Origin of the sequence: Promicromonospora panici, from assembly GCF_900608595.1 — a bacterium.
Lineage (GTDB): Bacteria > Actinomycetota > Actinomycetes > Actinomycetales > Cellulomonadaceae > Promicromonospora > Promicromonospora panici.
In genome coordinates, this window is record NZ_UWYY01000028.1 from 1 (window position 1) to 57,671 (window position 57,671).

Consider the following 57,671-nt stretch of genomic DNA (forward strand, 5'->3'; position numbering starts at 1 on the left):
GATACTGACGGCGACGGCGCTCTTGCGCGGGCGGCGCGCCTGACAGGGCTGGACGCCGTCGTCGACTCGCTGCCCGAGGGCTGGGACACGCGCGTGGGACTCGGCGGTGTGGGGCTGTCCGTGGGGCAGCGCCAGCGCGTCGCGCTCACGTCCGCCCTGCTCGACGACGCCGCGGCCAAGCCCCTGGTGATCCTCGACGAACCGACCGCGCACCTCGACGCGCGAGGCGAGCAGGCGGTGCTCGACACCGTCCGGGCCTGGCGCGACGCCGGCCGGACCGTGCTGGTCGTCGCGCACCGGGCGTCCCTGCTCGGGCTCGCGGACCAGGTGATCGACGTCCGTGCCGCGGCGGACGACGGATCGATCCCCGTGGAACCTGCGGCTGCCCGGGAGGCGCGATGACCAGCGCGACGCAGCAGCTCGCCCGGGAGGCACGCCGCGATCCGCTGCGGCGCGTCCTGCCCCTGCTGGAGGTGCGCCCGGCCAAGGTGGCCGCCGCGATCGGGCTCGGCGTCCTGGCGCTGGCCTGCGCGATCGGCCTCGCCGCCGTCGCCGCCTGGCTCGTCGCGCGGGCGTCGCAGATGCCGCCGGTGCTCACCCTCTCCGTGGCCGTCGTGTCGGTGCGGGCCTTCGGGATCGGGCGCGGCGTGCTGCGCTACTGCGAGCGCCTGGCCTCGCACGACGTCGCCCTGCGGGGCATGGCGGCCCTGCGCGCCAACCTGTACGAGCGGCTCGCGGCCGACGACCGCCCGGTCACGGTGCGGCGGGGCGAGCTCCTGGCGCGGATCAGCCAGGACGTGGACGACGTCGGCGATGTGGTGGTCCGCGCGATCGTGCCCGCGGGTGTCGCCGTGGTGACATCGCTCGGCTCGGTGATCCTGCTGGGCGTGCTGCTGCCGGCCGCCGGGACAGCGCTGGCGTTCTGCCTGGTGCTGGCGGCGATCGTGACGCCGTGGCTCGCGGCGCGCGCGGCGGCCCGGACCGAGGCGCGGGGTGCCGCCGCCCGGGGCGAGGTGACCGCGCTTTCCCTGGAGATCCTGGAGGAGGCTGCGCCGCTGCGGGTCTCGGGCCGGTTCGGCGCGCGGCTGGCCGATCTCGACGCGGCGGACGCGCGCCTGTCCGCCGTCGCCGACGACGGCGCCCGCACCTCCGGGCTCGCCGCCGCGCTGGGGGCGCTGGCGCAGGGCCTCGCCGTGCTCGCGTCGCTCGCGCTCGGGATCCCGGCGGCGCTGTCGGGCTCGCTGTCCGTGGAGGCGCTGTCGGTGGTGGTGCTGACACCGCTGGCCGTGTTCGAGGCGACCGCCGGGCTGCCCGCGGCGGCGATCCAGCTGCACCGGTCGCGCGAGGCGGCGCGCCGGCTGCTGGACCTGCTGCCGCCGGAGGTGCCTGGCACTCCGCCACCCGCGTCCGGCGAGCTGTCAGACGCACAGGTCACCCGGGTGACCTCAGCGTCTGACACGTCCGGGGAGGCCGGCGCGCTGCTCGTGCTCGACGATGTCGCGGCCGGCTGGCCCGGCGCCGGCGGCGTGCCGCGCACCGCCGTCGAAGGGGTGTCGCTCGCGCTGCGGCCGGGGTCGGTCGTGGCGCTGGCCGGGCCGTCCGGCGTCGGGAAGACGACGCTGCTGATGACGGCGGGGCTGATCCCGCCGGTCGCGGGGACGGTGTCCGCCCGGTCGGCAGAGGGGCGGTCGGCGGAAGCGCGGTCGGCAGAAGGTCAGGGGGTCGGCATTCCGAGCTACCGATCTCCTGACGAACTGCCGACCGGCCGAACGGACGCGCTGTTCCTGGCCGAGGACGGGCACCTCTTCGACACCACCGTGCTGGAGAACCTGCGGGTCGCGCGCGGCGACGTCACGGCCGACGAGGCCCGGACCGCCCTCGGGGCCGTCGGGCTGGCGGCCTGGCTCGACGCGCTTCCCGAACGGCTGGACACCGTGGTCGGCACGGATGCGGCGGCGGTCTCGGGTGGCGAGCGGCGTCGGCTGCTGGTTGCCCGTGCGCTCCTGGCCCCGGCGCGGGTGCTGCTCGTGGACGAGCCGGCGGAGCACCTGGACGGCGAGACCGCCGACGCGCTGGTGCGCACCCTCGCGGCGCACGCCCGCGAGACGGGCCGGGCGGTGCTGCTGGCGACGCACCGCCTCACTCCGCTGGCGGCCGCGGACGAGGTGCTGCTCCTGGGGAACGGCACGCCCGCCACGATCGCGGCCGCGACGACGGGCGCCGTCCCTGCGACGGTCGTGGCCCGCGGCAGCCACGAGCACCTCCTCGCGACCGACCGTGCCTACGCCTGGTCAACTGCCCAGGAGGAGCGGTCGCCGGAAGATCCCCCCACAGACCCCAGCTGATCTGCCGACCGCAGACTTGGTCGCCGCCAATATCGGCAAGTGCAGATCTGGTTGCGGTTACTGGCCCTGTATCCGCTTCCAAGCCTGCAGTCAGCGAAGAGGGGCGCAGCCAAGTCTGCAGTCGGTGGCGCCGCGGGCCTGAGCCGGCAAGGGCCGACCGCCCGGGGCTCAGCCGGCCAGCACCGCCATCGCGGCCGCCCGCCCCGGGATCCCGCTCACTCCCCCGCCGCGCCGCGCCCCGGCACCCGCCAGCAGCACCCGCGGGTGGCTGGTCTCGACGCCCCAGCGCCCGGCGTCGTCGTCGGACTCGGCGAAGGGCCAGCTCAGGTCGCGGTGGAAGATATGGCCGCCCGGAAGCCCGACGTCGCCCTCCAGGTCGACGGGGGTGCGCGCCTCGAGGCAGGGCGCGCCGTCGGCGTCCAGTGCGAGGAAGTCCTCGATGGGCTCCGCCAGCACGGTGTTCAGCGATGCGAGCGTGGCCCGCAGCGCCTGCTCGCGGGCGCCGTCGGGGTCCGCGCGGAAGAGCCGGGCCGGCATGTGGAGCCCGAACAGGGTGATCGTCTGGGCCTCCGTCGGCGCGAGCGACGGGCCGAGGATCGTCCGGTCGGTCAGCGTGTGGCAGTAGATCTCGCTCGGCGGCAGATCGGGGATGCGCCCGGCGGCCGCCTGGGCGTGCGCGGCCTGGAGCTGGGTCAGGGACTCGTTGACGTGCAGAGTCCCGCTGAACGCGGCGACCGGGTCGACGCCGTCGCGCAGCCGGGGCAGGCGGGTCAGCAGCATGTTGACCTTGAGCTGGGCGCCTTCAGGGCCGGACGCCGGGGCGTCGACACCGAGCAGCCGCTCCAGCTCGGCCGGGGCGCATCCCGCGAGCACGTGCCCGGCCGTCACGCCCCGGGTGCGCCCGGCGGCGTCGGACCAGGTGACCTCCACACCCGAGGGTCCCGGGTCCACGGCGGTGACGATCGCGGAGGTGACGATCCTCGCGCCGGCGGCCACGGCGGCGTCGTGCAGGGCACCGGAGACCGCGCCCATGCCGCCCACCGGCACGTCCCAGTCACCGGTTCCATTGCCGATGACGTGGTAGAGGAAGCAGCGGTTCTGCCGCAGGGCCGGCTCGTCGACGTCGGCGAACGTGCCGATCAGGCCGTCGGTGGCGGCGACCCCGCGTACGACGTCGTCGGCGAAGGTGGCGCGTAGCACCTCGCCCAGGGGCTCCTCGAAGAGCGTGCGCCAGGCCGCCTCGCCCGCGCCGCCGACAACGAGGTCGCGGACCGTCGCGCGCGGGAGCAGGGGCTCGGTGAGCGTCGGCGCGAGCAGCCGGGCGACCTCGGCGGTCGTCGCGTAGAAGCGGCCCCAGGCCTCGAAGTCTGCGTCCGAGCCGGTGAGGCGCCGGAACGAGGCGCGCGTCGCGGCGTCGTCCTGCGTGTCGACGAGGAGGCCACCGTCACCCACCGGCGTGTACGAAGCCCAGCGCCGCCGCTTCAGTGTGATCGGCAGCCCGAGCTCCTCGACGATCCGGCGGGGCAGGAGCGAGACCAGGTACGAGTAGCGAGACAGGCGCGCGTCCACGCCCGCGAACGGCCGGGCCGAGACGGCGGCGCCGCCCACGTGGTCCGCACGTTCCAGGAGGAGGACGGACCGTCCCGCGCGGGCCGCGTAGGCCGCCGCCGTGAGGCCGTTGTGACCGCCGCCCACGACGACGACGTCGTACCGGGAACGCGTGGAATCGTCCATGCAGGTCATGGTGGCACGGGGAACTCATTGCCAGGAACGTTCCATCACAGGACGCTATGTGACCTAATCGTGACATTCGAGGGAAAGGCGGGTACGTTCATCTCACCTCGCCAGCAACGGTGAGGTCCAGGTCCGGACGCCGAGCCCTGTCACCGGACCTGAGCAGCTAGAACGTGACAGGGGCGGGGGAACCAGGTAAGCCGGGCACGCGAGTGTCCTTGGGGTGAAGCCTCTGACGAGGCCGGGTGAACTGAACTCCCCATCCGAACCCGACAGCTCACCTCGTAGGCGTCCGAGGAGATCACTGGTGACCGTACTCACCGACCGCACCCATGAGTGGGCGGACGACCAGGCAAACCGTCCCACCTATCGGGGCAGGCACCGCGCCGACGGCCCCGCACTCACCCCCTTCACCGCACTGAGCCAGACCGCAGCAGAGAATGCCGCCCGTACCGGCGCCATCGCGGTCGTCACGTCCGGCATGCTGGCGTCGGTCTTCGCCCAGACCGCCCACACCGCGCCCGCCGAGACGCACACGCAGGCCACACTGGCGAACGCCACGCCGGTCAGCAACACCGTCAGCAACACGGTTGACTCCAAGACCCGGGCCGGGTTCGCCGAGAACCTGGTGACCAAGGTCAAGGTCACGCAGAACGCCGAGTTCTGGGCCGAGCGCGGACGAGTGGCCGTGACGCCGTACGCCGAGACCGAAGAGGGCATCGCCGAGGCCAAGGCGAAGGCGGAGGCCGAGGCACGTGCCAAGGCGGAGGCCGAGGCGAAGGCCCGCGCCGAGGCAGAGGCAGCAGCTGCCGCGGAGGCCGCCGCCCAGGCGGCCGCCGAGGCCGAGGCGGCCGCGGAGGTCGAGGCGACCGCCGCCGTGGAGGAGGTCTCCGCGGAGGCCTCCGACCTCGGTCAGCAGGCCGTCAACCTCGCCCTCGAGTACGTCGGCGTGCCCTACGTGTGGGGCGGGGCCTCCCCCAGTGGCTTCGACTGCTCCGGGCTCATCCAGTACGTCTACGGCCAGCTCGGGCTCGACCTTCCGCACAGCTCCAGTGCGCTGTCGACCTCCGGGTACCAGGTCTCCGCCGCGGACGCCCAGCCGGGCGACATCGTCTGGACGCCGGGCCACGTCTCGCTCTACGCGGGCAACGGCATGGTCGTCGAGGCCTCGCAGGAGGGCGTCCCCGTGCGGTACACGGAGATGTGGCAGAGCAACCCGGTGTACGTCCGGGTGACGGGCTGACCCTCCCCGGTCGGTACCGCGAAGTAGAGCGCCTGTCCGGGTCTCCCTGGTGACTGTCAAGGGAGACCCGGACAGGCGCTCTACTTCGCGGTCTGCTTTCTTGTGGTCCGTGCCGGGTCCGGTAACGTCCCCGCCGTGAAGATCCTCGCACCGGACGTGCCCTTCGACCTCGACTTCCCGTCCCTGCTGCCCGACGGCGGGGCCTCCTTCGCGCCCGGCGGCACCGACACCGTCGTCGCCTACGCGATGAACGAGCCGGTCCCGGAGGAGCACACCGACGCCGAGATGCTGATCACCTGGTCCAACCCGCCCAGGCTCCTGGCCGACGCCGCCCAGCGGCTGACCCGGCTGCGCTGGGTGCAGACGCTGTCCGCCGGCCCGGACGTCGCGCTGCGCTCCGGGTTCGGGCCCGACGTCGTGATCTCCTCCGGCCAGTCCCTGCACGACGACACCGTCACCGAGCACGCCCTGGCCCTGATCCTCGCCTCCGTGCGCCGCATCGACGTCTCCCTGGCCGCGCAGCGCGAGCACCACTGGGCCAAGGAGATCGCGTTCGCCCAGGCGGACCCGGTCACCGGCCGCGAGTACACGCTCGACGGCGCGCGCGTGACCATCTGGGGCTTCGGCTCGATCGCCCTGCGGCTGGCTCCGCTGCTGACCGCGCTCGGCGCGCAGGTCACCGGCGTCGCCTCGCGTGCGGGCGAGCGTTCCGGCTATCCGGTGGTCGACGCCGACGGCCTGGACGCGCTGCTGGCCGAGACCGACCTGCTCATCTCGTTGCTGCCGGCCGTCCCGGCGACCCAGCACATCCTCGACGCCCGGCTGTTGAGCCTGCTGCCGCCGTCGGCGCGGTTCGTCAACGTCGGCCGGGGGGCGACCGTCGACGAGGCGGCTCTCGTGGACGCGCTGCGCTCCGGGCGGCTCGCCGGCGCGGCTCTGGACGTCATGGAGACCGAGCCGCTGCCTGAGAACTCGCCGCTCTGGGACGTCCCGAACCTGATCCTCACGCCGCACGTGGCGGGCGGGCGGCCGCGCGGCGCTGCGCGGTTCCTGGCGGAGCAGCTCACGGCCTGGCGCAAGGGCGCCGACCTCCGCAATGTAGCCGCAAGGTAGAACGGACTCGCCGAGGTTGAACCAGGGCGAGGTAGGACCCTGGCGAGGTAGAACTGCAGCGAAGTAGAACTCCGGCTGAGCTCGGGTCCTACCTCGCCACGGTTCTACCTCGGCGGGTTGGGGGTGCGGGGCGGGCGTTGGCAGACCGGGCAGGTGAACGAGGAGCGGTTCATGAACGCGTCGCGGCGTACCAATGCGCCGCAGCGGCGGCATTCCTCGTTCTCGCGGCCGTACACGGCGAGCGACCGGTCGAAGTACCCCGACTGCCCGTTCACGTTGACGTACAGCTCGTCGAAGCTCGTGCCGCCCTGGGCCAGCGCCTCTCGCATGACCTCCGCCGCCGAGTCCAGCACCCGCCGCACGTCCGCGACCTTGAGCTTGTCGGTCGCTCGCGCCCAGTGCGTCTTCGCGCGCCACAGCGCCTCGTCGGCGTAGATGTTGCCCACGCCCGACACGACCGTCTGGTCGAGGAGCGCCCGCTTGATCTGCGTCCGACGTCGGCGTACCCGCCGCACCAGATCGTCCAGGCCGAGGTTCGGGTCGAGCAGGTCGCGGGCGATGTGCGCCACCGGCTCCGGCAAGAGGGGCAGGTCCGAGCCGTGCCCGGCCGGGATGCCCGACGGCGGAGCGCTCGACGGCCCGGAGTTTGACCGCGCGAAGTTCGACGCCGGGGCGCGGTCGGGCACCAGGTCTTGGACGCTCAGGTGCCCGAACGTGCGCTGGTCCACGAAATCGAGGTACCGCGCCCCGGACGGCGCATCGTCCAGGTGCAGACGAACGCGAAGGTGCGGGTGCTGCCAGTCGTCCTCGCCGGACGCACCGCTCGTCGCCGTCACACCGAAGACCGCATCGTCCGAGGCCGCGCTCGGCGCCGTGACGTCCGGAGTCACGCCGCGCACGAGCAGCTGGCCCGACATGCCCAGGTGCGCCAGCAGCGCCGCCGCCGGCTCAACTGCTGTGGGTGCGGACCGGGCGGGGACGAGCGGCAGCCAGAGGAACTTGCCGCGGCGAGCTGCGGCGGTCAGCCGCCGTCCGGTGAGCTGGTCGCGGAACGAGCCCGGGCCGCCGTCGTGCCGCCGGACGCTGTAGTCGCGGAACACCTCGACATCGCGCACCACCGCGCCGACGACGAAGCGGTCGAGACCGTCCCGGACGGTCTCGACCTCGGGAAGCTCAGGCACCGGAGGCCGGCGCCTTGTCCGCCGTGTCGCCTTCGCCGGACTTGGGCAGCGGGAACTTCTTCAGGAGGGCCCGGTAGGTCTCCTCGGCCGCGCCCTGCTCGGCGTGCTTCTTCGCGCTGCCGGAGCCGGAGCCGTAGGTGACGCCGTCGATCACTACCGACGAGTGGAACACCCGCGCGTGCTCAGGGCCCTCGAACGTGGCGATGTACTCGGGCGAGCCGAGGCCACGCTCGGCCGAGGCCTCCTGCAGGGAGGTCTTCCAGTCGAGACCTGCGCCCAGGCCAGCGGCGACGTCGAGCGTCGAGTCCACGAGGCGGTGCACCAGCGCACGCGAGACCTCGAGGCCGTGCGACAGGTACGTGGCGCCGATCAGAGCCTCGACCGTGTCGGAGAGGATCGAGTCCTTCTCGAAGCCGCGCGTGCGGATCTCACCCTTGCCGAGCAGGACGTACTTACCCAGCCCGAGAGTGCGTGCGATCGCGGCGAGCGCACGCTGCGACACCGTCGCCGCACGCATGCGCGCCAGGTCGCCCTCCGAAAGGTCGGGATGCCGCCGGTACAGCGCCTCGGTGACCACCAGCCCCAGCACGGTGTCGCCCAGGAACTCCAGGCGCTCGTTCGTGGGGATCCCCCCGGCCTCGTGCGCGAACGACCGGTGAGTCAGTGCCAGCACAAGAAGCTCGGGGTCCAGATGGACCCCGAGCTTCTCGAGCAGCGCGGTAGGTTCCGGCCTCGCCGGCGACGTCCCGCCCTTGGCCACGTCAGCCCGCGTGAACGGTCTTCAGGGCGTCGCGGTAGGTGCGGCCCTTGTAGGTGCCGCACGTCGGGCACGCCGTGTGCGGCAGCTTGTTGCCCTGGCACTGCGGGCAGGTGGTGAGGGTCGCTGCGGTGGTCTTCCACTGCGAGCGACGCGCACGGGTGTTGCTGCGCGACATCTTGCGCTTCGGAACAGCCACGGCTAGCTCTCTTTCGTCTCGTCCGACACGCTCGTAGATTCGAGCATGCTCTGAAGCGCCGACCAACGAGGGTCGACTACGTCATGGTGATGACCGGGGTCGTCAGCCAGGCGCGCTCCGCACTCGGAGCACAGGCCCGGGCAGTCCTCCCGGCACAGCGGTTGAAATGGTAGTGCAGTCACGACCGAATCCCGAAGCGCAGGCTCCAGGTCGGCCATGTCATCGTCGTCCAGGACGGATTCTTCGTCCTCCACGTCGTCGTCCCCCGCCGCGGCCGAGGCCGCGGCCTTCTCGGGGTAGGCGAACAGCTCCGTGACGTCGACCGTGATCTCACGGGTGATGTCGTCGAGGCAGCGGCTGCACTCGCCCTTGGCCGTGCCGCGGACGGTGCCGGAGACCAGCACGCCCTCCATCACGGACTCGAGTCGAAGGTCCAGCTCCAGGTCAGAGCCTTCCGGGATACCGATCACGGCGGTGCCGAGGTCCGACGGCGCCTGCACGGTTGCCCGGTGCGTACGCGACGATCCGGCACGCCGAGACAGCTCGTGCGTGTCGAGCACGAGCGGCGAGTTCGGTTCGCGGGAAATAACAGACTCCGATGAGGGCAGTGTCCGGCAAGGACGAGGAAGGGGGTGGACCGGCGCAAAGACCTCACGCCACGGGCCAAAAAGCAATCCTACGACATCGAGCGGGCGTTACGCGCGCCCGTGCGGGGTGACAGGCCTCACGAGTCGGCGGCCGGCTGGCCCAGTGCGGCCCGCAGTGCCGCCGTGACCCCTGCCGGGACCAGGTCGTCGACCGGCCCCCCGTGCCGCACGATGTCCTTCACCAGCGACGACGCCACGTGGGCGTACTTTTGGTCGCCCGGCACGAAGATGGTCTCGACGCCCGACAGATGCCGGTTCATGAGCGCCATCGGCTGCTCGGCATCGAAGTCCCCGCCGCCGCGCAGACCCTTCACGACGGCGACCGCCCCGGCCTCCCGGCAAAAGTCCACCAGCAGCCCCGGCACTACCGCGACCCGCACGCGCGACAGCGCGGGATCGGCCTGCGCGCCGGAGTGCACAGCGGCCCGGACGAGCTCGGCACGCGTCTCCAGGTCGAGCAGGCCGGACTTGCCGGGGTTCTTCGCGATGCCGACCACTACGTCGTCGAACATGGTGGCGGCGCGCCGCACGATGTCGAGGTGGCCAAGAGTGATGGGGTCGAACGACCCGGGGCAGACGACGGTGGTCACGCGCCCACGCTATCCGACGCCTCGGGGCCCGCCGGCTCGGCGTAGTAGACCGCCGTCTCCCCGTAGTCCTTGCGGGCGAACGGGACCAGGCCCGCCGGCCAGGCCGGCTCGGGCGTGCGGGTCGAGCGCTCGACGACCACCACCGCGCCGTCGGCCAGGACGCCCGGCGCGGCCAGGTGCGTCAGGACGGCGGCGAGCGCGGCGCCGTCGAGGTCGTAGGGCGGGTCGAGGAAGACCAGGTCCAGCGCCGCCGTCGTCGTGCCGGGGACGGCAGGGCGCGCCCCCGCGCCCGCCAGGGACGCCGCGTACCGCTCGGCGGTCTCCGTGGTGACGCGCACCCCCGTCAGTCCCAAAGCGGCGACGTTCCGGCGCGCGACGTCGGTGGCGGCGCGCGCGCTGTCCACGAGGGTCACCGACACCGCGCCGCGGCTGGCGGCCTCCAGCCCGAGCGCGCCCGAGCCGGCGTAGAGGTCGAGCACGCGGGCGCCGTCGAGCACGTCGAGGTGCTCCAGACGGGAGAAGATCGCCTCGCGGACGCGGTCGCTGGTGGGCCGGGTGCCCTTGCCCGGCACGGCAATGGTGCGCCCGCCGAGCACCCCGGCCACGATCCTGGTCACCCGCCGACCCTAACCCGCCGCGTCGAGTGCTGGATATTCGCCCCCGATCGGCCCGCAAGAGGGCGAAAGGCCAGTACTCAACGGGGTGTGTGGGGTTACTGCCAGGGGGTTTCTATATGGGCTATCAACGGGAGGTGGTCGCTGCCGGTGGCGGGCAGGGCGCGCACTTCGGTCACGGTGGCACCGCGGGCCAGCACGTGGTCGATCTGGACGACCGGGAACGGCTCCGGGTAGGTGAACTCGAAGCCGGTGGTCGGCGCGGTGACGAGGTTGGTCAGCGGGGCGATGGCGTCGTCGGCGAGGACGGCGTTCAGGTCCCCCGCGACGACGACCGCCTCGTTCTTCTCGGCGTTGACGGCGTCCGCCAACTGCAGTGCACTCGCGTTGCGCAGCTCCGTCTCGAACCCGCCGCTCCCGAACCGGACGGACGGGAGGTGCGCCGCGAACAGCGTGACGGCCGCTCCCTCGCGCTGGATCACCACGCGCAGGCAGCGGTCCCAGGTGGCGTCGATGCCCTCCGGCCGGATGTCGACCGCCTTGGGGCCCTTGAGCGGGTACCGCGACCAGATGCCGACGGTGCCCTGAGTCTCGTGGTGGGGCAGGACCTCGTCGAACGCCTGCGTGTACTGCTCGGCGGTCGCCTCCGACACCTCGGTGAGCGTCACGACGTCCGGCTCGGCGGCGAGGAGCACCTCAGCGGTGCCCGCGATATCGGTGTTCGTGTCGCTGGCGTTGTGCTGCACCACGGTCAGATCGCCGGGCGCCGGGTCCGCCGGGCGCACCTGCGGCAGGAAGACCCAGATCCACGCCGCGAGCGGCAGCAGGACGGCGAGGACCGCGAGCGCGGACCGCCGCAGCAGTGCGGCGAGGATGCCGAGCGGGACGGCGAGCCCGAGCCATGGCAGGAACGACTGGACGAGGCTGCCGAGGTTTCCCCAGCGGTTCGGCACGAAATCATGGGCGACGAGCAATGCGGCGACCACGACGGAGCCGAGCGCCAGCAGCCTCCCGCGCTGCCATGCAGTTTTTGCCGGCGCATCGGTATGGATCGCGTGTCTCGCGTCGACCGTCATCGGCGGGGACTCTATCGGTTGTGCGTTTCGCACGTAAGGAGTAGGTCATCTCTTTCACCCCGCGGATTTCACCCTGCCAAACCTGGCGGAGTCCCTCACGCTCGTTCCAGGAACTCCTCCTGGTCCTCGTCGAGCTGCGCCCGGATCGCCTTCGCGAGCTCCGGGAACTCAGTAAGGTCGGGCGACGCACGCACGACGTCGACGGCCGCTGTGCGGGCCTCCTCGATGAGGCCGGCGTCCTTGACGACGCGCAGCAGGCGCAGCGAGCTCGTCCTGCCGGACTGCGCGGCGCCGAGCACGTCGCCCTCGCTGCGCAGCTCCAGGTCCAGGTTGGCGAGCTTGAAGCCGTCGGTGGTCTGGGTCATGGCCTCGAGGCGGGCGAAGGCGGGGGTGCCGGGCTCTGCGTCGGACACCAGGAGGCACAGGCCCGGGTCGGTGCCGCGGCCCACGCGCCCGCGCAGCTGGTGCAGCTGGGAGATACCGAACCGGTCGGCGTCGAAGATCACCATCGCGGTGGCCTCGGGGACGTCCACACCCACCTCGACCACCGTCGTCGAGACCAGCACCGGTGCCTCGCCGGAGGCGAAGCGGCTCATTGCCGACTCCTTCTGGTCGGGCGGCATCTGGCCGTGCAGCACCCCGATCTCGATGCCCGCCAGCTCGGGCCGCGAGCGCAGCTCCTCGACCACCTCGAGCACGGCGCGCAGCGGCGGTCGTTCGGCGCCCTCGGCGCCCGGACCCGCCTGGTCCAAGAACTCCGGGACGTCGTCGAAGTCCTTGGCCGCCGTCTTGGTCTCCTCGTCCGGGTGGATCCGGGCGCAGACGACGTAGGCGCGGCGGCCGGCGTCGACCTCCTCGCGGACGCGGGCCCAGGTGCGGTCCGTCCAGCGGGTGTTCCCCGCGGGGACGGCGACCGTGGTGATGCCCGCGCGCCCGGCCGGCACCTCCGTCAGAGACGACGTCTCCAGGTCACCGAAGACCGTCATCGCCACCGTCCGCGGGATAGGTGTGGCCGTCATGACCAGCAGGTGCGGCGACACGCGGCCCTTGGCGCGCAGGGCGTCCCGCTGCTCGACGCCGAACCGGTGCTGCTCGTCCACGACGACGAGCCCGAGGTCGGCGAACTGCACCTGCTCGGACAGCAGGGCGTGCGTGCCGACCACGATCCCGGCCTCGCCGCTCGCCGCCTGCAACAGGGCCTCCTTGCGGGCCTTCGCCCCGAGCGATCCGGTCAGCAGCGCCACCCGGGTGCTCGCGCCGGTGCGCTCGGCCCCGAACAGCGTGCCGGCGTCGGCCAGCCGGCCCAGCAGGGCGCGCAGCGTCCGGGCGTGCTGCGCGGCGAGCACCTCGGTGGGCGCGAGCAGCGCGGCCTGTCCGCCGGCGTCGACCACCTGGAGCATGGCGCGCAGCGCGACCACCGTCTTGCCGCTGCCGACCTCGCCCTGCAGGAGCCGGTGCATCGGGCGCGGGCTGGCGAGCTCGGCGGCTATCTCCTCGCCCACCTCGCGCTGGCCGTCGGTGAGCACGAACGGGAGGGAGGCGTCGAAGTCCGCGAGGAGGCTCGGCTTCCCCGCGGGGAGCGGCGGACGGGCGGTGGCGTCCTCGGCGGCGGTGCGGGCCCGGCGCTGGGCGAGGGCCGCCTGCAGCACGAACGCCTCCTCGAACCGCATCCGGTGCCGGGCGCGGTAGGCCTCCTCCAGCGTCGCCGGCCGGTGCAGGCTGCGCAGTGCGGCGGCTCGTGCGGGCAGGCCCTGGCGTTGCCCCACCTCGTCGGGCACCGGGTCGGGCACGTCGTCGTCGGTCAGCGTGTCGAGCACGACGCGCAGCGCGCCCTGGATCTTCCAGCTCGGGATGCCGGCGGCGGCCGGGTAGATGGGGATGGGCTTGGTCGCGTGCTCCAGCAGCGCCTCGTCGCTGTCGAGGTCGGACTCCTCCCCCATCAGCGTGAAGTCCGGGTGCGTGAGCTGCCGGGTGCCCCTGTACAGGCCGACGGTCCCCGTGAACAGGCCCTTCGCCCCCGGGACCAGGCGCTTCTCGTGGTTGTAGAGCGAGCCGCGGTGCTTGCCGAAGAAGGTGAGCGACAGCCGGCTCTTCCCGTCCGTGACGACCACCTCCATGAGCGCGCCCTTGCGGTTGCGCATCGGCCGGACCGTCGCCTGCTCCACCCGGGCCAGGATCGTCACGTGCTCGCCCACCTGGAGCGCCGCAATGTCCGACAGTGCGCCCGGGTCGGCATACCGGCGCGGATAGTGGCCGAGCAGGTCGCCCACGGTCGCCAGTCCGAGCTTGCCCAGGGCGGTGGCCGTCCGCTTGTCGAAGGCCCGCTCCAGCCGTTCGTCCGCCCGCGTCGTCATGCGTCGCCCTCCTCCGTGCCGAGCTGCACCCCGTCACCCGGGCGGCCCGTCGCCAGGACGACGAGCTCCGCGTCCGGCGCGCGTTCGGCGAGCACGGCGGCGAGCCGGTCGGGCAGGCCCTCGGGGGCGTCTGCGTCGAGGAGCGCCGTCGCCACGGTGGTCCCGGTGCCCGCGGCCTCGCGCAGGACGTCGACCGCGGCGGCGCCTCGCGTGGCCACCACCGTCAGCACGGCGAGCGCCTCGCGCACCGTCGCGTGCGCGTCGACGCCGTGCGGGCCGCCGCCGTCCGGCAGGCCGATCGGTAGCAGCGTGCCGAGGGCGGCGAGCGCCACGACGGCGTGCAGGTCGGTGGGTGTCGGCACGGCGACCACCTCGTCGACGTCGAGGTGGGCCTCGGCCCCGGCTGCCTCGTCGGGCACGCCGAGGAGCAGCACCCGGCGCGCTCCGGTCGATGCGGCGGCGCGGCCGACGTCGTCAGGGGTCAACCCCTCCACCGTGGCGCCGACCCCACCCGTGAGGAGCACGACGGCGCCCGCGTGCGCGAGCTCCGCCGCCAGGCCGGGGGCCGACGTCGCGGCCACCACCCCCCACTCGTGCTGGCCGACGGCGGCCAGGTGTCGCACGTGCACCTGCGCCAGGGCGCCGGTACGCGCGGCCCGTGCCGCGATGGCGAGCGCCTGGTCGAGGTGGTCGGTGTGGACGTGCGCCTGCCAGACGGCGGTCCCGGTGCCGGCGTCCCCGCCGACCACGACCACCGAGTCGCCCACCTCGCCGAGCGCGGCACGCAGCTCGGCCGCGACCGTCTCCGACGCCGCCTCGGCGGGTCCGGTGAGCACGAACATGAGCTCGAGGGCGCCCGCGTCGGCGTCGGCGCCGTGCGGTTCGATGCCGGGCGCGTCGGTCACCGGCGGCGGCGCGCCGGCGTCGAGCAGCTGGTCCAGGTTCACGGTGTCCATGGTGCCGTCCACCACTGACACTCCGCCGACCTCCGAGCCGGTCGCCAGGTCGCCCGATCCGTCCGCCCCCAGGGCTGCGGCGCCGGACACGGCGACGACCAGCGCGTCGAGCACGAGCACCAGCCCCAGTGCTCCGGCGTCGAGCACGCCCGCCGCGCGCAGGACGTCGAGCTCGTCCCGGCTCGCCCGTGCGGCCGCCCGCGCAGCGGCCGCGGCGGCGGTCACGGTCTCCAGTGGCCCTGCGCCGTCAACGGCTACGTCCAGCCCGGCCCTGCTCTCGACCGCACGCGCGGCGGCAGCGGCAGCGTCGGCAGCGGTGAGGATGGTGCCCTCGGCAGGCTGGGCCACCGCGGATCTGGCCGACGTCGCCGCCCGCGTGAGCAGGTCCGCCGTACCGCCGCCGCGTCGGGCCGCGACCGCCAGCCCGCGCAGCCATTCGCTGAGGATCACGCCGGAGTTGCCGCGCGCGCCCAGGAGGGCCGCCCGGGCGAGGATCGCCAGCAGCCGCGGCCCCGGCGTGTCCGCCGGCGCACCGGCGACCGCCCGGTCGCCCTCGCGGAGCGTGAGGTAGAGATTGGTGCCGGTGTCGGCGTCGGCCACGGGGAAGACGTTGATTCGGTCGATCGCGCCGCGCTCGCGCCGCAGGGCCGCCGTCGCGCCGCGGGTCCAGGCACGCACGAGCCCCGGGTCCTCGAGGCGGACGCCGGACGGGAACGGCTCCGGACCAGAATCAGCCGCCCGGTTACCGCTGTCGACGTCGGTCACGCTCTGCCCTCCTGGACGTGGCACTGCAAGGACCCGGGCGCCCGCCCGGACGGATCCCACCGTACCCAGCGGCCGAGACACTCGCGTGCGGCCGTCCACAGGCCCGGCGAGCCGCCTGCCGGTATCCACATGTGACGCAGCACCTGGTGGCTACGGTTTGAGGGCCCGGCCTGCGATCGGGTACTCTGTCGAAGTTGCCTGGCGCGCTAAGAAGCGTTGATTGCTCTGAAGCGTCCGGGCTCCCCCTTTCGACCATCCATCACGTCGTGCTGTCGTTTCTGCACAGGCGTGCACGACATTCAGGAGACACCGTGGCTGCCAACTGCGACGTCTGCGGCAAGGGCCCGGGCTTCGGGCACAGCGTTTCGCACTCTCACATCCGCACCAAGCGTCGCTGGAACCCGAACATCCAGCGCGTTCGCGCGATCGTGGGCGGGACTCCCAAGCGCGTCAACGTGTGCACCTCCTGCCTCAAGGCCGGCAAGGTCACGCGCAAGGTCTCGGCCTGACGCTGCCGCAGCCGGGTCGCTGAAGCGACCCGCACATGCTTGATGAAGACGCTCGTCGGGTTTGCACCTGGCGGGCGTCTTCGACGTTCCCGTAACCTTCAACCAGACCCAAAGAAGTGGTTGCGCTAGGCACCACAGGGTGAAAAGGTGAGGTCATGATGGCACCGGAAGACGTGACCATCCGCCCAGCAACGACGACCGACGCCGAGGCCATCGCCCGCGTCGACATCGCCTCCTGGCGTGGTGCTTACTCCGAGATCCTGCCCGACTCGTACCTGTCGTCGCTCGACGTCGACGAACGAGCCGGGCTGTGGCGAACCGCCGTGACCACCGGCGCCACCAGCGTGCTGGTGGCCGAGGACGAGACCGGCCCGGTCGGGTTCACCAGCGTCGGCCCGTCCCGCGACGAGGATGCCGAACCAGGCGACCGCGAGATCTACGCCATCTACCTGCATCCCCGCGCGTGGGGCACAGGTGTGGCCCGCGACCTGATGCGAACGGTCCTCGACGGTCTCGCCCCCGGCACGGTGGTGAGCCTGTGGATCCTCGAGGGCAACGAACGCGCGCAGCACTTCTACCGGCGCCACGGGTTCCAGCCCGACGGCACCGAGCGCATCGACGAAATCGGCGGCCGGCCGCTCAAACAGCTCCGCTTCCGCAAGCGCTGACCCACTCCGCGCGAGGTAGAACCGTGGCGGGGTCAGGTGTTGAAGTGGTCCCAGCCTGACGCCGTGTCCGGCGTCCTGCCGCCGATCGTGACCGGCGGCTCCGGCTCCCCAGGCTCGGGCTTCGGTACCACCGCGCCCACCTCGTGCACCTGTCCGACGGCGGTCCAGCCCGCGGGTAACGACGTCCCGGCGGGGAACGTCGCGAGCAGCCCGTGGTCCTCTCCCCCGGCCCAGATCCATGCGCCGGTCAGCCCGTCGATGTCGGCCCTCCCCGGGCCCCAGCCCGGGTCGCCCAGGCCGGTGGCCGCGGCGACGGCGCGCGCCGCCGAGCGCAGTGCCTCGCGGTCGGCGGCGAACGCCTCGGGGTCGAGGTCGATCCGCACGCCGCTGGCGCGCGCGACCCGTCCGGCGTCGCGCAGGAGCCCGTCGGACAGGTCGAGCATCGAAGTGGCCCCGGCCTCAGCCGCCGCGACGCCCGCGGCGAGCGGCGGGTCCGGACGCAGGTACGCGGCAACCAGCCGTTCCCAGGCGTCCTCGAGCAGCACGCCATCGCTGACCTCCAGCGGCGCGGCGGACAGCGGCGCCCGGACCAGACCCGCCTCCAACAGCGCCAGCCCGGCGGCCGACCAGCCGCGCACCCCGGCGTGCGCGACGACGTCGCCCGGCCGCGCACCCGACCGCAGCACCGGCGCGCGCCCCTCCAGGTCACCGTGCACCGTGATGCTCACGACCAGGCACGGCCCACCCGACAGGTCGCCACCGACAGCGCCCGCACCGGCCGGCGCGCAGCCGTCGGCCAGGCCCCTGGCCAGGCCGGTCACCCAGTCCAGCTCGGTGTCACCCGGCACCACCAGGGACGTGACCAGCGCGGTGGGCCGCGCACCCATCGCCGCGATGTCGGCGAGGTTCTGCGCGGCGGCGCGCCGTCCGACGTCGTACCCCGTGGACCAGCGGGTGCGGAAGTGGCGGTCCTCGACCAGCACGTCGGTCGAGACGACGAACCGGCCGTCGGGCGCCGCGAGCACCGCGGCGTCGTCCCCGGGGCCGAGCAGCGTGGCGCTCCCCTTCGGCAGGAGGGGGACTATGCGTTCGAGGATCTGCTCCTCGGAGAGGTCACGGACGCGGGTCACTGGTAGACCATAAATGCCCGCGCGACCAGGTGCGGCATACGTGCCCGTCCGCGCGAGCCGCACGGCGTTCCGCGCGAGCCGTACGGCGTCCCACCCGAGCCGCGCGAGGGGTGGCACACGGGCGGCGCCGGGGGCGCCGGGGACGACCGCCATCCGGGGCGGGTAACGTATCTTCGTGCTTCCCGCCCGTTTCGTCTCCGCATCGACCGCCGCCGTACTCCTGATCGTGGCGGTGGGCGGGTGCGCGCGGACGATCGGCGTGGAGGTGGCCCCGGACGCCGCAGACCCGAAGTGCGCCGAGGTCATGCTGGCCGTGCCGGACGAGCTCGGCCCGGACCTGCCGAAGGTAGGAACCGATGCCCAGGCCACGGCGGCATGGGGCGAGCCCGGCGGCGCGGTGACGATGCGCTGCGGCGTGGCCCAGATCGGACCGTCGGCGGACTGCCAGCACGTGGACTCGGGCGACGGCACCGCCGTCGACTGGATCGTCACCACCGACGACGAGGGCACCTGGTCGTTCGTCACCTACGGCCGCGAGCCCGCGGTCGAGGTGATCGTCCCGCCGGCGGTCACGGAGGACCACTCGACGTCGTTCATCGCCGACCTCGCCGGCGCCGTGACGCAAGTACCTGCCACGAAGGAGTGTCAGTGAGCCCGGCAGCAACACCGGCGGTATCGCCGGACCTGGCGGTCGACGCCGCACCGCCCGAACAGTCCCCGCCCGTGCAGTCCCGGCGCGAACGCCTGCGTGATGAGCTGCGGCGTGAGGTGCTCGACGCCGCCCGCCACCAGCTCGCCGGCCAGCACGGCCTGAGCAAGCTCACGATGGCCGCCATCGCGAAGGAGGTCGGCGTCACGCCGCCCGCGCTGTACCGGCACTTCGAGAACCGGCAGGACATCATCGCGCAGCTCTGCGTGCTGATCGTCGAGGAGGTGCTGAACGAGCTCAGCGCCGCCGTCGCCCGGCAGCGGCCCGGCGACGTCGCCGCCGCCCTGGTCGCCTCGACCCGGGCCTCGCTCGACTGGGCGGTCCGCAATCCGGCGGAGTTCGACCTGATCATCGGCTCCGGCATCCGCGCCGAGATCCCCGACAGCGACGTCCTCCAGCGCCGGATGGCCGAGATGGTCGGGGGCCACTACGTGCCCCTCTTCCGCGAGCTGGCGGCGTCGGGCATCCCGCGCCCGGCCGACGACGAGATCGATCCCCAGCTGGCCGAGCAGATCTGCCGGTACCGCGACGCGGTGGGCGGGCAGGACCTGCCGCTCGGGATCGCCCACCTCATGGTGACGAGCTGGCGGCAGGTCTACGGCCTGCAGTGCATGGCCGTGTACGGGCACCAGGAGTTCGCATTCGGCGACCATGTGGCGCTGCACGAGGACATGGTGTCCGCGCTGCTGGTCCAGATGGGCCTGGAGCCGCACCCGACTGTGCGCTGAACGAACCGGGTCACCGCACCATCGAGTCCCGGGTCGTCTCGATGGTGTGCAGCGCGTCCGCGTTCGTGATCAGCTCGATGCGCCCGTGGTAGGAGATCGCCGCGTTCTTCATCGCCACGCCGAGCAGATCGGCGAGCGCCGCGAGGTGCCGGGCGTCATGCGCGCAGATGCGGTGCACGTGCTGCGTGGCGGTGACCAGCTGCAGGGCGTGCACCGGGTACTTCCACACCGGCTTCCAGAACTGCGTGAGCTGCCACGCGCGTGCCGCCGGCCAGGCAACGCCGGCACAGGCCATCGCGAGGGCGGCCTCCCACGGGACGGCGTCGGCCCCCACCAGACGGAGCAGCAGGACCACCACCGCGACGATGCCGAACGGGTACGCCACCTGGTTCGCCCACGCTCCGATGGGCTGGGGTTTCGCCACGCCGATCACCTCGACCCGCATGACGGCGCTCAAGGCGAACGTCGTGAGCCCGATGGTGAGCATCCCGTTCGCGACCCGCACCTCACGTACCGCGTACTTGTAGCGCGGCTCGCCCAGCATCCTGCCTCCTCGTCCCGCCTGTCGACGTGTCAGACGCCCAGGTCACCCGGGTGATCTGGGCGTCTGACACACCAGTGAGAGGCAGAGTACAGGCGATCAGCGCAGGCCGGTGGGCCGCTCCAGGGCGAGCTGGATCAGCTCGTCGATCAGCTCCGGATAGCTCACGCCCGAGGCCTCCCACATGCGGGGATACATCGAGAAGGGCGTGAAGCCCGGCATGGTGTTGATCTCGTTGACGATCACCTGGTCCTCGGGCGTGACGAAAACGTCCACGCGCGCCAGGCCCTCGGCGTCGACCGCCTCGAACGTCCGCACGGCGATCTCCTGGATCTCCTTGATGACGTGGTCGGGCAGGTCCGCGGGGCAGGTTAGCTCGACGGCGGACTCGTCGAAGTACTTGGCCTCGTAGTCGTAGAAGCCGTTCTTGGTCTCGTCGGTGACGACGATCTCGCCCGGCAGGGACGCCCGCGGGCGCTGCCCGCCGCGGCCGCCCAGCACGGCGCACTCGATCTCCCGGCCGACGATGCCCGCCTCGACGATCACCTTGGGATCGTGCCGCCGCGCCTCCTCGACGGCGGCCGGCAGCTCGTCCAGGGAGTCCACCCGGGACACACCGAGCGACGACCCGGCCCGGGCCGGCTTGACGAACAGCGGCAGCCCGAGGGGCTCGACGGTCTGCAGGACGATGTCGCGGCGCTGCTCCCAGTCCCGCGGCTTGATCACGGCGTACTGGCCGATGGGCAGGCCCTGCCCGGCGAACACCATCTTCATGAAGTGCTTGTCCATGCCGACGGCGGACGCCAGCACGCCCGAGCCGACGTACCGGGCGTCGGCGAGCTCGAGCAGGCCCTGGAGGGTCCCGTCCTCCCCGTACGGCCCGTGCAGCAGAGGGAACACCACGTCGACGTCGGCCAGCGCCGACGGCACCTGGCCTGGTTCCATGACGCGCAGCGCGGAGTCGCCGACGGTCAGCGGGAGCACCACCTCGGAGGCGGAGGCGGGCACCTCGACGGCCTTGCCGTCGGTGATGGCCCAGCGCTCCGGCTCGTCGGCCGCGATGACCCACTGCCCCCTCGGGGTGATGCCCACGGGCACCACCTCGTACTTCGAACGGTCGATCGCACCCATCACCCCGCCGGCCGTGGCCACGGAGATACCGTGCTCGCCGGAACGCCCGCCGAACAGGATCACGACGCGGGTCTTCGGGGCGGCATCCGGCGTCGGCTCGGGGCGCGTCGAGGAGCTCGCCGCGGCGAAGCCTGGCGAGGCGGAGCTCGTCGAATCCCCGACGGAGGCTGGTTCGGTGTGGTGCGACATCGCGCCCGAGACTACCGGACAGGCCGCCCGAGGCCCGCCGTGCCGCGGTTCCCGGGCCGCCGAGCCCGGCCCGCCGAGCCCGGACCCGGGGCGCCCCCGACTACCGCACCGGCCGGAGGTCCTTGCGCAAGATCTTCCCGGACGCCGACTTCGGCACCGCCTCGATGAACTCCACGGCGCGGACCTTCTTGTACGGGGCGACGTGCTCGGCGACGAACGCGATGGCCTCACCCTCGGTCAGGGTGGCCCCGGGCGCCGTCACGACGAACGCCTTCGGGATCTCGCCGGCCTCCTCGTCGGGCACGCCGACCACCGCGGCGTCGGAAATCTTCGGGTGGGACAGCAACAGCGCCTCCAGCTCGGCCGGCGGAACCTGGTAGCCCTTATACTTGATGAGCTCCTTGAGCCGGTCGACCACCTCGAACACGCCGTCGGCGTCGACCGTGACGATGTCGCCGGTGTGCATGAACCCGTCCGGCTCCAGGGTCTCCGCCGTCGCCTGCGGGTTGCCGAGGTAGCCGACCATCACGTTCGGCCCGCGGCACAGCAGCTCACCCGGGCCGGAGACGCCCTCGGCCGGCTGCTCGATCTCGTCGCCCGTCGCCGGGTCGACGATCTTCGCCTCCATGTTGGCCACCAGCAGCCCCACGGACCCGGCGGAGATGTCGCGGCGGTCGAACGGGATCACGTGCGAGACCGGCGACATCTCCGTCATGCCGTAGCCCTGGAGCACCCGCACCTCGTCGCCGAGCCGGCCCACCACCGCCGCCGCGAGCTTCTCGTCGAACGGCGCGGCCCCCGACAGCACAGCCCGCACGCTGGAGACGTCGTAGGAGTCCACGAGCGGGTGCTTGGCCAGGGCCAGCGCGATCGGCGGCGCCACGAACAGGAAGGACGCCCGGTGGTCCTGGATCACCCCGAGATACTGCGCCAGGTCGAACCGGGGCAGCGTGACGAGCTTCGCCCGGGTGCGCAGCGCGACGTTGAGCAGCACGGTCATGCCGTAGATGTGGAAGAACGGCAGAACGCACGGGACGACGTCGTGGCGCTCCACACCGATCGCGAAGCACTGCGCCACGTTCGCCACGAGGTTGGTGTGCGTCAGCATGACACCCTTGGGATGGCCCGTCGTGCCCGACGAGTACGGCAGCACCGCGAGGTGCGTCGCCGGGTCGAACGACACGTCCGGGACGGGGTGGGGCTCGGCCAGCAGGTCGGCCAGGGAGGCGTAGCCCGGGGCCACCGCGGAGTCGCCGTCGAGCACCACGAGCTGCTCCTGCGCGAGGCCCGCGCTCTTCGCCCCCGCCTCGGCCGCCGGGAGCAGCGCCGAGACGGTGATCACGAGCCGGGCGCCCGAGTCGAGCAGCTGCCTGGTGATGTCCGGTCCCGGCGACAGGGCGTTGACGGTCGTCACGGTCACGCCCGCACGCAGCAGACCGTGGAACACCGTGACGTAGGAGGGGACGTTCGGCGCGTGCAGCGCGACGACGTCGCCCACGCCGAACCCGCGCGCGGCGATGGCGCCCGCTACAGCGTCGATCTGCGCGAGCAGCGAGCGGAACGTGGTCTCCGCCCCGCTGACGCCGTCGATCACCGCCACACGATCCAGGTCGTCGGGGCTGATGTCGCCGAACAGGTATTCGTGGACGCTGACGGACGGGATCACCACGTCGGGCAGCGTGCTCCGGATAACCATCGTTGGTCTCCCTCGGTCTGGCAGCGGGCCGCCGTTGGCCCGGCGCAAGAGCATTGTGCCGTCACGCGCGGAAGGCCGCGAGCAGCACCGGTACCAGCCTGCCCCACGACGGCGCCGCCGCATAGCGGGTGAGCTGCCGGCCCGTGTCCGTCACGCTCCGGGAGCTGCTGAACCACGGCGGCTTCGGGAACAGGGAGAACTCGCCGTGCAGCACGCTGCGCGGGAACGCGCGGAACGGCCCCGTCACGACCGTGCGCTCGGGCCCGGCCAGCAGGTGCCCGTTGTGCACGACGTCGATGCCGGAGCCGACGTCGGCCACCGTGTGCCCCGGGAACGCCCCCCACGTGGCGCCGGGCAGGAGGAAGCTCATGCCGGTCCACGCGTTGATCGCGATGTTGCCGTAGCGCAGGCCGGCGATCGCGTCCTCGAAGGCGGCGCCCATCGCCTTGCGATCCGCCGGCCGCACCAGCACGTTGGCGCCCAGCGTCCCGGACAGGGAGTCGTTCGCGAAGCCGACGGCGGCCCGCAGGAACTCCGCCCCCTCGCCGGGCAGCTGGGTCCAGGCCACCACCGGCGCGAAGTACTCGTCGGTGCACGCCGGGTCGCCCGCGGCGACCTCCGTCAGGAGGCTGCCGGCCACGTGCTCGGCTTCGGGGTGCGCCGCCTCCGCGCGCGCGACCTTGGCGTCCGAGCCCGGGTACCAGGTGTCGCGGGCGGGCATCGACCCCAGGGCGCTGCGCAGCTCGGCGAGGAACGCGTCCTTCTGCGCCCAGTCCGCCGAAAGCACGACCACCTGTCCCGCAACGCAGTTGTGGCCCGCGTTGTGCAGGCGCATGGAGGCCACGTGCTCGGCCTGGAACCGCAGGTCGGCGGGGCTCCACCGGCCGGGGACCACGATCATGGGCGCCACGCCGCCCAGCTCGCTCGTGATCGGCACCCGAAGCTTCGGGTCGTCCGCCGCCCGACGCCGCTCGGCCTCCTCGCCGGTGCCCCACACGATGGCGTCGTGCGTGCCGGCGGAGCCGGTGACGTGCACCTTGTCGATGCCGCCGTGCCGCGTGAGGTAGGCGCCGACAGCGGCGTCGCCGTTGACGATCCGCACGACGCCGGCCTCGATCAGCGGCGCGAGCGCCCTGCGGTACACGCCCAGCAGCCCGCTGAACGTGGGGTTGAGCTTCACGAGCGAGGCGCGGTTGTGCGCGACGAGCTCGTAGAACGCGTCGAGCGGCGCGATCGACGAGATGTTGCCGGCGCCCAGCACCAGCCCGACGCCGCCGTACTCGCCCACGGCGCCGGCCCGCAGGCCCGCCTCGTCGCGCACCCGGCGCTCCGGCACGCCCGGCGGCATCCACACCTCGGCCCGGAAGCCGTGGAACAGCACCCACTCCTGGGCGGTGCGCGGCAGCACCCGGACGGCCACGCGGTTGCCCGGCGCGGTGCCGATGTCGAGCCCGTCGAGCGGCGACCCGCCCGCCGCGAGCGCCTCGTAGGACCGCGCGTAGGCGGCGGCGCTCTCCAGCGCGCCGTACGGGCCGGTCATCCACTCCTCGCCCAGGTAGGGGGCGGACGGCGTGATGTGCTTGGCCTCGGCGGCGGCGTTCGCCCACTCCTCGGCGACGCCGGCGATCGACGCGTGCACCCTTCGGAACAGCGCCCCCCTGTCCGCGACGGGCAGCTGCGCCCAACGCTCCGCACCGACCTTGAGCTCCTCGACGGCCCTGTCGAGGTCGCGCTCCATGGTGGCTTGCGTGTCCGTCACGCTCATCAGCTGTCTCCTTCGACCGCCTGGTATCCGACCGCATCGGGCCGGCTCTCACTGACCCGTGCCGCAATAGCCTAGGGGTCGGCGCTGGTCGGGGGCGATACCCCGCAGGCTTTACAGATCGACCTTCAGTGCACACCAGGCACTCCCCCGTTAGGCTGCCGGGCATGTCGGACATCGCCATGACCGGGCGTCATGACCTCCGCGATGCACTCGACCTGCTGAGCGAGCAGGTCGCCGACGGCATCCTGCACGCCGAGCCCGTCTACCGCGACACCCGGCTCCCGGCCGCCGCCGTCCAGCCGCTGGTCCGGGCCAACCTGGCGGAGATCCTCGCCACCCTCGCGGGCGAGACGTCGTCGCTGGCCGCCGCGTACGAGACCGGGCGGGTCACCGCCGCCGAGGGCATGCCGCTAAACCTGCTGCAGCACGCCTACCGCCTGGCCGGCCTGCGCATCTGGGAGGAGCTCGCCCGCCGGCTGCGCGCCCAGCCCGACGGCGGCCCCCTGCTCCGCGCCTCCTCGCGGGTCTGGTTCGCCATCGACCGGTCCTCGAACGTCGCCGTCCAGGCGCACCTGGAGGCGTCGTCCGGCCTGGGCGAGGACATGGCACGCACCGAGCTGTTGCGCGGGGTCCTGACCGGGGCCGTGCAGGACCTCGAGACCGCGCGCCGTGCGCTCGGCCTGCCCACCGGCGCGATGCTCGTGGTCGCGGTCACGGCGCCCGGCCTGCCCGCCGTCCCGACGCCGGGCGCGGCGGCCGGCCCGGACGACGTCCAGGAGGACGTCGGAATGGTCGGCGTCGGCGTCGGGCCGCCCGGGGTGACGATGCGCTGGCTGACCCACGAGGGCGACCGCCTCACGCTGGTCGCCGCGCCCACCTCGGAGGACGCCCTCGGCATCCTCACCGACCTCGCCGCGCACGCCCGGACGGGCGTGAGCCGCCCGTTCGCGGGCCTCGCCGGCGCGCCCGCCGCGCTCACCCAGGCCCGGGTCGCCGTCCGCTCCCTGCCCGCGGGGCAGGTGGGACTCTCCCGGTACGGCGACAGCCCGCTGGACGCCCTGCTGGTGGCCGACGGCGAACGCGCCGCCGAGCTGGCCGCCGCCGTCCTCGGCGGACTCCGGGACCGCGACCCCCGGGACGAGGAGCTGTTGCTCGGCACCCTGGAGGCGTGGTTCGAGCACGGCGGGTCCGGCACCAGGGCCGCCACGGCGCTGCACTGCCACCGGAACACCGTGCTGAACCGGCTGGTCCGCGTCGCCGAGCTGACCGGCCGCGACATCAACGACCCCCGCGCCGCCGCCGAGCTGTACGCGGCGGTCCGCGCCCGCCGCCTCCATCCGCCCCGGGCAAGCTGACCGGGTGCGGGAAGGACTGCTGGCGTTGGTTCAGCAGGCTCCGGCCGAGCCGTAACCCTGCACTTTGTGGACGCCTGGGACCTGGTGAACCTGAATCAGCCCACCCGTTCAGCACTATGGGCCTTGCCCGCAGGGTTAGCCTCGTTCGGTGACCTCCCTCCTGTCGGACGAGCTGCTCGCCGGCCTGCGCGAGCGCGCCGCCGGCTACGACCGCGACAACGCCTTCTTCGCCGAGGACCTGGCCGACCTGCAGTCCGCCGGTTATCTCGGCGCGATGGTCCCCACGTCGCTCGGTGGCGCCGGGCGCACGCTGCGGGAGACCGCCCGCGACCAGGCCCGGCTGTCGGCGCACGCGCCGGCGACGGCGCTGGCCGTGAACATGCACCACGTGTGGGTGGGCGTGGGCCGCTACCTGCACGAGCGCGGCGACTCGTCGCTCGACTGGCTCCTGGCGGAGGCGGCGTCGGGCGAGGTGTTCGGCTTCGGCTACTCCGAGCCGGGCAACGACCTGGTGCTGCTCGGTTCCCGCACGGAGGCGCGGCCCGACGGCGCCGGCGGGTACACGTTCCACGGCCGCAAGATCTTCACGTCCAACTCCCCCGCGTGGACGCGGCTGGGCGTGCTGGGCCTCGAGTCGCCGAGCACCGGCCACCGGGGGAGCAACGGCGACCCCCGGCTGGTGCACGCCTTCGTCACGCGAGACGGCGGTGGGTTCGAGATCCTCGACGACTGGGACACGATCGGCATGCGCGCCTCCCAGTCGCGGACCACGATGCTCGACGGCGCCCACGCTTCCGCCGACCGCGTGCTGCGCCTGCTGCCGCCCGGGCCGTCGCTGGACCCGTACGTCCTGGGCATCTTCACGTCGTTCGAGGTGCTGCTCGCCGCCGTGTACGCGGGCATCGCTGACCGGGCACTGGAGCTCGCGGTCGATGCCGTGGGGCGCCGCACGTCGATGAAGACCGGCAAGGCGTACTCGCAGGACCCCGACGTCCGCCGCCGGATCGCCGACATGGCGCTGGCGCAGGACAGCGTCTGGCTCCAGATCGACGGGATCACCCGCGACCTCGACGCCTCGGCGTCCGACCCCGCACTGGACCGCGGCGCCGGCTGGTTCCGAGCGACCGCCGGGCTCAAGGTGCGCGTGACCGAGGCCGCGCGCGACGTCGTGGACCAGGCGATCCGGGTCTCGGGCGGCTCGACCTATTTCAATGGCTCGGAGCTGGGCCGCCTCTACCGCGACGTGCTCGCGGGGATCTTCCACCCGTCCAGCGACGATGCGGCCCACGCCACGGTGGCCCAGTCCCTCCTGGGCCCGCTGGAGTAGGCCCCGGCAGCCCCAGCCCTGCCCGCGACCCGCCGCCTGCCGCCCGCCGCCGAACCGCAAGTTCCACGTCCTTCGCTGGCGCCGAACCGCAGGCTACGGGTCGATGTGGCCTCCGATCGACGCGCAACTTTCGGATCGACACGGGTGATGACGCGCAAGGTGCGGTTCGACGCGCCCTCACCCGGGGCCAACTTGCGGTTCGGCTGCCGCGGCCGCGGTCACGCCCGGAGGGCCTGGTCCAGGTCTGCCCAGAGGTCCTCGACGTCCTCGATGCCTACCGACAGGCGCAGCAGGTCCACGGGCACGGTCGGCGCCTCGGTGCCCCAGCGGCGGCGGCGCTCCAGCATCGACTCGACCCCGCCGAGCGACGTCGCGGGGAGCCACAGGCGGACGGCGTCGACGACGGCGTCGGCCCGCTCGATCGCTGCCGCCTCGCCGGAACCCGCCTCGCCCCGGCCCGCATCACCCGGGCCCGGTTCGCCGGAAGCCACTTCGCCCAGGCCCGCTTCGCTCGACACCTCCGCACCGGACCCAGCCCGCTCCTTCGGCCGGACGCCGATGATCGCGCCGAAGCCGTTCATCTGTGCCTTCGCGCGCTCGTGCCCCGGGTCGCCGGGCAGCGACGGATGCCGCACCTCGGCGACCTCGGGGTGCTCGGCGAGGCGCCGGGCCAGCTCGGCCGCGTTCGCCTGCGCCCGCTCGTAGCGCAGCGCCAGGGTGCGCAGGCCGCGCAGCGCGAGCCACACCTCGAACGGTCCGGCGATGGCGCCATGCAGCGTGCGGTGCTCACGGAGGGCCGTGGCCAGCTCGGCGTCCCGCGTCACGAGCGCGCCCAGCACGACGTCGGAGTGACCCGCCAGGTACTTCGTGACGGAGTGCAGCACGAGGTCGGCCCCGTGCTCCAGCGGGCGCTGGCCCAGCGGCGTCGCGAACGTGTTGTCAACCACCGAGCGCACGCCGTGCGCGCGCGCCGCGCCGAGGACGGCCGGCAGGTCCGCGACCTCCAGCATCGGGTTGGTCGGCGACTCCACGAGCAGCAGGTCCGCGCCGTCGAGGGCCGCCACGACGGCGTCCGTGTCCGCGATGTCGACGTACCGCAGGGTCACGCCGTGCCGCTCGGAGATCTGGCGCGCGAGCACCATGCCGGCCTGGTAGGCGTGCCGCGGCAGCACGAGCGTGCCGCCGTCGGGCACCAGGGAGAAGGCGGCGGCGATCGCGGCCATCCCGGACGAGAACACGAGCGCCTCAGCGGAGTCGCCGCCGTCCTCCAGCGTGGCGAGCGCCCCCTCGAACGCATGCCAGGCGTCGTTGTCGCCGCGCGCGTACGACAGCTCGTCCGGCGTCACGACGCCGGTCGAGACGTACGTGGAGTTCATCGGGATGGACGGGTTGATGTGCCCGCCCTGGGCGCGGGCAGGGCGCCCTCCGGAGACGACGATTGTGGCGGGCGCGGGACGGTCAGGGGTGGTGCTCATGACGGCGAGGATACGTGCGCCCTCTGACGCCGGATCACCATCGACATGAGCGCGGCCCCCGCGCACAGCGCGCCCGCGCCGTACCAGACGGCGTCGTACGAGCCGGTGACGTCGCGGACCAGGCCGCCCGCGAACGCCACGATGCCGGCCCCGACCTGGTGCGAGGCGAGCACCCAGCCGAACACGATCGGTGCGTCGTCGCCGTAGAACTCGCGGCACAGGGCGAGGGTCGGCGGCACGGTCGCCACCCAGTCGAGGCCGTAGAACACGATGAAGAACACCATCGGCAGCTCCACGTGCGGGGCCATGAGCGACGGCAGGAAGAGCAGCGCGACGCCACGCAGCGTGTAGTAGACGCCCAGCAGCACCCGCGGGGAGTAGCGGTCGGTCAGCCAGCCGGACGCGATGGTGCCGATCACGTCGACGACCCCGATCACGGCGAGCAGGCTCGCGGCCACCGTGATCGGCATGCCGTGGTCGTGCGCGCCGGGCACGAAGTGCGTCCGGACCAGCCCGTTCGTCGTCGCGCCGCAGATCGCGAACGCGCCCGCCAGCAGCCAGAACGGTCCGGTGCGGGCGGCGTCGAACAGCGCGGTGACGGCGCGCTTCGCCGCGCCGCGGGCCGGTTCGGGCTTCGGCGCGTACTCGCCGCCGTAGGGCGCCAGGCCCATGTCCGCCGGGTGGTCGCGCAGCAGGAACAGCACGAGCGGGATCGCGATCAGGGAGGCGATAGCCACCGTGACCGACGCCGGACGCCACCCCTGGTTCTCCACGATCCACGCGAGCAGCGGCAGGAACACGAGCTGGCCCGACGCCGTCGCCGCCGTCAGCACGCCGCTGACCAGGCCGCGCCGGGCCACGAACCAGCGCCCGGTCACGGTGGCGGTGAACGCCAGCGCCATGCTGCCGCTGCCCACCCCGACCAGGAGACCCCAGCCGAGCACGAACTGCCACGGCTCCGACATCCACACCGTCGACAGCGCACCGCCCGTGATGACGACCAGCGCCGCCGTGACGACCGGTCGCATGCCGAACCGGTCCATCAGGGATGCGGCGAACGGCGCCGTCAGCCCGTACAGCACGGACTGCAGGCCGACGGCGAACCCGATGGTCGCGCGCGACCAGCCGAGCTCGGCGTTCAGCGGGTCGACGAACAGGCCGGGCGCCGCCGTGAACGCGGCGGCGCACATGACGGTCACGAAGCTGACCAGGGCCACCCACCAGGCTGGATGGATGCGGGGCGTCCGGGGAAGGGGGCCCGACGGCGGGGCCGACGCGCCCTCGGCGTCGGGCACCGGTGTGCTGATCTGCGTCATGGCCCCAGCCTGCTGGAGCGGCGTGGCACCGAACAGTGACCGGAAGGTCACTGTCCAATAGGATCGGGCCATGGATCGATCAGTCGACACCCCACCGGCCCCGCATCGGGTCGCCGTCCTGATCGTGGACGGGTTCATCCCGTTCGAGCTCGGGATCGCGCACCGGATCTTCGGCATCGCGCGCGACGCCGAGCGCAGGCCCCTGTACGAGGTCGTCACCTGCACCGCGGGCGCGCCCGGATCGGTGCAGTCGGACTCGGACGTGGTGGTGCAGGTGGCGCACGGCCCCGAGGCCCTCGAGACGGCGGACACGGTGGTCGTCCCCGCGTCGCACGAGTTCGGGCCGGTGTACGACGAGGGCCGTCTCACGCCGGAGCTAGAGGACGCCTTCCGGCGCATCCGGCCGGGCACGCGGCTCATGTCGATCTGCATCGGCGCGTTCGCGCTCGCCGCAGCCGGAATCCTCGACGGCCGCCCCGCCACCACGCACTGGAGCTCGGCCGAGCACTTCCAGAGCCTGTTTCCCCAGGTCAAGATGGATCCCGGCGTCCTGTACACGGACGACGGCGACGTGCTCACCGCGGCGGGCGTCGCCTCCGGGATCGACCTGTGCCTGCACGTCGTGCGGCGTGACCACGGCGCCGCCGTCGCCCTCGACGTCGCCCGCCGCACCGTGGTGCCCCCTCACCGGGACGGCGGCCAGGCGCAGTACATCGCCCGGCCGTTGCCCGACGCCGATGGGCCCGGCACCGCCGCGACCCGCGCCTGGGCCGCCGACCGGCTGGCCGAGCCCGTCACTCTGGCGGCCATGGCCCGGCATGCCGCGATGTCGGTGCGGACGTTCACCCGCCGGTTCCGCGAGGAAACCGGTGAGAGCCCCGGCCAATGGCTCCTCCGGCAGCGGGTCGAGCACGCACGGACCCTGCTGGAGTCCTCCGACCTGTCGGTCGAGCAGGTGGCGCGCGAGTGCGGCTTCGGCACGGCGCAGTCATTGCGGGCGCACGTGCAGGCGGCCCTCGGCGTGACCCCCACCGCGTACCGCAGGACGTTCCGCGCGGCGGCTTGAACCGAGGCCGGCCTACTCGCTCGAGCCGACGCCGGCATATTCGCTTCCGCCGGTTCAGGACCCCACCTACGCTGCGGAGCGTGAGCTCGTTCGAGGCCCTACGCGACCTGCCGCCCCGCGACGCGGCCGGGCGCCTGCTCGCCGACGGCTGGAACGTGTGCGGCATCGGGGACTGGGCCACGGTCTGGCGCTCGCCCGACGGGACGCTGGCCGCCCGGGTCAGTCCGTTCGAGCCGGCCTACGAGGTCTTCGTGGAGCTGTGCCGCAGCCTCGAGGGGCATCCGCTGCTGCCCCGAATCGACTTCGACGCCCCCTTGGGCGGCGGGGGCCGCCTCACGGTGATGGAGTTCCTGCTGCCGGTCGAGTGGGCCGAGGCGGACGCCGTCGTCCAACGCTGGGCGGCCGCGCTACCGGACGACCCGATCACCCAGGTCCGCCGGACGGCCGAACGGCTCGACGCCGAGGCGGCCGCAGCCATCCCGTTCTGGGGCGGTCTCGACGACAACCCGCACAACGTCATGAAGAACGCCTCCGGCGAGCCCAAGCTCGTCGACCTGTTCTACGCCGCCGGCCTGGAGATCTACCGGGTCCTGCTGGAGGACCCGGCGAAGGTCGCCGAGGCCTTCGCCCCCGACCGGCGCGAGTACATCTGCGACATAGCGGCCGTGGCCCGCGAGTCGTCTCCGGACGAGATAGCAGCGCTCCGGGCTGCGGCGGAGAGCATCGCGACCCCATAGGCTGGGGACATGGGACGAGCCGGACACCTCACCGCTCTGACGGCCGCCGCCATCGCGGCGCTGCTCCTGGCCGGCTGCACCGCCGGGGACGGCCCGGAGCCGGACGGCGGCACTCCCGCGCCCACCTCCGAAGCACCCGCGGATCCGACCACCGAGCCCAGCCCCGAGCCCACGTCCGGCGGGGACACGATCGCACCGGTCGCGCCGGGTGAGCCGTCGCCGTCGGGCAGCGCTACCGAGACGGCCGCCGGGCCGCCCTTCGCCGCGAACACGCAGCCCGACACGGCGGAGCCCACCGACGAGGGCCAGACCTTCATCTCGGTCACGAACGTCCGCGTCGCCGTGCACGACCGCTACGACCGCGTCGTGTTCGACCTCGACGGCAAGGGCAGCGGCAAGCCCGGTTGGCGCGTCGAGTACGTCGACCAGGCGTCCGACGACGGCTCCGGGCACGCCGTCGAGGTCGACGGCGACGCGATCCTGCGGGTGTCGATCTCGGGCACGGCGACCCCGACGGACAGCGGCGTCGAGGAGTTCTCCGGCGACCGCATCGAGCCCGAGGACACGGAGTCCGTGGACGAGATCGTGTACCGCTACTGGTTCGAGGGGTACACGACGGCGTTCCTCGGGATCGACGACGGCGAGCGGCCGTTCCGGGTGTTCCTCCTGGAGAACCCGACGCGCGTCGTGGTCGACGTCCAGCACTGACCTCTCAGCCCGCGACCTCCGACTTCTTGGGCCGCGCGAGCAGCGTCGCCGCCAGGTCCGACAGGGGCAGGTTGCCCGCCAGGACCTCGACCACGCCGGCCGTGATCGGCATCTCGACGTCGTGCGCCCGCGCCAGCTCCAGCACCGACTGCGACGACTTGACGCCCTCGGCCGTCCCGCCGGTCGCCACGATGGCCTCCTGGAGCGTGAGCCCCTCGCCGATGTGCTTGCCGAGCCGGTGGTTGCGCGACAGCGGCGACGCGCACGTCGCCGTCAGGTCGCCCATCCCCGCCAGCCCGGCGAACGTGGCGGCGTCGGCCCCGAGCGCGAGGCCGAGGCGCGTGATCTCGACGAGCCCACGCGTGATGAGCGTGGCCAGCGTGTTCCAGCCGAAGCCCTGTCCCTGCGCCATACCGGCCGCCAGGGCGATGATGTTCTTGACCGCACCGCACAGCTCCACGCCGACCACGTCGGTGTTCGTGTACGGGCGGAAGTACCCGGTCGAGCAGGCGTCCGCCACGAACTGAGCGGTGGCCTCGCTGCGCGAGGCGACCACGGTCGCCGTCGGCTGCCGCGCCGCGATCTCGGGCGCCAGATTGGGCCCGGAGACGACGGCGACCCGCTCGTCGGGCAGGTCCAGCACCTCGGCCATGACCTGGCTCATGCGCTTGTCCGTGCCGAGCTCGACGCCCTTCATCAGGGAGACGACGACGGCGTCCGGCTCCACCAGGTCCTTCATGGACTCCAGCGTGGTGCGGGCGACCTGGGACGGCACCGAGACGACGACGATCGACGCGCCCTTGAGGGCGACGGCAGGGTCGGTCGTGCCCGCCATGGCGGGCAGCTGCACGCCCGGCAGGTACTTCTCGTTGCGGTGCGTCCGGTCGACGGCGTCGAGCACCGCCGCGTCGCGGCCCCACAGGGTGACGTCGCACCCGGCGTCGGCCAGGACCATGGCGAACGTGGTTCCCATCGAGCCCGCGCCGAGCACGGCGACCCTGGGCTGCGCCTGCTCCGTCGCGGCGCGCTCTGCCTGTTCCATCTCGGCGCTCACGGGCGCGTCACCGGGGGGTAGGTGGTCATCTTGGCCTCGTAGTCGGGGTGCTTGCGCAGGTCGAACCGCGGCTTGGGGGCGACCTCGCCGCGGATCTGCTCCAGCTCGGCGGTGATGGCGTCCATGATGCGGCTGGTGGCCTCACGCAGCGTGACGGTGTCCTGCGGCCGGTCGTACAGGTCGCTCAGGTCCACGGGCGGGCCGGTCTGGATGGTCACCTTCTTGCGCGGCCACGGCCAGCGCAGCATTCCGTACCGCGGCATGATCGCCGTGACGCCCCACTGGGCGACCGGAAGCACCGGCAGGCGCGTCGTCAGAGCGATGCGGGCCACGCCGGTCTTGCCCTCCATCGGCCAGTAGTCGGGGTCCCGGGTCAGCGTGCCCTCCGGAAGGATCGCCACGCAGGCGCCGTCGCCGAGCTGGCTGGCCGCGTCCTGCAGCGACTCGGTGGCCTTGGCCGACTCCCGGTCCACCGGGATCATCCTGGTGCCCCGCAGGGCCCATCCCGTCAGCGGCGACGTGAACAGGCCGCGCTTGGCCAGGATGCGCGGCTCCCGGCCGTTGTCGAAGAGGTAGTGCGCCAGTGTCAGCGCGTCGAGCTCGGTCACGTGGTTGGCCGCGGCGATGAACCCGCCCTTGGCCGGGAAGTTCTCCCCGCCCTTCCACTCGTACTTGCACAGCGCGAACATGAGGTTCCGCACGATGAACGCGACGAAGCGATACATGCGTGACTCAGGGCGTGGGGTGGACACGGTCCGAAAGGATACTCGGCTCCGCCCCCAACCCCGCCCCAACTTTGGTTGTGAGCGTGACCGTTGCGACTACCCGCCCGTTTAGGCGCAACGGTCACGCTCACAACAAACGGGTCAGCCGCGGACTACCTCCGCGCCCAGGGACTCCAGCTTGTACTGGAAGTTCTCGTAGCCGCGGTCGATCAGGCCGATGCCGCGCACCGTCGACTGGCCCTTCGCGGCGAGCGCCGCGATGAGGTGCGAGAACCCGCCGCGCAGGTCGGGCACCTCGATGTCGGCCGCGGAGAGCGGCGTCGGGCCGGAGACGACGGCGGAGTGGTGGAAGTTGCGCTGGCCGAACCGGCAGTCGCGACCGCCCAGGCACTCCTTGTAGACCTGGATGGTGGCGCCCATCTTGCGCAGGGCGTCGGTGAAGCCGAAGCGGTTCTCGTACACGGTCTCGTGCACGATCGACAGGCCGGTGGCCTGCGTGAGCGCGACGACGAGCGGCTGCTGCCAGTCGGTCATGAAGCCGGGGTGCACGTCGGTCTCGAGCACGATGGACTTCAGGTCACCGCCGGCGTGCCAGAAGCGGATGCCGTCGTCCTGCACGTCGAACCGGCCGCCGACCTTCCGGAAGGTGTTGAGGAACGTCATCATCTCGGGCTGCGTGGCGCCCTTGACGGTGATGTCGCCGCCCGTGGCGAGGGCCGCGGAGGCCCACGACGCGGTCTCGATGCGGTCGTTCAGGGCCGTGTGGCTGTATCCCTCGAGGCGGTCGACGCCCTCGATGCGGATCACGCGGTCGGTGTCGACCGAGATGATGGCGCCCATCTTCTGCAGGACGGCGATGAGGTCCATGATCTCGGGCTCGATCGCCGCGCCCGTCAGCTCGGTGATGCCGTCCGCGCGGACCGCGGTGAGGAGCGTCTGCTCGGTGGCACCCACCGACGGATACGGCAGGGAGATCTTGGTGCCCTGCAGGCGGCGCGGCGCCCGCAGGTGGATGCCGTTGGGCCGCTTGTCGACTACGGCGCCGAACTGGCGCAGGATGTCGAGGTGGTAGTTGATCGGCCGGTCGCCGATGCGGCAGCCACCCAGGTCGGGGATGAATGCCTCGCCGAGCCGGTGCAGCAGCGGCCCGCAGAACAGGATCGGGATGCGGCTGGAGCCGGCGTGGGCGTCGATGTCGGCCACGTGCGCCGACTCCACGTTGGACGGGTCGAGGTCCAGGATGCCCGCGTCGGTGTCGTACTTGACGTTCACACCGTGCAGGTCCAGGAGTCCCGAGACGACCTTGACGTCACGGATCTGCGGGACGTTCCGCAGGATGCTGGGGGTCTCACCCAGCAGGGAAGCCACCATGGACTTCGACACGAAGTTCTTTGCGCCTCGAACGGTGATGGTCCCGGTCAACGGGTTGCCGCCGTTCACATACAGCAGATCGTTCATATCCTCGTCGTCGTCTCGTTCGTTCCGATGATGGAGTTCCGATAGCGGAGCCTGGTGGCTGGGCCGGACCTGTGCTGCCCGGTCGATACTGCCCCTCACCGCCGGTCGTGCCAACACGGTCACGGGCGGGAGTATTCACCGTTCACTACACCTTCACCCGTGACGCACCAGGCCGCAGTTCGACACGTCGCGACCGGCTTCCGAGTGCGCCCGTGCCCGCATGGCAGCGCGCGAGACCGGCCGTCGCAGCCTACGTCAAGGCCTCATCCATACTACGAGACGGCATGCCCAGATCGCGGACGGCCCGCTTAATCTCGCCCGCATGAGCACCTCCGCAACGCCGACCACCGGGACCGCCGACGGCGCCGCCGCGCCGGCCGGCAACCCCCGTGGCCGCGTCGTCGTCGCCTCCCTGATCGGTACCTCGATCGAGTTCTACGACTTCTACATCTACGCGACCGCCGCCTCGCTGGTCTTCCCGGCGCTGTTCTTCCCGAACGCCCAGGACCCCACCACGCAGCTCCTGTCGTCCTTCGCCGTGTTCGGCGTCGCCTTCGTGGCCCGGCCCGTCGGCTCGGTGCTGTTCGGCCACTTCGGCGACCGGATCGGCCGCAAGACGACGCTCGTCGCGTCGCTGCTCACGATGGGCATCGCGACGGTCCTGATCGGCCTCATCCCCGCGGCGTCCACCCCGGGCTGGGCCCTGGCCGCGCCCGCGGTGCTCGTGCTGTGCCGGTTCGCCCAGGGCCTCGGCCTCGGCGGTGAGTGGAGCGGCGCGGCGCTGCTCGCCACGGAGAACGCCCCGCAGGGCAAGCGCGCCATCTACGGCACGTTCCCGCAGCTGGGCGCACCCATCGGCTTTATCCTCGCCAACACGGTGTTCATCGCCCTGTCGACGGCGCTCTCGCCCGAGCAGTTCGCCGACTGGGGCTGGCGCATCCCGTTCCTCGCGTCCGCGGTCTTGGTGATCATCGGCCTGTGGGTGCGGCTCTCGCTGCTGGAGACGCCGGCGTTCCGCAAGGTGCTCGAGGCCGAGGCCGTCACCAAGGTGCCGGTGGCCCGGGTGTTCCGGACCTCCTGGAAGCAGATCGTTTCCGGCACGTTCATCATGCTGGCCACGTACGTGCTGTTCTACCTGATGACGACGTTCACCCTGAACTACGGCGTCGCCCCGACCGAGCCCACCGACGGCTCCCCCACGGGCCTGGGCTACGAGAAGATCGACTTCCTCTGGATGCTGATCATCGGCGTGGTGTTCTTCGGCATCTTCACCCTGGTCTCCGGCCCGATGGCGGAGCGGTTCGGCCGCCGGAAGCACCTCATCTGGGTCACAGCGGCGATCATCCTGTTCGGCGGGTCGTTCGTGCCGCTGTTCGCCGCGGGCGACGTCGGCGTGCAGACCCTGCTGATCCTCGGCTTCACGCTCATGGGCCTCACGTTCGGCCCGATGGCGGCCGTGCTGCCCGAGCTGTTCCCGGCCAACGTGCGGTACACGGGATCAGGGGTCGCGTACAACCTGTCGTCGGTGCTCGGTGCGGCGGTGGCGCCGTTCATCGCGGTGTGGCTGTGGGCTCAGGCCGGCTCGCCCGTGCTCGTGGGCGTCTACCTCTCCGCGATGGCGGTGATCACGCTCGTCGCGCTGCTCCTGACGCGCGAGACGCGCGACGTCGAGTACGAGGAGAACGTCGCGGCCTGAGGCTGCACAGCACGCTGCCCGACGCCGTCGCGCGCCTTCCGTAGGGGGGCGAGCGACGGCGTCGTACGTTGGGGGGACGGGCCGGGCAGCCAAAGGGCCCGCCGGTGAAGACCGACGGACCCCGAGGAAACGCTCGAACGGAGAGACCTGCCTCCGCCTTCGCACTACGCCTGCGTCTGACGACGACTGCCATCACCCAGAGGCACGGTCGTCCATCCCATCCCCCGCGGCAATCGCTGCCTGTATGAGTCGGATCCGCTCCCGCCGCTCCTCGCGGCTCAGCAGCGGCTCCCCCGCCAGCCGGATCACCATGCCGGTCGTCGGATCAACCTGGGGAAGGTGCGGGAACTCGTTCGCCGTGGTTGTGTACCCCGCCCGGACCTCCTCAGCCCTCCGGAATCCGAACCACATCGTCGTCACAAACATGAACGCAATATCAACAAGGATCGCAACCATGACCGACGTCAAGAAGACTGAACCCCCGTAGCCTTCGCCTCGGATCATCATGCCAACCGCAAGCACGAGCAACAGCACGAGTCCAGGCGGGACGCTCAAGAGAACGAATCCCATGATCGACCACGCGGAACGGCCTGGAAGCGTATCCATCTCAAGGCCCGGCCGCCACGTCTCATCGATCACCAGTTTGCTCCCGCCACGGAGCCCCGCCGCCAGACATGGCCGACAAGTCCACCAAGCATCACGGAAATAACATAAAGAAGTTGAAGGCGCTAAGAAACGAATTCCATGCGACGCGAATCGCCGAAATTCCCATCTTTCGCGACGTCTTCCAAGATGATATTCCCATAGTCAACGCCCCGGAGACGCAAAGAATGGCGGTAAGTGCGACCATCCAAACGGGAGCTGAGAAGATGTACGCGAGCAGCGACATAAGCGCGCCGACCAAGCCCATCCACACCGCCGCCGCCGCCAGAGGGCTCGAGTATTCCTGAATTGGCGAAAGTTTCTTTTCAGGGTTATCGCCACCACCCATATTCTCGGCATTTTCGTTCACCAGTAAAATCCTCCAAGCCCTGTCCATCGCTCGGAAAAGTCTAAGTCGGGTCCAACACCCTCGAAAAGTTCGCGCACCTGCCCGCCGTTAGTGCAACGACGGACGCAGCGGCCCCCTTCACGCACAACTGCAAATCCCTGTGCAATGCCGCGTGCGCCCTTGCTGACGCCACCGATAAGTGATAAACACCAGCCCCGTAACAAGCAGCGACAATTAGACCACCACCTGCACAGAGAATCGCACCTTCGAGTATAGCAAGTCCCTTGACAATTCCGTATGCACCATAGGCGAGGTTCACCGAAGCCGCCGTTATAAGACCCCATGGCGTTTCTGTCGAACTATCCCACCAGCCCCGCACCTGGTCGATAATCGACTGCCGGTCGTTGTCGCGTTCGGGTGCCTCCAGATTCAAGGCCTCAACGTAGACATCCCGCGCGGCGCCGTCACCCGTGCCGCCGCCGGCTTTTTCTCCAGACCCCCCGCCGCCACCCGAGTAGTACCCACCACCGTAGCTTGTTGAGGGGGCAGGTGCCGGCACGTAACTCCCTGGCTGGCCCGCGGTTGGCGCTTGTTTAGCGACGCCGTTCCCCCACATGGTCTTCTTGTCCTTCGGCAGAGCCTCCTGCACCGGCGGTTTCGCCGCCGACCCCGAAGACCCGTCGTGCGCGTACGCCTTCATGCCCGTTGGGTCTGAGAGCGTGACCGGCATGTTGTTCGCATACGAGTACGCGTTCCACTGCTGCGGGTCAGTCAGATCCATGATCGGGTCAACGCTGATGAACCTGCCCAGCACTGGGTCATACATTCGTGCCCCGATGGCGGTCAGCCCTGACGTGTCCTCCGGTTTGTCCAGGTACCCGTGATCACCAACCCAGGTCGGGCTCGTGCCATCCAGCCGACCGTCGGCGTCCGCGTCACCCGCGACGGCACCACGGGTCGCACCGAACGGATCGGTGTACTGACGAGTGACCCTGTTCGCCGACTGGTCCACCTGCAGCATCGGGGTCCCGTGGTGGTCCGGGATGATCGTGGTCTGCCCCGTGGCCCCGATCGCCGCCCGGGTCGTGATCGTCTTCCCATTGAACGAGTAGTACCGGTTCGCCGTGGACGCACGCCCATCCGCATACGCGGTCAGCTCCATCCCACCCGGCAGATACAGGGTCGAGGCACCATCCTGCGTCCGGACCAGACGGTCCCCGTCAGCCGAGTACAAGTACTTGTCCGTCTCGTTCGCGTCGGCCGTGTCCCCGTCCCCGTTACCGTCCTGCTTCAACGAGGTCAGCTCACCCTCGGCGTCCCAGGCCAAAGTCTGCGCGGACTGGCCGGCCAGAGTACGACCGGTCATGTTCCCCACCTGGTCGTAGGAGAACGACGACGCCCCCGTAGTCACACCTGCCGCATTCTTCGTCGTCACACCGGTCACGGCATGCGGCTTGCTGCCCGCCGCCCCGCCGGCAGTCGGGTAGGCGTACGTCGAGGTGCGGATCCCGCCGTTCGTCTCTGACGCGTTTTGGGTCACGGTCTTGCGGTTGCCCACAGCGTCATAGGTGTATGAGGTCCAGTACGGGTCTGCCCCACCGAGTCCGGCCACGGTCCTGTTGGCGGTGGCACAGTCGCCGTTGTTCGGTGTCCAGGCGTTGGTCAGGCGTCGCAGCCCGTCGTAACTGAAGCATTGCCGGTCGGGGCTCACGCCGGTCGCGGTGGGGGTGTTCTTGATGCCCAGCACGTTGCCCGCGTGGTCGTACGAGTAGCGCGCCACGACGTCGTCCCCAGTGGCGCCTTCGCGCGTGACGGACTGCTCGGTGAGCCGACGGGTGTTGATGTCGTACGTCCACCGTGCACCTACGGACCAGTTGCCGCCCAGGTCGGCGAACAGCAGGTCCCCGTACTCGGAGTACTCCGATTCGACGACGTACGCTCCGTCGGCCCCGCCGATCATCTGGTGCGGCTGGTTCGCCGAGTCGTAGGTGGTGGTGACGGTCTCCCCGAGCAGGTTCCCTGCGCGCTGCAGGTAGGTCGTCTTGGGCAGACCGGTCGCGGTGTAGGTGTACTCGGTCGTGTACGAGCCGGTCAGCCCGGACGGGAGTGCAGTGTTCGTGGGCACGGTGACCGTCTGGCCTGACGGCCGGTAGTGGTGGTCGTACCCCGTCACGGAGGTGGTCAGTGCCACTCCGCCGGAGTGCCTCGTGCTGGAGGTCAACTGGCCCTTCGCGAGCGTGTCGTACACCCACGAAGCACGCAGCACGCCCGTGGATGAGCTGTCGTCCCAGGTTGCGGTCTTCCGGCCAAGGGCGTCGTAGACGTGCACCAGCTTCTCGCCCCGCGCGTCGGTGGTCGAGGTGACCTGCCCAGCGTCGTCGTACTCCGTTGAGCTCGTGCCCTTGTCCGGGTCAGACGACTCGATCTGCCGGCCGCGCAGGTCGTACTTGTACGTCCACTTGTTCGTCGCCGGGTCGGTGACCTGCTTGAGCCGGCTGGCTGCGTCGTAGACGTACTTGGTCACCTGCGACGTCCCGGACGGGCTCGCGCCGAGGTACTGGTGCAGCTCGACCACGTTTCCACGTGCGTCGGTGATCTCCATCGTCGGAGTTCCGCCGGTGGGCGGGTCTACAAGAGTCCGGTCGCCCCGGTAGGTGGTCGTCGTACGCCAGCGTTCGTCGGCGCCGGAGCGTTCGATCTCTGCGATGGCTCGGCCTGCGCCGTCGAACTGGGTCACGGTTGAGGACGGGACGACGAACTTGAACTGGTCGTCCCCGCTACCGGTCGTGGGGTAGGCAACGGTGGTGGCCGGAGCACCGGTGCCGAACCACTTGTCATAGGTAATGTGCGCCAGACCCCGTGTGTCGTACAGGGTGTCGGTCACGACTCGGCCGGGGTTGTCGCGGTCTGCCGACGGCGACTGCGTCTGCCGATCGCGCAGCAGGCCGTCCAGGATCGTCGTCGACGTCAGGTAAGCGCTCGCGTCGTGGTTGAGCGTCTTGGTAGTCACGGCGTTCACACCGGTGTCCCGCACCGTGTACGCGAACGTCGTGTTCGCCGTGTGAGTACCCTGCACCCGCCCAGGCTCCCACACGGAGACCAGGCGACCCAGCCCGTCGTACTTGCCGCTGGTGACGTTGCCGTTCGGGTCAGTGACCTTGGTCGGCACGCCGAACGCTGGATCCTGGCTCGTCACCGTGCTGTGCTGAGTGAGAGGCCCGGTTCCATCCGGATCCGGCGACTTGACGGTGGTACCGGTCTGGAGACCTCCGACGTCGGTGTAACTGGTCGTCGTCACCCGACCCAGGGCATCTTTGACCGTCAGGACGCGGCCGTAGTCGTCGTAGGTCGTCTGACTGCTCAGCACGAACTGGGCACTCGTGCCGACGTAGGACTTGGCATCCTCCTCGGCCGTAACGAGGCCCTTGGTCGGAACTGCGCCCGCGGTCCCGCCGTCGTACCGGTACTTGTGCACCGACACCACACCGCTGGGGTAGTTCACCGACTGCCCGCACGCGTTGTCCTGAACCTCGACCCGCAAGACGGTGTCGAGGATGTTCTTGTCCTCATTACGGACGTACTGCGTCAGAGTGCAGGTCTCATCGCCGGTCACAGCCGTGTCGCCGCGCTCGGTCACCTCGAATGGCTGGCCGTAGACGTCATCGAGCTTCGTCTCGGTCACGACGGTCCGGGTGCCGGCCGCCAGGTCGGGCGCCGCCGTGATCGTCTCGGTCTTCTGCACGCCCGTGTGGTAAGCCGACTTGCCGCGCGAGTCCGTGGCAGTTGCGGACGACCGCCACGGGGTCGACTTGACCCGCTCGACCTCACCAGCTCCGTTGTAGGTGATGGTCTGGCGTTCCATGCCGGCGTACTGGTCCAGGTCGTTGATCCCGTCCACCGGTTCGCTCCGTGTGCCGCCGTCCGCGTTGAGGCGGTCACCGTGCATGCCTCGGAAGTACTGGGTGCGGGTGCGTAGCTGAGGGTGGTCGGAGATTCCCGTCTCCCCCTTCTTCGTCTCGACGACGTTGTATCCGCGCCATTGGCCCCACGTGCGCTGCTTCGGGCGGACGAGTTCGTTGTCGTCGTAGTGCCACGCGGCGTTTCCCTCGTACGTGTAGTACGTCTCGACGTTACGGGAACCAGGAATCCTGGCGTTCTCAAGGGTTGCGGTCACGACGTACTTGTGGAAATACTCCAGGACCGGAGCATCGGCCCCTGCCGGGGTCCAGTACACCGGCATGCACCGGCGCGTGTTCGTCCATGGGCTGGTCGGCTTCGAGCTGGCTGTGCAGTCCGGAGCCGAGTACGTGACGTTGGTCGCGCCACCCGACTCGGAGCGGACCTGGGTAAGACGGAACCGGTGCATCGACGGGCGCCCATCGGACTGCGTGTCGACCCGGTTCGGAACACCCGACCCGGTGAAGGTCACGAGCGGCAGGTTCGTCACGTCGTCGGCCGCGGCGTCCGCAGCGAGGCCGTCGTGCTCGACCGACTCCAGCCAGAGCTGCTTGCCGGTCTCACCACCAGGGTCCGGGAACGAATGCGCGAGCGTCCACTTGTCCACGTCCTCCCACGTGGTGCCGGTCTTGATCTGCGTAGTAGCTGCGGTAATGCGCTTGGTGGAGAAGAACGACGGGGAGTGGAGGTTCGGGCACTCGGTAGCGCCTGTGGAGCAGACCAGGTCCGTGGGCACGTCGGGCCATCTGCCCGGGTTGGCCTTCATCTTGGTCGTGGCACAGTCGAAATCCGTCGTGACCAGGCAGCGTTCGGACTTGGTGAAGACGACTCGTGCCGGCGCAGTGGCCTCCGAACCCAGCCGAGACCCGTAAAGGATCTGATTGATGGTCGAGCCGCGTTCGTAGTCGGTCACGCCGGCGCCGTCATTGTTCCCGTAGGAGTTGAACTCGCGGTTGTACGTGTACGTCATCGTGTTGCCGGAAGTGTCCAGGACGTACTCCAGGTTCCACCGCCATGCCTGCACGCAGGACGCCGAGGAGAATGCGCTGTTGTAGCAGGGCTCGCCGGGATGGTTGCCGTACACCCGCACGGTGCTCGTCGAGAACGTGGAGACCCCGTCGGCGGCAGTCTTGGTCCGCCCGAAGAAGTACTGCGTCCCGTCGGAAGTGGTGACCTTCCACCACTCCTTGTCGTCGTCTGCATTCCACCCTGGCGTGCTGGTGTCCGTGCCGCGGAACCGCTGCACCTTGGTGTTGTCGTCCCCGGCCAGGCGGAATGTGTCCGTGGAGCCGCTCTTGATCAGCTCGCCGGCCTTACCACCGAGCACCAGGCTGGCGTTATCCGACTTCCAGCAAAGGTCGCCGGTCTTGTGGCTCGCGTTGTTCGCGCTGCCGGCAGTGTCCTGAGCACAGGGGACGTAAGAGCGCTCGATGTATCCGCCGGTCGACAACGACCAGCCATCGCCGATCTCCCCGGCCTGGGAGTTGGTCGAGGCGACCTTGCCATCCAGCGAGCTGGAGTCGTAGTTCAGTGACACCTCAGGGGCCAGGCCACCGGGCACCGGCGGGGTGCGCATCGGGTAGGACCAGGTGAACGCTCCGGTGTTGCCGGTCACGTCCCACGACGCCGAGGGGTCCAGCGAGGTGGCGGACCAGTCCCCCTGATCACCGGACACGCCAGCGGCCAGCGCGAGCACCATCGGCTCGGTGCCTGAAACCTGTCGCCCAGCCGCATCGGTTGTGGCGGGGCGGCCCTCGGACAGCTCGACCCGGGCCGAGACAGCATTGCCCGATGCGCTGCCCGATGACAGGGAGCCGTCTGCCGGACGCAGCTCCGTCTGGTCCCGACAGCCCTTCACGTCGGGCGTTGTCAGCACACAGGCCGGCAACTGCACAAGCCGCGCGCGGGAGACCCAGTCGGGAGAGACGTCCAAACCGCTGACGTCCACCGCGAGATCCACCACGGACGGGCCTGTCTTGGCATCCGCCCGCCCGGCCGCGTCCTTCGTCACGGTCAGCAGCGCGCCGGTGAAACCTGCCCGTTCAGCTGCGGCCGCGCCAAGTGCGCGAACCCGCACCGGGCCGGACGCCTCGGACGCCGTCTTGGCGCCCTTGCCCGCGAGGTGCTTGACCGTGACGGGCAGGTCACCGGCCTCTCCGCGCGCAGGCTTGCCCACGCCGGGCTCGAGAGTCACCTCACCCGGTGCGAGGCTGGTCAGCGGCACGCCGTCGTCATTCTCGGTGCCCGTGTCGGCAGCGTCGGTGGTCGGGGCGCCCTTGACGATCTCCGGCGGAGCTGCGACAGGGGTCGTCTCCTTCTCGTGCGCGGTCAAGGGCTTCGCGCCCTCGACCGCATCCTTGCCCCACAAGTCTTCGCCGTGTTCCTTGCGCTCTTCGAGGCTCCAGGTCTGACGCTCGGCCAGGGCGGGCAGCACAGCCGCCGCTGCCGGTCCGGCGGTGGTCGAGAAGATGACGCAGACCGCGGCGATCGTGGAGATCATCGTGGTCAACGCCCTGCGCGTTCGGCGGCCGGGCATACCTGTCGCGGGCACACGCGTAGACGTGTTCCTGATAGCCATAGTCGTCAGCCCTCTCACTCGCCGCCACCGGGCGGGATGTCCCCCGGGTCGCCGACGACCGCACCATCGCCGTCGCCGTCTTCCAGCTCTGCCCCACCGGTCATATCGCCCGTGCAGATCGCGGTGATCTGACCGTTGCCCAGCGGCGCGTTGTACAGGCGGACCTCGTCGATCGCGCCCTTGAAGCCGTACGTGCGTACGTCGTTGAACTGGGACCGGCCGAGCTGCACAGGCCCGCCGGCGGACCATGCCTTGCCCGTGTAGTCAGTGGCGCCGTGACCGGGGTCGGTCACCGGGATCCCCGTGCCCTCGGGATCGCGGTTGTCCGGGTCGACAGGCACGGGACATACGGACAGGCTCAGCTCGTCCCCAGTGGCGTTGAACACCCCTGCCAGATGTACCCACTCACCAGCCACGACGGGGCGAGTGGAGTAGACGCGCTGGCCGGCTGACTCACCACCGTCCTCGTCATAGGTCCAGAAACCCCAGCAGGTAACTGGCTTCACACCCGCCGCGTTCGCGGGGCAATGAGTGCTGGCGAGCTTGCCGAGATTGAACCCGACATGCTTCACCGCGTCTTGGGAGACCGCGACCTTGGTCAGGTCACCTACCTCGTCGGCGCGGACGAACGCCGAGACCGTGAACCCTGCACGGAAGTCGTACTCGCCGGTCTGGTTCGCACACTGAGCCGCCTTGTGGCCCAGGTCCTCGGTCCTGCCATCCCGTACACCGGCAGGGCCCGTGGTGTCCGAGGCGCAACCGAAGGTATTCACCACCGGTCCGGCTGTGAACGCGGTGTCCGAAGCCGACCCATCGAAGACCAGCGCTTTGTCCTCGGGGCGTCTCAGGTTCAGCGCGAACGGCCCCGGTGCGCTCCGGCCCACCCCCTCCGAGAGACGCAACGTGTGTCGCAACCCCCCGGCGTCGGCGGTGTTCACGTCGGTCGAGCCGCTGATAGAGGTGAACTGGTCCATGTGCCAGTACGCGGCCGTTGTCGGGTAGTCCACCGTGAACCGGTACGTGCGCTCAGCCGTGCGCCCAGCGTCGTCGACGGCCTGTGCGTACAGGAGATGCGAGCCGGGTCGGGTCATCGAGAAGGGGATCGTCACCGGCCCACCCGGGGACGATGGCGCCTTCGACGAGCCCAGCCCGTCAGAGTTCATGGAGTACTTGTAGGTCACCACGTCCGAAGACGGCGAGTCCAGGGTGAACGACCCGGTGACGCCCACCCCACCGGAGATCTTTCCCTCCGGATACTGCGACGAGGTGATCGACGGACTGCCTGGGTTGGTGACGTCGACCGTGAAATAGCAGTTCGGGGACTGGTCCCAGGTCGTGTTTCGGTCGCCAGAACCATCCAGCACGTCCTGCACCGCCATCTGCCACTTGAACGTGCCTCCACCTGAGAGCGCCGACGACGGGATCGACCGCTCGAACGTGGCCGGCGGAGCCTGCGTCGCCGACCAGTCGGCGGTGTAGTACACCTGGGTGCCACCAGCGGTCAGCACACGGAACTTGACCCGGACCTGCCGCGAATCAGGGTCACGAGCAACTCCCCTCATCACGATTCCCGAAGTCATCGGGAACGACGGCGCCCCGGACGACGTGGTCGAACACGGTTCCGGCTGGCTGCCCTCCTGGTCCAGCTTCATCTCGCCCGACTTCGGCACCAGCGGTGCACGGTTGTAGACGATCTCCAGACGGGGGTTCTCGTATCGCTTCCACGTGTAGACGTCCGAAGTCGACGTGCCCTTGAGGCCCAGGGTGATCCGGGCAGAGTTGTTGTCCGCGGCCCACTTCGCGACCGTCCCGATGTTCCACTCGATGTCCCGGTCGTTGTTGCACGTGGGCTTGTGGTGGATGTCCTTCTCGTCGACCTTCGACTGCCACTTGCTCGAGGGCGAGAAGTTGCTCCACGTCGTCGAGCTGGAGATCGCAGCCGTCCGGTAGAGCTGGGTCACACGACTAGAGCATGCGTAGGTGTGGCTGCCGAAGATCCTGAACGTCGCCTCGCGAATGTCCGAGCCTCTCAGGCTCGCGATCGAGGTCAGCCCGGTCCACTGGAACGCCGACCGCACCACGTTCGTCGTTGGGCAGCCGATGGTCGCGGTGCAGGCACCCATCGGAAAGCTGGTCGCGTCGTTGTAGTGCACGCTCGACGGGTACGCGGACTGGATCACCGCCTTGCCGCCCGGATTCTTCGTACCTGTGGTGGGGTCAATGTGAATGACCCCGTCCATCCCGGCAAGCACGTCCGCGTCCAGGCTTATGACCACCCCAGCATCGGCACCCGCCGGAGCCTGAGCGCCGGTGACGAGCTCCGCATTCAGCGACTCGACGGCGTCACCGGCAACCGGCGCCTCCGCGCGCCGCTCGTCCACGCCATCCGCGCCGATCAGCTCACCATCCGGTGCCACCAGCACCTCCGAGCCGGCCTCGGCGGTCAGTGCAGCCGACTCGGTCGACGATTCTGCTGACGGCTCGGACAGCGCCTCTTGCGGGGCAGGTGCCAGCACCGCGTCCGCAGCAGAGTCCCAGGCCCGCGCCGCCGGCAGCACGGCAACCACCCGCGCCGTCGCGGTCTCGGTCACCTCGAACCCGCCCGCGTCCGCCGACCGCAGATCCAGACCGTCGGACACCGTCACCGGGAAGACCAGGCCATCGCCCGTCAGGCTGCCCAGCTCCGGCACCGAGCTGAGCGCATCGGCCGAATCTGCGCGGATCACCTCCGAGAACGAGGTCCCGTCCGAGTTCGGGGTCACGATCACGTCCACACCGGCGGCCAACGGGTAGACCACCTGTCCCGCAGCCACATCCACGACAGGGGCGGGCAGGTCGAACGGCACATTTACCGTGACCGTGTGGCCTTCCGGTGTGGTCAAGGAAGCAAGTGGTCCGCCCGAGCCCGAACCACCGGTGTCCCCGGCAGAGAAGGTCAGGTCCGCTGCCGGTGCAGCCATCACGATCCGCCCACCGACAGGCGCGCCGCGCAGGGTGGAGTCCACCGGACGCCACGGCGTGCCATCCCCATCCGCGTCGTCAGGGTCGGGAGCACGGACGGCGTCGATAGCCGACGACAGCTTGGCGTACCCGTCCGGCAGGATCGTCGTAGACGACCAGGGGTCGGTCAGCGGCTCGACCACGACCTCGGTGTCGCACGCCAGCGCAATCTCGCGCGCTCCGGCCTCGGTCGGCGCTGACATCGCCCCGCAATCCAGCGTGTCCTCGGTTAACACCATTGGCGCCGCCGGCCCAGCCAAAGATCCCGTCAAGGCCAGAGCGAGCACCCCGCTCGCCGCTCGGCGCACCCACGCAGCCTTCACCGAACCACGCAGCATGAACCTTTGGGCTAAGAGAGGGACGTTCACCAGACAGCCTCCGACCAGAACTCGGCAATCGACGAACCAGCCCGGGATGCCAGGACGACAACCGTGACGTCCACACAATTGGGACCAGCAGGGCGAGAGCCTGACCTAAGGCAAAGTCCGGGTCAATGTGGACAAACGTCCAGGTCGGCAACTCGAATCGGTACGTATCAAGTTGACAGCTAGAGGAATGATCGCCAGGGCCGCCTTTCAGCGGATGAATCGGATACACCCAGGAGACGTTCACCCCGCCCGAGCACCGCGCCGGTGTGACTCAGGTCACATGGGTGAATGCTCGCTGATGCCGAGGTGTCAGGTCGGATCGATCTGGGTCAGTTCGGCTTTGGCCAGAGTGCGGGCGCCGTCGGCACACGGTGCCCGGGACGGTGACCGCCGTGCGATGACCACAGGTCGGTTGTGCGGTACGAGCCGGCCGGATACGCCCGCTGGTATCACGCATTGGCCCGGCGAAGCCGTTCAGTCGCTTGCACCCGGAACGCATCGCGAGACGGGACACCGCCCAGTCCCTCCCAGAGGTTGTACGCGGCCATCCACAAGCTGGCCGCCCACGCGATCTCCTGCTCCGCGGGGCTGAACGACCGCCCCCGGACGTCCTGATAAGCCACCAGGAACACCTCGGAGCTCTCGATCGGCGCCAGCGTGGGAGGCCCGTCACTGGCGAACGCCCCGCTCGCCGCTCCCACCAGGGCCGCCTCCGGGTGCCAGGCCAGACTGTCCCAGTCGTGCACAGCCCACACCTGCTGACCGTGCCACCGGAGGTTCTGCGCCTCGAAGTCGCCGTGGCCCAGCACGCGCGGCAGGCCGGCGGCCAGCAGCCGCCGTCGGGCCCGGACGGCCGCGTCGACGACATAGGCGGGCACGGCCGAGTCCCGGTCGCCGGGAAGGTCGACATCCGGCCACACGCCGGCATCGGTGTGGTCCCAGCGCACCCACGGCGGATTGGGCAGCGGCGGCGCGACGGTCACCTCCGCCAGCTCGGCCATGAGCCGGGCGAACACCTCCGCGCAACGCGCGGCCACGTCAGGCGAGTCCCCGTGCAACACCTCGCCGCCGGGCCGGAACTCCTCGGCGTGCACGGCCAGCGAACCGACACCGGTCACCGGCGTGAGCGGCCGGGCACACGGAAACCCCCGCTCGGCCAGCCACGCCTGCGCCGCGACACATGACGCTGCCCGGCCGCCGTCAGCGCGCGCCTTGACGACCACCTCCCTGCCGCCGCGCAACCGGACACCGAACACCATCGAGACCTGGTGCAGCTGGAACAGCACGCCGTCGGGCTCGCTACCGAGATGATCCGCACACCAAGCCGGCAGCCAGGCCGGCAGATCGTCCGAAGACACAGGCACGACTGTGCCACAGGGGCCGTGCGACCGATCGCTCACCCGTCCTTCGTCGTCAGCCGCGCATAAGCCAGCGATATGCCGATGACGAGGTAGCACAGCGCCCGGACCATTCCCTCGCCCAGGCCGTCGAACGACACCGGATCCCGGATCAGGTCGACCAGGCTGTTCAGCGACGTCGGCAGCAGGTACGGGTGCAGCCAGTCCAGCGCCGAGAACTGCAGCAGCACCTCGGAGACGATCAGTCCGCCGAGTACGCTCACCACCACCAGCATGGGGTGCTCGGTGGACGCCGAGATCGCCAGCGCGACGGCGCCGACCGCCATCAGGTACACCGTCGCCCAGGCGATGGCGATCGCCAGCCGCCACAGCACGTCCCCGAACGTCAGCTCCGTCCCGGACATCGACACCAGGCCGTCCGTCCCGGCGAGGACGAGCCCCGTCACCAGGCCGGACGCGACCACCAGCCCGGCCGCGACCAGCGCGACCACGAGCACCCCGAACGACTTCACCACCAGCAGCCGACCGCGGGCCACCGGGGCGAGCAGCCAGCCGCGCAGCGCGCCGTGGGACTGCTCGCCGGCCAGCGCGTCGGCGCTCGCCATCGCCACCGTGAGCGGCAGCATGAGCATGAGCAGCGTCATCAGCGACCCCAGCGGGAGCACGAAGGCGCTGGTGACCATCGTGACGAAGATCGGGGCTTCCCCGTCCGGCCCCATCGGGCCGGAGCCGCCCGGGCCGATGGGGCCGGACGGAGTGGACGTGGCCGAACCATTCACCGTCAGGTCGACCGCGATGCCGGTGATCACCGGGAGCGTGGCCAGCAGGCCCAGCACGACGAGCGTCCGCGGACGCCGGAAGATCCACCGCACCTCGGCCCACAGCAGGCGCGCGATCGGGGCGCGCCGCCGTGCGGGGAGGGCGCCGGGCGGGTCTGTGCCCTGCACCGGCGAGGTCACAACCGAGCTCTGCGTCATCGCACCCCGCCTTCCTGAGCCATCGACGGCTCGTCGCGGGCCGGCTCGTCGCCGTCCAGCTCACCGACGACCTCGCCGACGTCGTGCGTCAGCCGCGCGAAGGCCTCCTCCAGCCCGGTGCGCTCCCGCCGGGCCTCGTCCACGCCGACGCCGGCCCGGACAAGCGTCTCGATCACCGTCGCCGGCGTCGTCGTCGTGAGGTCCACGCGCACGCCGTCCGGCGCGAGGCGCGCGGGGATCCGCTGGTCGCGCAGGGTGTCGACGGCGCGGGCGCCGTCGGGCGTGGCGACGAGCAGCGTGGGGCTGCCGGACTCCAGCAGGTCGTCCAGGGCACCCTGCGCCACGACGACGCCCTGGTTCAGCACGACCACGTGCGTGCAGGTGGCCTCGACCTCCGCCAGGAGGTGCGACGACACGAGCACCGTCACGCCGTGGGCGTGCAGCTCCGCGATGATCCGGCGGACCTCCTGCGTACCGGCCGGGTCGAGACCGTTCGTCGGCTCGTCCAGCACGACGAGCCTGCGCGGCGCCAGCAGCGCCGAGGCCAGCCCGAGCCGCTGCTTCATACCGAGGGAGTACGCGCGGTACTTCCTCCGGGCCGCACCCGCGAGACCGACCCGCTCCAGCGCAACGGACACGGCGTGGTCCAGGTCCCCGCCGGCCAGCAGCGGCTCCGCGGCGGCGAACCGCAACAGGTTCTCCCGGCCCGACAGGAACGGGTGGAATCCCGGACCCTCGACCAGCGCCCCGACGTGCGGCAGGACCCGGTCGACCGCCCCCGGCACCGGCACGCCGAGCAGCTCGATCTCGCCCTCGGTCGGCTGCACGAGCCCGAGCAGCATCCGGATCGTCGTCGTCTTGCCGGAGCCGTTCGGCCCCAGCATCCCGACGACGGCGCCCTCCGGGACCTCCAGGTCGACGCCGTCCACGGCGACCGTTCCCTTGTAGACCTTGCGCAGCCTCCGGGTGCGCGCCGCGAGGGCGGTGCCGGAGGCGTTCCTCATCTCCGGCACCGCCGCTTCGGCCCGCGCTGTGGTCACTGCTGGTCCAGGGCGTCGACCAGCACCTGCTGCGGCACCGCGCCGGCCGCGATCCGGCCGTCCTCGGTGACGATCGCGCCGCCGACGGCGATCTGGACGTGGGACCCAGAGCCGAACTCGCCGGACACCGGCGTACCGATCTGCTCCAGCATCCCGGTGAGGTCCTGCCCGCCCTCGACGGAACCCCCGGCCGAGCCGCGGGCCGGAGCCTCGCCGATCACCACGGTGTCCCAGCCCTCGCCGACCGTCGTCGTCCGCTGCTCGACGCTCTCGGCGTCGTGCTCGCCGGCCGCCTTCTCGAGGTCGTCCGCCTCGGTCGCCTCGACCTCGGCGCCCTCCGGCGGCGTGAACTCGAACAGGTCCGCGTCCTGCGCGCCGACCGCGAACTCGACGAAGCCGAGCGACAGGACCGGGTCGGACGCGCCGTTGGCGTACACGTCGAAGCGCAGCGGGACGCGCGTCTCCTCGTCGATCGCCACCGTGATCTCGCGCAGCAGTGTCTTCTCCGAGGGCTTCGGCGTCAGCACGAGCTCGTACGCGGCCCGGTCCGCGACGCGCGCCGTGCCGTCCACGAAGATGTCGCTGGTCGGGCGCAGCCGCTCGATGATCTCGGCCGCCGCCTGCGACGGGTCGGCCAGCTCGGACTCGGCGTGCCCGCGGGCCGCCGCGGCGTCGGCCTCGTCCCAGGTGAGGCGCTTCGCGGCGTTCTCCTGCGAGTCGTATGCCCACGCCTCGTCCGCGTTCTTCACGAACGTCAGCTCGGACGACTGCCGCTCGACCTGAACCCGGGCGCCCTCGTCGCCGTCGTGGAAGACCCGCACCGACTCGAAGTCGAGCGCCTCCGTCCCGGGCACGGCGGGCAGCCCGAGCTCGTTGTGCAGCTCCGCCACGCCGTCGAACGCCGGCGGCCGGGCCTCCAGCGCGGAGGTGACCAGCTCCTCGGCGCCGATCGCGGGCAGCACCGGATCGTCGTCCGCCCCCGCGGGCAGCGCGGTCAGCGCCAGACCCGCGATCCCGGCAGCGATCCCCGACCCGGCGGCGACCAACGCCTTTGCCTTCGGCCTCATGTCCTCGCTCCTTCACTCCTGGAACCAGTGTGCTCTCCCTGACCCGTTCCACGATGCCCCCTGCCGACTGAGACCTCGCTGAGAAGGTGGCCCGGGCTGAGATGGTGCTGAGAGCGGCCGGAATACACCCCGTCACGTGCGCGATCGGGCCCCAGGGTGCGGCATGCTGGCAACCATGGGACCGCAGATCCTCGTGGTCGACGACGAGCCGGGCGTCCGCAAGGCGCTCGACCGCGGCCTGCGCGCGGAGGGGATGGACGTCACGGTCGCCGCCGACGGGCCGACGGCGCTGCGGCTGGCGCGCACCGGCTCGTTCGACGCGATCCTGCTGGACATCATGATTCCCGGCCTGTCCGGGTACCGCGTGCTGCAGGAGCTGCGCTCGGCCGGGGTCGCCACGCCCGTGCTGTTCGTCTCGGCCAAGGACGGCGAGGTGGACCAGGCCGACGGGCTGGACCTCGGCGCCGACGGCTACCTGGTCAAGCCGTTCTCCTTCGTGGTGCTGCTCGCCCAGCTGCGCGCCGTCCTGCGCCGCGCGGCCGCGGGCACCACGCGGGGCCCGATCCGGCTCGGGCCGCTGACCATCGACCGCGGGGCGCGCACCGTGCGGTACGACGACGTCGACGTCCCCCTCAGCCCGCGCGAGTACGCGCTGCTGGCGGCCCTGGCCACGCGGGCCGGGGCCGTGTGGACGAAGCAGGAGCTGCTGCACGAGGTCTGGGGGGACGAGCAGGCCGCGACCAGGAACGTCGTCGAGGTGTACATCGGCTACCTGCGCCGCAAGCTGGCCGCCGTCGGCGCCGGAGATTTGGTGCGGACCGTCCGGGGGCACGGGTATCAGCTCGGCGGGCCGCAGTAGTGCCGGGGGCCGGGCGGGAGTCAGGGCGGGCCTCGTCGGGCGGACGCTGGGCCGGCGTCTCGCTGCGCCTGCGGATCACCGCCCTCGCCACGGCGGTCACCCTGGTGTGCCTGCTGGGCCTCGCGATGGCCGCGGGCCGGGGCCTCGTACCGCTGCTGACCGACGCCGTGGACGACGAGCTCCAGACGGCGCTGAGCGGCGCCACCAGCGACGTCGTCGCGGGCCGGACCCCCGCCTCCCCTGACGGCCTGGAGGTGCGGGTGCTGGACACCGCGGGCGGTCCCACCGCCGACGACGGCGCGCCGCCGGCCCTGACGCGCGACCAGGTGCGCGCCCTCAAGGCCGGCACCCCGGTCACCGCGGGCGACCCGCAGCCGGTCCGCTGGCACGGCACCGTCGCCACCGCGCCCGACGGTAGCCAGCGGCTGGTCGTCGTCGGGACGGGCCTCGTCGGGCAGAACGCCGCCAAGGCCTCGGGCAGCCGGTGGCTTCTCGTCACCGCGCTCGTCGGGACCGGCGTGGCCGGGGTGGCGATCTGGTTCGCCGTCCGGTCGGCGCTGCTCCCGGTCGCCCGGATGCGGCAGTCCGTCCGCCGTCTGGCCCCCGGCGAACGCGTAGCGGTGCCCGACGCCGCGGCGGGCGAGCTGCGCGCCCTCGCCGACGACTTCAACGTGCTGCTGGACCGGCAGGACGCCACGACCGAGCGGCTGCGGCGGTTCACGGGTGACGCGGCGCACGAGCTGCGGTCCCCCGTGGCGTCCATCCGCGTGCAGTCGGAGGTCGCCGTGGCCAACCCCGACCCGCAGGTCTCTCAGGAGGTGCACGCCGACGTCCTGGCGGACGCCGAGCGGCTGTCGGCGTTGCTCGACGGGCTGCTGGCACTCGCGCGCTCGGACGCCGGGGAGCTGCCGCCGGCGGACTCCGTCGACCTGGTCGACGAGGTGCGCGCGGCGGTGGCGCGGGCCGCGGAGCAGCCGGTGCCGATCGTGGTCAACGCCATGACCGGCCAGGCCTGGGCGTCCGCGGCGCAGACCGAGATCCAGCTCGTCCTCGACAACCTGCTGCGCAACGCCTGCAGGTACACCCGCACGCGGGTCGTGGTGTCGGTCCTCGCGGGCCGCTCGGACGTCCGGGTGCTGGTCGACGACGACGGCCCGGGCGTCCGGCCGGAGCACCGGGCAAAGGTCTTCGACCGCTTCTACCGGGTCTCCGACGACCGCGCGCGTTCGTCGGGCGGCGCCGGGCTCGGCCTGGCGCTGGTCGCCGAGCTCGTGCGCCGCCGAGGCGGCCGGGTCGCCGTCGGCGAGTCGCCCGACGGCGGCGCCCGGTTCACCGTCGCGTGGCCCCGGGCCGGGTGAGGACCGATGTCACAGGGCATCCGCCCGGAAGGGCCCGGCGGGAGAGATAGCGTGGCCGCGTGGAGACGACGGCCCTGATCGCAGCCTGCGTCGCCGTCGTACTCGGGGCCGGGCTGCAGCGGGTCGCCGGGATGGGCCTGGGCCTGGTGGCCGCGCCGGTGCTCACGGTGTTCCTGGGCGCTTCGGTGGGCGTGCTGGTCAGCAACGTGGCCGCGATCGTCACGGCCCTGCTCATCCTGCGGGCGCTGCGGGACCGGGTGGACTGGCGGCGGGTCGTCACGATCCTGCCGCTGATGCTCGTGGGCTCGGTGCTCGGCGCGCTGACGGTGCGCGAGGCCGACACGGCGTGGCTCGACGTGATCGTGGGCGGGTCGGTGCTGGTCGCGCTGGCGGCGTCGGCCCTGTTGCGCCGTCGGGTGCGGATCAAGGGCCGGTCGGTCGCGATCGCGACCGGACTGGCTGCCGGCTTCATGAACACCACGTCCGGCGTGGCGGCGCCCGCGTGGACGGCGTACGCGCTGGCCACCCGCTGGGACCACCGGTCGTTCGCCGCGACCCTGCAGCCGCTGCTCGTCGTCATGAACGCCATGTCGGTGGCCACCAAGCTCGGCCTCGGCGCGATCCCGGCCGGCTCCGCTCCCGCGTGGTGGGTCTGGCCGGTGCTCCTGGGCGCGGTGCTCGCCGGGGTGGCGCTCGGCGCCGTCCTGGCCCGGCGCGTGCCGACGCGCGTCGCGTCCCGCATAGCGCTGACCGTCGCGGTAGCAGGCGCGATAACGGCCCTGACAAGAGGCCTCCTCACCCTCTGACCTCGTGGGATCACTCGTCTTCCGCGAAGACGACGTCTCGCTTGCGGCGGATCATCGGGAGCACCGCCAGCACCAGCGCGATCACGGCGAGCCCGAGCAGCACGGCCGAGATGGGCCGCGTCACGAACACCGTGGGATCGCCCCGCGAGATGAGCAGGGCACGGCGCAGGTTCTCCTCGAGCAGCGGTCCCAGCACGAATCCGAGCAGCAGCGGCGCGGGCTCGCACCCGGTCCGCACCAGCACGAAGCCGAGCACGCCGAAGACCGCCACGGCCATCACCTGGTACGGGTTCTGCCCCAGCGAGTAGGTCCCGATGCAGGCGAACACCACGATGACCGGGAACAGCACCGAGTACGGCACGGTCAGCATGCGCACCCACATGCCGATCAGCGGCAGGTTGAGCAGCACCAGCAGCACGTTGCCGACCCACATCGACGCGATCAGGCCCCAGACCAGAGCGGGCTGTGCCGTCATGACGTCGGGACCAGGCGTGATGCCCTGCACGATGAACGCGCTGAACATCAGCGCCATCACCGGGTGCGCCGGGAGGCCCAGCGTCAGCAGCGGGATGAACGACGTCTGTGCCGCCGCGTTGTTCGCCGACTCCGGCCCGGCCACGCCCTCGATCGCGCCGTGCCCGAACTCGGCGGGGTTCCGCGAGACCCGCTTCTCCACCGAGTACGACGCGTACGAGGCGAGCACGTGCCCGCCGCCCGGCAGCACGCCCAGCAGCGACCCGAGCCCGGTCGCGCGGATCACCGGGCCGACGATCCGCCGCAGCTCCGCCCGGCTGGGCCACAGGTTCGACACGCGGCTGACCATGCGGGTCCTGGAGCGGGGGTCGTGCAGGTTGCGCAGGATCTCGGCGATGCCGAAGACGCCGACGGCGACCGCTACGAAATCCAGTCCCTGATACAGCTCGCGGACGCCGAACGTGAAGCGCGGCGTGCCGGTGGCCAGGTCCTGGCCCATCGTGCTGAGCAGGATGCCCAGCACGATCATCGCGAGCGCCTTGAGCGTGGACCCGCTCGCCAGCGCGATCGACGCGATGAGGCCCAGGACCACCAGCGAGAAGTACTCGGCGGCGCCGAACGACAGGGCGGCCCGGGCCAGGGGCGGGGCCGCGGCGGCGAGTACCAGGGTCGCCACCGTGCCGGCGAAGAACGAGCCGAGCGCCGCCACCGCGAGCGCCACGCCGGCCCGTCCGGCACGCGCCATCTGGTGCCCGTCGATCGCCGTCACCGCCGCCGACGACTCCCCCGGCAGGTTGAGCAGGATCGCCGTCGTCGAGCCGCCGTACTGGGCGCCGTAGTAGATGCCGGCGAGCATGATGAGCGCGGACGTCGGGTCGTCGAACCCGAAGGTGATCGGCAGCAGCAGCGCGATGGTCGCCGTCGGGCCGATGCCGGGCAGCACGCCGACGGCGGTGCCGAGCGCGACGCCGAGCAGGCAGAACATGACGTTGTGCCACTGGAGCGCCTCGGAGAACCCGAGCGCGAGGTTGTCGAACAGGTCCATGTCGTGCCCTTACCCGCCGAGCCAGTCGCCGAACAGCGCGAGGCGCAGCTGCAGCAGGACGACGAAGATGATCCAGCTCGCGACCGTCAGGCCGGCGGCGATGACCAGTGCGCGCAGCGGCTTGGTCCCCGGCCGGGCCAGTGCCGCGAGCAGCCCGGTGCCGAACGTCGCCGGCAGCAGCCCGAGGCCGTCGACCGTGAAGGCGAAGAACGTGACGGCGGCGAACACCGCGACGG

Annotated in this window: 46 protein-coding genes, 1 pseudogene and 1 riboswitch (1 of these 48 running past the window's edge); of the genes and pseudogenes, 17 read left to right on the plus strand and 30 right to left on the minus strand. The window is 71.5% G+C overall.

Annotated elements, in window-relative coordinates; translation table 11 throughout:
* Together EW117_RS25785 and cydC are read left to right on the plus strand one after the other, a co-directional pair.
* Positions 1 to 402, plus strand: a pseudogene (locus EW117_RS25785) (ABC transporter ATP-binding protein); the annotation flags it as partial.
* Positions 399 to 2,345, plus strand: coding sequence for a thiol reductant ABC exporter subunit CydC (gene cydC, locus EW117_RS25790; protein ID WP_129789600.1), 1,947 nt, complete (start codon positions 399 to 401; stop codon positions 2,343 to 2,345). The pseudogene EW117_RS25785 and the gene cydC, both read left to right, overlap by 4 nt.
* 168 nt (positions 2,346 to 2,513) lie before the next feature.
* Here the strand turns inward: cydC and EW117_RS25795 are convergent, their stop codons facing one another.
* On the minus strand, positions 2,514 to 4,088 hold the full coding sequence (locus tag EW117_RS25795) for a phytoene desaturase family protein (protein ID WP_422891556.1): 1,575 nt from the start codon (positions 4,086 to 4,088) through the stop codon (positions 2,514 to 2,516).
* Between the two features lie 145 nt (positions 4,089 to 4,233).
* Positions 4,234 to 4,385, plus strand: a riboswitch (cyclic di-AMP (ydaO/yuaA leader).
* Between the two features lies 1 nt (position 4,386).
* On the opposite strand from EW117_RS25795, the gene EW117_RS25800 reads away from it, so the two are divergent.
* The gene (locus EW117_RS25800; RefSeq protein WP_129789602.1) at positions 4,387 to 5,322 is read left to right on the plus strand and encodes a C40 family peptidase; all 936 of its coding nucleotides are present in this window, start codon (positions 4,387 to 4,389) and stop codon (positions 5,320 to 5,322) included.
* 135 nt (positions 5,323 to 5,457) lie between these two features.
* A complete protein-coding gene (locus EW117_RS25805) occupies positions 5,458 to 6,435 on the plus strand; it encodes an NAD(P)-dependent oxidoreductase (RefSeq protein ID WP_129789603.1) in 978 nt (325 codons plus the stop codon).
* A gap of 104 nt (positions 6,436 to 6,539) precedes the next feature.
* On the opposite strand, the gene EW117_RS25810 is transcribed toward EW117_RS25805, so the two are convergent.
* The 9 genes from EW117_RS25810 to EW117_RS25850 all read right to left on the minus strand — a co-directional run bounded on the left by EW117_RS25810 (position 6,540) and on the right by EW117_RS25850 (position 15,574).
* Positions 6,540 to 7,616, minus strand: coding sequence for a DNA-formamidopyrimidine glycosylase family protein (locus tag EW117_RS25810; protein ID WP_129789604.1), 1,077 nt, complete (start codon positions 7,614 to 7,616; stop codon positions 6,540 to 6,542).
* The gene (gene rnc, locus EW117_RS25815; RefSeq protein ID WP_242504571.1) at positions 7,609 to 8,376 is read right to left on the minus strand and encodes a ribonuclease III; all 768 of its coding nucleotides are present in this window, start codon (positions 8,374 to 8,376) and stop codon (positions 7,609 to 7,611) included. The genes EW117_RS25810 and rnc overlap by 8 nt, the downstream gene beginning before the upstream one ends.
* Position 8,377: 1 nt before the next feature.
* Complete coding sequence (gene rpmF, locus EW117_RS25820) at positions 8,378 to 8,572, minus strand: 50S ribosomal protein L32 (RefSeq protein WP_108495103.1); 195 nt, start codon at positions 8,570 to 8,572, stop codon at positions 8,378 to 8,380.
* Between the two features lie 2 nt (positions 8,573 to 8,574).
* Positions 8,575 to 9,132, minus strand: a complete 558-nt coding sequence (locus tag EW117_RS25825; RefSeq protein WP_207212060.1) for a YceD family protein — start codon at positions 9,130 to 9,132, stop codon at positions 8,575 to 8,577.
* Between the two features lie 164 nt (positions 9,133 to 9,296).
* Positions 9,297 to 9,809, minus strand: coding sequence for a pantetheine-phosphate adenylyltransferase (coaD, locus tag EW117_RS25830; protein WP_129789605.1), 513 nt, complete (start codon positions 9,807 to 9,809; stop codon positions 9,297 to 9,299).
* On the minus strand, positions 9,806 to 10,426 hold the full coding sequence (rsmD, locus tag EW117_RS25835; RefSeq protein ID WP_129789606.1) for a 16S rRNA (guanine(966)-N(2))-methyltransferase RsmD: 621 nt from the start codon (positions 10,424 to 10,426) through the stop codon (positions 9,806 to 9,808). Before rsmD ends, coaD begins: the two co-directional genes overlap by 4 nt.
* A 95-nt stretch (positions 10,427 to 10,521) precedes the next feature.
* Positions 10,522 to 11,499, minus strand: a complete 978-nt coding sequence (locus tag EW117_RS25840; protein WP_129789607.1) for an endonuclease/exonuclease/phosphatase family protein — start codon at positions 11,497 to 11,499, stop codon at positions 10,522 to 10,524.
* A gap of 95 nt (positions 11,500 to 11,594) precedes the next feature.
* On the minus strand, positions 11,595 to 13,853 hold the full coding sequence (locus EW117_RS25845; RefSeq protein WP_129789608.1) for an ATP-dependent DNA helicase RecG: 2,259 nt from the start codon (positions 13,851 to 13,853) through the stop codon (positions 11,595 to 11,597).
* On the minus strand, positions 13,850 to 15,574 hold the full coding sequence (locus EW117_RS25850) for a DAK2 domain-containing protein (protein ID WP_129789609.1): 1,725 nt from the start codon (positions 15,572 to 15,574) through the stop codon (positions 13,850 to 13,852). The genes EW117_RS25845 and EW117_RS25850 overlap by 4 nt, the downstream gene beginning before the upstream one ends.
* 311 nt (positions 15,575 to 15,885) lie before the next feature.
* On the opposite strand from EW117_RS25850, the gene rpmB reads away from it, so the two are divergent.
* Together rpmB and EW117_RS25860 are read left to right on the plus strand one after the other, a co-directional pair.
* Positions 15,886 to 16,083, plus strand: coding sequence for a 50S ribosomal protein L28 (gene rpmB, locus EW117_RS25855; protein WP_119143026.1), 198 nt, complete (start codon positions 15,886 to 15,888; stop codon positions 16,081 to 16,083).
* Positions 16,084 to 16,238: 155 nt separating this feature from the next.
* Positions 16,239 to 16,751: a GNAT family N-acetyltransferase gene (locus EW117_RS25860; protein ID WP_340641116.1), complete on the plus strand. Its 513-nt coding sequence runs from the start codon at positions 16,239 to 16,241 to the stop codon at positions 16,749 to 16,751.
* A 32-nt stretch (positions 16,752 to 16,783) separates the two neighbouring features.
* Here the strand turns inward: EW117_RS25860 and EW117_RS25865 are convergent, their stop codons facing one another.
* Positions 16,784 to 18,034, minus strand: a complete 1,251-nt coding sequence (locus EW117_RS25865) for a thiamine-phosphate kinase (RefSeq protein ID WP_129789610.1) — start codon at positions 18,032 to 18,034, stop codon at positions 16,784 to 16,786.
* 22 nt (positions 18,035 to 18,056) lie between these two features.
* On the opposite strand from EW117_RS25865, the gene EW117_RS25870 reads away from it, so the two are divergent.
* The gene (locus EW117_RS25870; RefSeq protein ID WP_165362870.1) at positions 18,057 to 18,533 is read left to right on the plus strand and encodes a DUF3515 family protein; all 477 of its coding nucleotides are present in this window, start codon (positions 18,057 to 18,059) and stop codon (positions 18,531 to 18,533) included.
* Complete coding sequence (locus tag EW117_RS25875) at positions 18,530 to 19,318, plus strand: TetR/AcrR family transcriptional regulator (protein WP_165362871.1); 789 nt, start codon at positions 18,530 to 18,532, stop codon at positions 19,316 to 19,318. The genes EW117_RS25870 and EW117_RS25875 overlap by 4 nt, the downstream gene beginning before the upstream one ends.
* A gap of 10 nt (positions 19,319 to 19,328) precedes the next feature.
* On the opposite strand, the gene EW117_RS25880 is transcribed toward EW117_RS25875, so the two are convergent.
* The 4 genes from EW117_RS25880 to EW117_RS25895 form a co-directional block, all read right to left on the minus strand.
* On the minus strand, positions 19,329 to 19,862 hold the full coding sequence (locus EW117_RS25880; RefSeq protein ID WP_129789612.1) for a hypothetical protein: 534 nt from the start codon (positions 19,860 to 19,862) through the stop codon (positions 19,329 to 19,331).
* Between the two features lie 96 nt (positions 19,863 to 19,958).
* Entirely contained in the window at positions 19,959 to 21,179 is a 1,221-nt protein-coding gene (locus EW117_RS25885; protein WP_242504572.1) for a D-alanine--D-alanine ligase family protein, read from the minus strand.
* Between the two features lie 100 nt (positions 21,180 to 21,279).
* The gene (locus EW117_RS25890; protein WP_129789613.1) at positions 21,280 to 22,875 is read right to left on the minus strand and encodes an AMP-binding protein; all 1,596 of its coding nucleotides are present in this window, start codon (positions 22,873 to 22,875) and stop codon (positions 21,280 to 21,282) included.
* A 61-nt stretch (positions 22,876 to 22,936) separates the two neighbouring features.
* Positions 22,937 to 24,640, minus strand: coding sequence for an aldehyde dehydrogenase family protein (locus EW117_RS25895; RefSeq protein WP_129789614.1), 1,704 nt, complete (start codon positions 24,638 to 24,640; stop codon positions 22,937 to 22,939).
* A gap of 164 nt (positions 24,641 to 24,804) precedes the next feature.
* Here EW117_RS25895 and EW117_RS25900 point away from each other — a divergent pair, with 164 nt between their 5' ends.
* Complete coding sequence (locus tag EW117_RS25900; RefSeq protein ID WP_129789615.1) at positions 24,805 to 25,995, plus strand: PucR family transcriptional regulator; 1,191 nt, start codon at positions 24,805 to 24,807, stop codon at positions 25,993 to 25,995.
* Between the two features lie 148 nt (positions 25,996 to 26,143).
* Entirely contained in the window at positions 26,144 to 27,322 is a 1,179-nt protein-coding gene (locus tag EW117_RS25905) for an acyl-CoA dehydrogenase family protein (protein WP_129789616.1), read from the plus strand.
* Between the two features lie 218 nt (positions 27,323 to 27,540).
* Here EW117_RS25905 and EW117_RS25910 read toward each other — a convergent pair whose 3' ends face one another.
* Both EW117_RS25910 and EW117_RS25915 read right to left on the minus strand, forming a co-directional pair.
* Positions 27,541 to 28,797 carry a trans-sulfuration enzyme family protein gene (locus EW117_RS25910; RefSeq protein ID WP_129789617.1) on the minus strand — a complete coding sequence of 419 codons (1,257 nt, stop codon included), beginning with the start codon at positions 28,795 to 28,797 and terminating at the stop codon, positions 27,541 to 27,543.
* On the minus strand, positions 28,794 to 30,113 hold the full coding sequence (locus EW117_RS25915; protein WP_129789618.1) for an MFS transporter: 1,320 nt from the start codon (positions 30,111 to 30,113) through the stop codon (positions 28,794 to 28,796). Before EW117_RS25915 ends, EW117_RS25910 begins: the two co-directional genes overlap by 4 nt.
* A gap of 70 nt (positions 30,114 to 30,183) precedes the next feature.
* On the opposite strand from EW117_RS25915, the gene EW117_RS25920 reads away from it, so the two are divergent.
* The 3 genes from EW117_RS25920 to EW117_RS25930 all read left to right on the plus strand — a co-directional run bounded on the left by EW117_RS25920 (position 30,184) and on the right by EW117_RS25930 (position 32,624).
* Positions 30,184 to 31,179, plus strand: coding sequence for a GlxA family transcriptional regulator (locus tag EW117_RS25920; RefSeq protein ID WP_129789619.1), 996 nt, complete (start codon positions 30,184 to 30,186; stop codon positions 31,177 to 31,179).
* 80 nt (positions 31,180 to 31,259) lie between these two features.
* Positions 31,260 to 31,916: a hypothetical protein gene (locus tag EW117_RS25925; protein ID WP_129789620.1), complete on the plus strand. Its 657-nt coding sequence runs from the start codon at positions 31,260 to 31,262 to the stop codon at positions 31,914 to 31,916.
* 9 nt (positions 31,917 to 31,925) lie between these two features.
* Entirely contained in the window at positions 31,926 to 32,624 is a 699-nt protein-coding gene (locus EW117_RS25930) for an AMIN-like domain-containing (lipo)protein (RefSeq protein ID WP_129789621.1), read from the plus strand.
* Between the two features lie 4 nt (positions 32,625 to 32,628).
* Here the strand turns inward: EW117_RS25930 and EW117_RS25935 are convergent, their stop codons facing one another.
* The 3 genes from EW117_RS25935 to murA form a co-directional block, all read right to left on the minus strand.
* Complete coding sequence (locus tag EW117_RS25935) at positions 32,629 to 33,666, minus strand: NAD(P)H-dependent glycerol-3-phosphate dehydrogenase (RefSeq protein ID WP_129789658.1); 1,038 nt, start codon at positions 33,664 to 33,666, stop codon at positions 32,629 to 32,631.
* 8 nt (positions 33,667 to 33,674) lie between these two features.
* A complete protein-coding gene (locus EW117_RS25940; RefSeq protein WP_129789622.1) occupies positions 33,675 to 34,403 on the minus strand; it encodes a lysophospholipid acyltransferase family protein in 729 nt (242 codons plus the stop codon).
* 141 nt (positions 34,404 to 34,544) lie between these two features.
* Positions 34,545 to 35,861 carry a UDP-N-acetylglucosamine 1-carboxyvinyltransferase gene (murA, locus tag EW117_RS25945; protein WP_129789623.1) on the minus strand — a complete coding sequence of 439 codons (1,317 nt, stop codon included), beginning with the start codon at positions 35,859 to 35,861 and terminating at the stop codon, positions 34,545 to 34,547.
* Positions 35,862 to 36,183: 322 nt separating this feature from the next.
* On the opposite strand from murA, the gene EW117_RS25950 reads away from it, so the two are divergent.
* Positions 36,184 to 37,557, plus strand: a complete 1,374-nt coding sequence (locus tag EW117_RS25950) for an MFS transporter (RefSeq protein WP_129789624.1) — start codon at positions 36,184 to 36,186, stop codon at positions 37,555 to 37,557.
* Positions 37,558 to 37,749: 192 nt separating this feature from the next.
* Here the strand turns inward: EW117_RS25950 and EW117_RS25955 are convergent, their stop codons facing one another.
* The 8 genes from EW117_RS25955 to EW117_RS25990 form a co-directional block, all read right to left on the minus strand.
* Positions 37,750 to 38,196 (minus strand): hypothetical protein, encoded by a 447-nt coding sequence (locus EW117_RS25955; protein ID WP_129789625.1) that lies wholly within the window; start codon positions 38,194 to 38,196, stop codon positions 37,750 to 37,752.
* Between the two features lie 58 nt (positions 38,197 to 38,254).
* Positions 38,255 to 38,569 carry a VIT1/CCC1 transporter family protein gene (locus EW117_RS25960; RefSeq protein ID WP_129789626.1) on the minus strand — a complete coding sequence of 105 codons (315 nt, stop codon included), beginning with the start codon at positions 38,567 to 38,569 and terminating at the stop codon, positions 38,255 to 38,257.
* Positions 38,570 to 38,609: 40 nt separating this feature from the next.
* Positions 38,610 to 45,005, minus strand: coding sequence for an RHS repeat domain-containing protein (locus tag EW117_RS25965; RefSeq protein WP_165362872.1), 6,396 nt, complete (start codon positions 45,003 to 45,005; stop codon positions 38,610 to 38,612).
* Between the two features lie 92 nt (positions 45,006 to 45,097).
* The gene (locus EW117_RS25970) at positions 45,098 to 48,286 is read right to left on the minus strand and encodes a LamG domain-containing protein (protein ID WP_129789628.1); all 3,189 of its coding nucleotides are present in this window, start codon (positions 48,284 to 48,286) and stop codon (positions 45,098 to 45,100) included.
* A gap of 614 nt (positions 48,287 to 48,900) precedes the next feature.
* A complete protein-coding gene (locus tag EW117_RS25975; protein ID WP_129789629.1) occupies positions 48,901 to 49,809 on the minus strand; it encodes a phosphotransferase enzyme family protein in 909 nt (302 codons plus the stop codon).
* A gap of 38 nt (positions 49,810 to 49,847) precedes the next feature.
* Positions 49,848 to 50,786: an ABC-2 transporter permease gene (locus EW117_RS25980; RefSeq protein WP_129789630.1), complete on the minus strand. Its 939-nt coding sequence runs from the start codon at positions 50,784 to 50,786 to the stop codon at positions 49,848 to 49,850.
* Positions 50,783 to 51,790, minus strand: a complete 1,008-nt coding sequence (locus EW117_RS25985) for an ABC transporter ATP-binding protein (protein ID WP_242504573.1) — start codon at positions 51,788 to 51,790, stop codon at positions 50,783 to 50,785. Before EW117_RS25985 ends, EW117_RS25980 begins: the two co-directional genes overlap by 4 nt.
* Positions 51,791 to 51,822: 32 nt before the next feature.
* Entirely contained in the window at positions 51,823 to 52,893 is a 1,071-nt protein-coding gene (locus EW117_RS25990) for a LolA family protein (RefSeq protein WP_129789631.1), read from the minus strand.
* A gap of 175 nt (positions 52,894 to 53,068) precedes the next feature.
* Here EW117_RS25990 and EW117_RS25995 point away from each other — a divergent pair, with 175 nt between their 5' ends.
* From EW117_RS25995 to EW117_RS26005, 3 genes are read left to right on the plus strand one after another with little or no spacing between them, the layout of a single operon-like run.
* Positions 53,069 to 53,752 (plus strand): response regulator transcription factor, encoded by a 684-nt coding sequence (locus tag EW117_RS25995; protein WP_129789632.1) that lies wholly within the window; start codon positions 53,069 to 53,071, stop codon positions 53,750 to 53,752.
* Positions 53,752 to 55,110: a sensor histidine kinase gene (locus EW117_RS26000; protein ID WP_129789633.1), complete on the plus strand. Its 1,359-nt coding sequence runs from the start codon at positions 53,752 to 53,754 to the stop codon at positions 55,108 to 55,110. Before EW117_RS25995 ends, EW117_RS26000 begins: the two co-directional genes overlap by 1 nt.
* 59 nt (positions 55,111 to 55,169) lie before the next feature.
* Positions 55,170 to 55,916: a sulfite exporter TauE/SafE family protein gene (locus tag EW117_RS26005; protein WP_129789634.1), complete on the plus strand. Its 747-nt coding sequence runs from the start codon at positions 55,170 to 55,172 to the stop codon at positions 55,914 to 55,916.
* 10 nt (positions 55,917 to 55,926) lie between these two features.
* On the opposite strand, the gene EW117_RS26010 is transcribed toward EW117_RS26005, so the two are convergent.
* The gene (locus EW117_RS26010; RefSeq protein ID WP_129789635.1) at positions 55,927 to 57,435 is read right to left on the minus strand and encodes a tripartite tricarboxylate transporter permease; all 1,509 of its coding nucleotides are present in this window, start codon (positions 57,433 to 57,435) and stop codon (positions 55,927 to 55,929) included.
* 9 nt (positions 57,436 to 57,444) lie between these two features.
* Positions 57,445 to 57,671, minus strand: the end of a protein-coding gene (locus EW117_RS26015; RefSeq protein ID WP_129789636.1) for a tripartite tricarboxylate transporter TctB family protein. 310 nt of this gene lie beyond the right edge of the window; the window shows 227 of its 537 coding nt (coding positions 311-537); its start codon lies off the right edge, out of view; it ends in the stop codon at positions 57,445 to 57,447.

Excerpts from the sequence above, each read along its gene's own strand:
- cydC (WP_129789600.1), top strand. The coding sequence starts at position 399 with ATGACCAGCGCGACGCAGCAGCTCGCCCGGGAGGCACGCCGCGATCCG.
- EW117_RS25795 (WP_422891556.1), bottom strand. The coding sequence starts at position 4,088 with ATGACCTGCATGGACGATTCCACGCGTTCCCGGTACGACGTCGTCGTC.
- EW117_RS25840 (WP_129789607.1), bottom strand. The coding sequence starts at position 11,499 with ATGACGGTCGACGCGAGACACGCGATCCATACCGATGCGCCGGCAAAA.
- EW117_RS25845 (WP_129789608.1), bottom strand. The coding sequence starts at position 13,853 with ATGACGACGCGGGCGGACGAACGGCTGGAGCGGGCCTTCGACAAGCGG.
- EW117_RS25860 (WP_340641116.1), top strand. The coding sequence starts at position 16,239 with ATGATGGCACCGGAAGACGTGACCATCCGCCCAGCAACGACGACCGAC.
- EW117_RS25865 (WP_129789610.1), bottom strand. The coding sequence starts at position 18,034 with ATGGCGGTCGTCCCCGGCGCCCCCGGCGCCGCCCGTGTGCCACCCCTC.
- EW117_RS25880 (WP_129789612.1), bottom strand. The coding sequence starts at position 19,862 with ATGCTGGGCGAGCCGCGCTACAAGTACGCGGTACGTGAGGTGCGGGTC.
- EW117_RS25885 (WP_242504572.1), bottom strand. The coding sequence starts at position 21,179 with ATGTCGCACCACACCGAACCAGCCTCCGTCGGGGATTCGACGAGCTCC.
- EW117_RS25890 (WP_129789613.1), bottom strand. The coding sequence starts at position 22,875 with ATGGTTATCCGGAGCACGCTGCCCGACGTGGTGATCCCGTCCGTCAGC.
- EW117_RS25895 (WP_129789614.1), bottom strand. The coding sequence starts at position 24,640 with ATGAGCGTGACGGACACGCAAGCCACCATGGAGCGCGACCTCGACAGG.
- EW117_RS25900 (WP_129789615.1), top strand. The coding sequence starts at position 24,805 with ATGTCGGACATCGCCATGACCGGGCGTCATGACCTCCGCGATGCACTC.
- EW117_RS25910 (WP_129789617.1), bottom strand. The coding sequence starts at position 28,797 with ATGAGCACCACCCCTGACCGTCCCGCGCCCGCCACAATCGTCGTCTCC.
- EW117_RS25915 (WP_129789618.1), bottom strand. The coding sequence starts at position 30,113 with ATGACGCAGATCAGCACACCGGTGCCCGACGCCGAGGGCGCGTCGGCC.
- EW117_RS25920 (WP_129789619.1), top strand. The coding sequence starts at position 30,184 with ATGGATCGATCAGTCGACACCCCACCGGCCCCGCATCGGGTCGCCGTC.
- EW117_RS25930 (WP_129789621.1), top strand. The coding sequence starts at position 31,926 with ATGGGACGAGCCGGACACCTCACCGCTCTGACGGCCGCCGCCATCGCG.
- EW117_RS25935 (WP_129789658.1), bottom strand. The coding sequence starts at position 33,666 with ATGGAACAGGCAGAGCGCGCCGCGACGGAGCAGGCGCAGCCCAGGGTC.
- EW117_RS25940 (WP_129789622.1), bottom strand. The coding sequence starts at position 34,403 with ATGTATCGCTTCGTCGCGTTCATCGTGCGGAACCTCATGTTCGCGCTG.
- murA (WP_129789623.1), bottom strand. The coding sequence starts at position 35,861 with ATGAACGATCTGCTGTATGTGAACGGCGGCAACCCGTTGACCGGGACC.
- EW117_RS25950 (WP_129789624.1), top strand. The coding sequence starts at position 36,184 with ATGAGCACCTCCGCAACGCCGACCACCGGGACCGCCGACGGCGCCGCC.
- EW117_RS25965 (WP_165362872.1), bottom strand. The coding sequence starts at position 45,005 with ATGATCTCCACGATCGCCGCGGTCTGCGTCATCTTCTCGACCACCGCC.
- EW117_RS25970 (WP_129789628.1), bottom strand. The coding sequence starts at position 48,286 with ATGTCAGCGCCGACCGAGGCCGGAGCGCGCGAGATTGCGCTGGCGTGC.
- EW117_RS25980 (WP_129789630.1), bottom strand. The coding sequence starts at position 50,786 with ATGACGCAGAGCTCGGTTGTGACCTCGCCGGTGCAGGGCACAGACCCG.
- EW117_RS25985 (WP_242504573.1), bottom strand. The coding sequence starts at position 51,790 with ATGAGGAACGCCTCCGGCACCGCCCTCGCGGCGCGCACCCGGAGGCTG.
- EW117_RS25990 (WP_129789631.1), bottom strand. The coding sequence starts at position 52,893 with ATGAGGCCGAAGGCAAAGGCGTTGGTCGCCGCCGGGTCGGGGATCGCT.
- EW117_RS25995 (WP_129789632.1), top strand. The coding sequence starts at position 53,069 with ATGGGACCGCAGATCCTCGTGGTCGACGACGAGCCGGGCGTCCGCAAG.
- EW117_RS26010 (WP_129789635.1), bottom strand. The coding sequence starts at position 57,435 with ATGGACCTGTTCGACAACCTCGCGCTCGGGTTCTCCGAGGCGCTCCAG.